We start from the raw sequence: 57,671 nt of genomic DNA, 5'->3' as shown, positions 1-57,671 counted from the left end.
ACCTACGCGCATGAACTTGGAAGACTGCATCTGGAACAGACTTTCCCGGAAGAAGTCACAACAGAATGCTATGAAAATCTTACACAGGATCTTGCAGAAAAAGCAATTTACGAAGCCATCCGAAAGGACTGCAACATTATTTTTACAACTACACCGGAGTTTGTAAAAGCAAGTGTGCAGGCGGCTATCGACCATCCAAATGTAAAAATCCTGAACTGTTCGCTGAATACATCACACCGTTATATCCGTACTTATTATGCACGTATGTATGAAGCCAAGTTTCTTATGGGAGCTGTTGCCGGAGCAATGTCCGAAAACGGACAGCTTGCATACATTGCAGATTATCCGATTTTCGGTACCATTGCGAATATCAATGCATTCGCACTGGGGGCAAAGATGATAAATCCCCGTGCAAGGGTTTATCTGGAATGGTCTACATTAAAAGATGTAGATATCAGGCTTGCCATGGAAAATGTTCAGAAAAAGGGTGTTACCGTTGTTTCTGGTAAAGATATGGTTATTCCGGAAGATGCATCCCGCTATTTCGGGTTGTATCATCTGACAGAAGAGGGACCGCACAATCTGGCAATGCCGCTCTGGCACTGGGGCAAATTTTATGAGCAGCTGATCCGCACGATCATGGATGGTACATGGAAATATGATGACAACAAAGATGAGACGAAAGCAATCAATTACTGGTGGGGACTTTCTGCAGAAGTAATTGATGTGATCTATTCACAGAAACTTCCGATTGGTACACAGAAACTGCTTTCTATGTTAAAACATGCGATTGCGACTGGAGAATATCATCCGTTTTCGGGGATTCTGTATTCACAGGATGGTATGATACAGTCAGATCCGAACAAAATTCTTTCACCGGAAGAGATCATTACCATGAACTGGCTGGCAGATAATGTTGTCGGTGCGATTCCGGCATCATGGGAACTGACTGAGCAGGCAAAACCGGTTACGGAACAATCCGGTGTGGAGAAACAGAAGGGATAAGCAGTTTTATGAAAATACTTGCCATAGCAGATGAAGAATCAAAATATCTGTGGGATTATTTCGAAAAGAGCAAGCTTGAGGGAATTGACCTGATCATTTCCTGCGGGGATCTGGATCCGAGGTATCTTTCCTTTCTTGCAACGTTTACTTCGGCTCCCGTTCTGTATGTACATGGAAATCATGATGACAAATATGAACGGATCCCACCGGACGGATGCATCTGCATTGACGATAAAATTTATGTTCATGAGGGTGTCCGCATCATGGGACTCGGCGGTTCCATGAGATATAAGCCCGGGCAATATCAGTATACGGAGCGGCAGATGCGGCACAGAGTCTTCAAACTTCTTCCGAAGATACTCTGGAGAAGGGGATTTGATATTCTTGTCACGCATGCGCCGGCTTATCAGCTGAATGATGCCAGAGATCTTCCTCATCAGGGCTTTAAAATCTTTCGTAGCCTGATCGAAAAGTATCATCCGAAATACTTCCTTCATGGACATGTGCATATGTCTTACGGAAGACAGCACAAACGATATGACAAATATATGGATACACATGTGATCAATGCATATGACCGCTGTGTATTTGAGTTTGAAGCGGAAAATCCGGCAGACACTTTATAAAAAATAAAAAACTTCGATGTCAAGAAAAAATACTTGACACACCAATATAAATCATGTATGATAGCCAAGGTGGTTACAAATGGAAAAGTTTGTTGAACAGACATTGTTATACGATTTTTATGGAGAACTGCTTACAGAACGGCAGCAGCAGGTATATGAAAGCGTAGTTCTGGAAGATTACTCCTTAAGCGAAGTGGCTGAAGATCTCGGAATCAGTCGGCAGGGCGTACATGATATGATCAAACGATGTAATCATACGCTGGAAGATTATGAAGCAAGACTTCATCTGGTTGAGAAATTTGTAAATATCCGCAGGCAGGTACAGAAAATTCAAAAGCTTGCCTCAGGGTACGGTGCCAGTGATATTTCAGAAATCTCCAGTGAGATATTAGAGGAGTTATAAAGTATGGCATTTGAAAGCTTGACAGATAAATTACAAAATGTTTTCAAAAAGCTCCGCGGTAAGGGACGTCTTACAGAAGAGGATGTTAAAGTTGCTTTAAAAGAAGTAAAGATGGCTCTTCTGGAAGCGGATGTTAACTTCAAGGTTGTTAAGCAGTTTACGAAGGCGGTTCAGGAACGTGCGGTAGGACAGGACGTTATGAACGGTCTGAATCCCGGTCAGATGGTAATCAAGATTGTAAACGAAGAACTTGTAAGTCTGATGGGAAGTGAGACAACCGAGCTTCCGCTGAAGCAGGGAAACGAAATCACTGTTATTATGATGGCTGGTCTGCAGGGCGCCGGTAAGACAACGACCGTTGCCAAACTTGCAGGTAAATTAAAATCCAAAGGCAAAAGACCGCTTCTGGTTGCCTGTGACGTTTATCGTCCGGCTGCGATCACACAGCTTCAGGTCAATGGAGAGAAGCAGGGAGTAGAAGTCTTTTCCATGGGTGATAAACAAAACCCGGTTGATATTGCGAAAGCAGCCATCGAGCACGCAAAAGCAAATCAGCAGAATGTAGTACTTATTGATACCGCAGGACGTCTTCATGTGGATGAAAACATGATGCAGGAACTTGCAGATATCAAGGCAAATGTCAATGTAGACTGTACACTTCTGACAGTGGATGCAATGACAGGTCAGGATGCAGTAAATGTTGCAAAGACTTTTGCTGAAAAGGTTGGCATTGACGGAGTCATCCTTACCAAGATGGATGGTGATACCCGTGGTGGTGCGGCACTTTCCATTAAAGCAGTTACAGGAAAACCGATTCTTTATGTCGGTATGGGAGAGAAGCTTTCCGATCTCGAACAGTTCTATCCGGAACGAATGGCATCCCGAATCCTCGGCATGGGAGATGTAATGAGCCTTATTGAGAAGGCTGAGGCAGCTCTTGATCAGGATCAGGCAGCTGAGATGCAGAAAAAGCTTAAAAAGATGGAGTTTGACTTCAACGATTACCTCACCAGTATGGAACAGATGAATAAAATGGGAGGTATCGGCAGTGTTTTAAATATGCTTCCGGGTGTAGGCAGTAAGATGAAAGATCTGGAAGGCATGATTGATGAAAAAGCACTCGACAGAACGAAAGCGATCATTCTTTCCATGACACCTAAAGAAAGAAGTAATCCGGGAATCCTGAATCCTTCCCGCAAAAACAGAATTGCCAGAGGTGCAGGCGTGGATATTACAGAAGTAAACCGTCTGGTCAAGCAGTTCGAACAGAGTCGAAAGCTTATGAAGCAGATGCCCGGTATGATGGGCGGTAAAATGGGTAAAAGAGGCGGCTTCAAGCTTCCTTTTTAATAAATGTAAATACAAACAAAGATATTATAATGGAGGAAAACAAAAATGGCAGTAAAAATCAGATTAAGAAGAATGGGACAGAAGAAAGCACCTTTTTATAGAATCGTAGTTGCAGATTCCCGCAGCAAACGTGACGGAAAATGCATCGCTGAAATCGGAACATATGATCCGAACATCGAGCCAAGTGCTTACAAAGTAAACGAAGAAGAAGCTAAAAAATGGCTTGCTGCAGGTGCTCAGCCTACAGACGTTGTTGCTAAGATCTTCAAAGAAGCAGGAATCGAGAAATAAGAAATACTTCCGAAGCTATTATGTTAGAAGGTATTTCTGTGAAGTCCTTTCATAGACAGTACAGGGAGGTATGTAATGAAAGAATTGGTTGAAGTAATTGCAAAGTCTCTTGTAGAACATCCGGATGAGGTGGTTGTCACCGAAAACGAAAAAGATGATGCAGTTATCATCGAACTGAAAGTAGGACCTTCCGACATGGGAAAGGTCATCGGAAGACAGGGACGTATTGCCAAGGCAATCCGTACTGTAGTAAAAGCGGCTTCTTCAAAGAGCAGCAAAAAAGTAATTGTAGACATTCTGCAATAAAAAGGATCGGAGCTGTGGAGACATAGCTCCTTTTTTAAAGGGAGTTTTTTATGGAAGATTTATTAAAAGTCGGCGTGATCACCACAACTCACGGAGTTCGCGGCGAAGTCAAAGTTTTTCCTACAACAGATGACGCGGAACGTTTTCTTGAGCTGGAATATGTACTTCTGGACACCGGCAGGGAACTTCGCAGACTGGACATCAAAAATGTCCGGTTTTTTAAGAACCTTGTCATTTTAAAATTCGATGGCATTGACAATATTAATGACATCGAAAAATACAAAGGAAAAGATCTCTGGATACCGCGAGAAGAAGCACAGGAGCTGGGCGAGGATGAATACTATATTGCGGATCTTCAGGGATTGAACGTTGTCCTCGAAGACGGAACAGAATTCGGAACGCTTCGCGATGTCATGGAGACAGGAGCAAATGATGTTTATATCATTGACTCAAATGAGCATGGAGAAGTTCTTCTTCCGGCGATCAAAGAATGTATTCTTGATGTAGATCTTGAGAAAAATACCATGACAGTACATTTGATGAAGGGGCTTTTATAAATGAATTTTCACATTTTAACACTTTTTCCGGAGATGATCGAGCAGGGGATGCATACGAGTATCATCGGGCGTGCGATTGCAGGCGGTTATCTTTCTATAAATGCTGTAAATATCCGTGATTATGCTTTTAACAAGCACCAGAAAGTAGATGATTATCCATATGGAGGCGGGGCCGGAATGCTGATGCAGGCAGAGCCGGTCTATCTTTCATATGAAGCTATCAAAGAAAAAATCGGTTATCGTCCAAGAGTCGTTTATCTGACCCCTCAGGGAAAAGTCTTTCATCAGGAGATGGCGAAAGAGCTTGCCAAAGAAAGAGATTTGGTATTTCTTTGCGGCCATTATGAGGGTATTGATGAGCGTGTACTGGATGAAATCGTCACTGACTATGTATCGATCGGTGATTATGTACTGACCGGAGGCGAGCTTCCGGCAATGGTTATGATGGATTCCATTTCCCGAATGGTGCCCGGGGTTCTGAGCAATCAGGAATCCGGTGAGACAGAGTCTTTTGCCGGTAATCTTCTCGAATACCCGCAGTACAGCCGTCCGGAAGAATGGCATGGGCAGAAGGTTCCTCCGGTGCTTCTTTCCGGACATCACGCCAATATCGAGGCATGGAGACGTGAGCAGTCGGTCATGCGAACAGCAAAGAGACGACCGGATCTTCTTAAAAAAGCAGACCTGACAAACAAAGAATGGAGTCAGGTACGTCAATGGAAAAAAGAGTGGAAAGCCGCAGAAAATGAGGCTTCAAAGGAATAAAGGAGCAGTTTATGAAAACATCAGATTTTTATTATGATCTGCCGAAAGAACTGATTGCACAAGATCCGCTGGAGGACAGAAGTTCTTCCAGACTTCTTCATCTTTCAATGGAAGACGGATCTTTTGAACATAGACATTTTACGGACATTCTCGACTATCTTAAGGAAGGAGATTGTCTGGTAATTAATGATACAAGAGTCATTCCGGCCAGATTGTACGGACATAAAGAAGAAACAGGAGCACTTATTGAGATTCTTCTTCTGAAACGCAAAGAAAATGATATCTGGGAATGTCTTGTAAAACCAGGAAAGAAAGCACGCCCGGGAGCAAAGATTACATTTGGTGACGGAATCCTGACAGGAGAGATCATCGATATTGTCGATGAGGGAAACCGTCTGATCCAGTTTCATTATGATGGGATTTTTGAAGAAATTCTCGACCAGCTCGGTGAAATGCCGCTTCCTCCATATATCACACATAAATTAAAAGACAAAAACCGTTACCAGACTGTTTATGCAAAGAATGACGGTTCTGCGGCAGCTCCGACAGCCGGTCTTCATTTCACGAAAGAATTGATGAAGCAGGTCGAAGAAAAAGGAGTAAAGATTGCGCATGTAACTTTGCATGTCGGTCTTGGTACTTTTCGTCCGGTAAAAGTTGACAATGTAGAAAGTCATCATATGCATTCTGAATTTTATATGGTAGAAGAAGACCAGGCAAAACTGATCAACGATACCAAAAAGAACGGCGGAAGAGTAATTTCCGTAGGAACGACAAGCTGCCGTACACTGGAATCCGCAACTGATGAAAATGGTATTCTCCATGCTGGAAGTGGATGGACAGAAATTTTTATTTATCCGGGTTACAAGTTTAAAATGATCGATGGACTGATCACAAATTTCCATCTTCCGGAATCTACACTGCTTATGTTGGTTTCTGCACTTGCAGGAAAAGAATATATCATGGCAGCTTACGAAGAAGCAGTAAAAGAACGTTACCGCTTTTTCTCCTTTGGGGATGCCATGCTGATCCTCTAAAAACAGGACTACCCTTTTTTACTTCAATTTGCTATAATAGGCATATTGAGGAGAAAAAGGGTTTTTTTATATCTGAAATCTGATCAAAAGAATATACCATCAAAGGAGAAGGACATATGGATACACCAATTATCGCACAGTATTATAGAGAGACCGAACCGAAAAAACGTAAACAACTTCTGGATCAGGCCATTGCATCCGGAGAGGATCAGGAAGCAAATGAAATCCGCCGTGAAATCTATGAGGCACGGTACAAAAATACCACAAATGATGGCGGCATTGCTGACGGTTATCTGAAATTCTGGATGGCTCTTGAGTTTAACCGCAATGCCGGTCACAAAATATTTGGTCCGGGAAAAGCACAGAAGGAAATCCTGAAAGAACTCGATGATGTCAAATTTCGTGAAATTCGTGCCAAAAGTCCGCTTCACGAAGAGCTTCTTTACAGAGAGTGCAAGCATCTCGTGAAATTTTACATGACTCTCTGTGCGCAGGACAAAAACTACAACAGTATTCTTTGTGGGCTTATCACTATCAAAAAAGAAAGTTCCGAAGCCAAAATGAAGAGAGATATTTATGAGACAGCCATCCGTCTTCCAAAGGATCTTAATCTGGAAGAAGAGCTGGCACTTGTCACAAAAGCCGCTCATGAAGTTTATGGGCAGGAATATCCGGAAGAGAGCGGATTCCCGGAATAAATACGTTCTGTCAAGAAATACTATAGGTATTATGTAAATCGGAGGCAATAATGAATTTAGACAGTTTAACGGCATATAAATTAGTTAAAAAAGAAAAGCTGAACGATATCCGTTCAACCGGTTATCTGTTTCGACATATCAAAACAGGTGCCAGAGTTATGGCAATCGAAAACGATGATGAAAACAAAGTCTTCAACATTGCATTCCGCACCCCGCCCAAAAACAGCACCGGTGTGGCTCACATTCTCGAACACAGTGTTTTGTGTGGATCGAAGGACTTTCCGCTGAAAGATCCTTTCGTAGAGCTTGTAAAAGGCTCACTGAATACGTTCTTAAATGCAATGACTTATCCGGACAAGACCTGTTATCCTGTAGCAAGCTGCAATGATCAGGACTTCCAGAACCTGATGCATGTCTATCTGGATGCGGTATTTTATCCGAATATTTACAAAAAAGAAGAAATTTTCCGTCAGGAAGGATGGAATTATCATCTTGAAAACACGGAAGGTCCGCTGACTTACAATGGTGTGGTATATAACGAAATGAAGGGTGCATTTTCTTCACCGGATGATGTTCTGGAAAGAGATATCATGAATTCTCTTTTCCCTGATATTACGTATGGCTGTGAATCAGGCGGAGACCCGGAAAATATCCCGGATCTTTCCTACGAAGAGTTCCTTGATTTTCACAGAACTTATTATCATCCGTCCAACAGTTTTATTTATCTGTATGGAAATATGGATATGACAGAAAAACTTGATTTCATTGACAAAAAATATCTTTCTGCATTTGACAGTTTACATGTTGATTCCGAAATTCAGGAGCAGAAACCATTTGATAAAATGCATGATCTTGTCATGGAATACCCTGTTGCCGAGAGCGAGAGTGAAGCAAACAATTCTTATCTTGCATACAGTGTTGTCACAGGAAATGCAATGAACAGTCTCGAATGTACTGCATTTGATGTGCTGGATTATGCACTGCTTGGAGCACCTGGCGCACCTCTTAAGAAAGCGCTTCTGGATGCAGAGATCGGATCTGATGTGTATGGTTCTTATGAAGACGGTATTCGTCAGACATACTTCGATGTCATTGCAAAAGGTGCAGATCCGTCACGCAAAGAAGAGTTCGTTTCCATTATTCGCCGTGTTCTGACAGAAATTGTTCAGAACGGTATTGATCCGAAGGCACTTGAGGCTGGCATCAACTGCATGGAATTTCGTTACAGAGAAGCAGATTTCTCTTCCTACCCGAAGGGACTGATCTACGGACTGGATATTCTGGACAACTGGCTCTATGATGATGAGCATCCATTTGCACAGGTGCAGCTGATTCCTGTGTTTGACAAACTGAAAGAATTAAAAAATCAGCGATATTTTGAAGGACTGATTCAGAAATATCTGCTTGATAATACACACGGCTCGATCCTGACACTGAACCCGTCAAGAGGTCTGACTGCCCGCAGGGCAAAAGCCCTCGAAGAGAAACTTGCTGCACATCTTGCATCACTTAATGATGAAGAAAAGGCAGAGATGGTTCAGAAGACTGTCGAGCTTGAACGATATCAGGAAACTCCGGAAGATCCGGAAACTGCAAAATGCATTCCTATGCTGAAAAGAGAAGACATCCGCAAAGAGATCACTCCATTTACAAATGAAGCGTTGGATATTGACGGAAGTCTGTTCCTTTATCATGAAGTACCTACTAACGGTATCGGCTATCTTGATCTGATGTTTGATGTGAAGGATCTTCCGGCAGAGAAAGTTCCGTATCTCGGACTTCTCAAGTCCGTTCTGGGGTATGTCGATACTGCGCATTATACTTACGGCGAACTCACAAATGAGATCAATGCAGAGACTGGTGGTATCATGTGCGGAGTAGAAGTTTTTGATCATGCAGAATCGATTGATGAGTTTCGGGCATTTTTCTCTGTACGCGGAAAGACCATGTATCCAAAGACAGATGTACTCTTTAAAATGATCCGTGAAATTCTCAATACTTCCAGCCTTGAAGATACCAGAAGACTTCATGAGATTATTTCACAGGTAAAATCAAGAGCCCAGTCGTCTCTGGTAAGTGCCGGACATTCGACCGCAGTTCTTCGTGCTGCATCCTATACTTCTCCGATGGCGGCATTTCAGGATGCGATGGCAGGAATTGCGTATTATCAGTTTATTGAAACACTGGATCGGGAATTTGAAGAACGAAAAGAAACTCTGGTTGCTGAACTTACAGAACTTATGAGAGAGCTTCTTCGTCCGGAATATCTGTGCATCAGTTATACCGGAGAGAAAGAATCTCTCAGTGATGTCCGGAAGCAGGTAAAAGCCCTTCGTCAGACACTTCATCAGGAAGCTGTGGAAATCAGCGAACAGAGCATTACATGCGAAAAGAAAAACGAAGCATTTACAACTTCCGGTCAGGTACAGTATGTTGCCCAGACAGGAAACTTCCGTAAAAAAGGTTTTGCATACTCCGGTGCTCTGAATATTTTAAAAGTTGCATTGAGCTATGATTATCTCTGGACAAATATCCGTGTCAAAGGCGGTGCATATGGATGCATGAGCGGCTTTAAACGCAGTGGAGAAAGTTTCTTCGTATCCTATCGTGATCCGCACCTGAAACGTACACTGGATGTATTTAAAGGCATTCCGGAATATGTACGTAACTTTAATGCAGATGAAAGAGAAATGACCAAATATATCATCGGAACCATCAGCGGCAAAGATGTTCCGCGTACTCCGAAGATGCAGGGAGCAATTTCCAAAAATGCATGGTTCTGCGGTGTTACAGAAGAAATGGCACAGAAAGAAAGAGATGAGATTCTGAATGCAGATTCCACATCCATGCAGGCGCTTGCTCCACTGATCGAAGCTGTGCTTTTAAATAATGCAATCTGTGTTGTGGGAAGTGAACCGGCTGTCAATAAAGAAAAAGAGCTGTTTGACAACGTCCTTCCACTGATCAATGGCTGAACAAAAGAGAATTTACAGGAGCTGTTAAATGAAAGAAAATTTTAAATCAGGTTTTACCGCGATCATCGGGCGCCCGAATGTCGGAAAATCCACACTGATGAATCATCTGATCGGACAGAAGATCGCAATTACTTCGAAGAAACCACAAACAACCCGTAACCGTATCCAGACAGTTTATACCTGCGATGACGGTCAGATCGTCTTTCTGGATACACCGGGTATTCACAAGGCCAAAAACAAACTCGGTGAATATATGGTACAGGTTGCCGAACGTACCTTAAAAGACGTTGATGTTATCCTGTGGCTGGTAGAGCCGACAACTTTTATAGGGGCAGGAGAACGTCATATTGCAGAGCAGTTACAGGGACTTCATATTCCGGTCATTCTGGTAATCAACAAAGTAGATACCGTAGACAAGGATGAGATTCTGAAGGCAATTGATACTTATCGCAAACTTTATGATTTTGATGAGATCATTCCGTGCTCTGCACTTCGTAACCAGAATACCGAAGATATCATTCCGAGTATTCTGAAATATCTGCCGTACGGTCCGATGTTTTATGATGAGGACACTGTGACAGACCAGCCGCAGAGACAGATCGCCGCGGAAATTATCCGTGAAAAAGCACTGCATGCACTTGATGCTGAGATTCCTCACGGAATCGCCGTTGCCATTGACCGAATGAAAGAACGTCCGGGCAAAAACCGTCTGGTTGATATTGACGCGACCATCATCTGTGAACGTGATTCTCATAAAGGTATTATCATTGGCAAACAGGGTGCCATGCTGAAAAAAATTGGCAGCAATGCACGTTATGAGCTGGAGCGTATGCTGGATGCAAAAGTCAATCTGAAACTCTGGGTAAAAGTTAAAAAAGACTGGCGGGACAGCGACTTTATGATCAAAAACTTCGGTTATGACAAGAAAGAGATATAAAAGAGTAATCTGAAAAAGGAAATCTGAAAGATGAGTGATCTTATTACCGTGCAGGGTGTCGTGATCTCGGCAATGCCAGTAGGAGAATATGATAAACGTATTGTGCTTTTGACCAGAGAGCGCGGCAAGATTTCCGCCTTTGCAAAAGGAGCCAGACGTCTGAACAGTCCGTTCATGGCGGCTGCGGATCCTTTTGTATTTGGTAATTTTACATTATATGAGGGGCGGACAAGCTACAATCTGAATCAGGTATCAGTTACCCATCATTTTGTAGAACTGGCGACAATGCAGCCGGGAGTCTATTATGGATATTATTTTCTGGAGCTGGCAGATTATTTCGGAAGAGAAGGAACCGACGAAAAAGAGATGATGAATCTTCTCTATGTGACAGTAAAAGCACTGATGAACCAGCAGCTGGATAACCGGCTGATACGCTGTATCTATGAGCTGCGTACGATGGTCGAGCAGGGACTTTGCCCACAGCTTTTTCAGTGCACCGGCTGCGAAAAAGAGATTTCGGACGGCGAAGACTGCTTCTTTTCGCAGGAGATGCATGGAATTCTCTGCATATCCTGTGCTCTGGGAAAAAGAGATGCAAGACGTATCTCGCCATCCGCCTTATATGCCATGCGTTACATAGCTACAGCGCCGATGGGGCGGCTTTATTCTTTCCGTGTAGAACCGGAAGTGCTTCTGGAACTCGAACAGATCATCCATCTGTATACAGCACGAAATACAGACAGAAAATTCAAAAGTCTTCAGATTCTTGAAGTCATGAAGTAAGTAAATCCAATAAAAAAGTTGAAATATATTTTAAATGCGGTATAATGTTGAGAAAACGCAACGAATAAAACAAAGAGGAGAACTATCATGGAAAAAACAATGGAGAAAATCGTTGCTCTGGCAAAAGCCAGAGGATTCGTCTATCCGGGCTCTGAAATTTACGGTGGTCTGGCAAATACCTGGGATTACGGTAACCTCGGTGTAGAATTAAAAAATAATGTAAAACGTGCATGGTGGCAGAAATTTATTCAGGAATCTCCGTACAATGTCGGCGTTGACTGTGCGATCCTGATGAACCCACAGACTTGGGTTGCTTCCGGTCATCTTGGCGGATTTTCCGATCCTCTGATGGACTGTAAAGAATGCCACGAGCGTTTCCGCGCGGACAAACTGATCGAAGATTTCTGTGCAGATCATGACATCGAGATTGAAGGCAGTGTAGATGCATGGTCTCAGGAAAAAATGATGGACTTCATCAAAGAACACGAAGTAGCGTGTCCATCCTGCGGCAAGCACAATTTCACAGACATCCGTCAGTTCAACCTGATGTTCAAGACATTCCAGGGTGTAACAGAAGATGCCAAAAACACAGTTTATTTAAGACCTGAAACAGCACAGGGTATCTTTGTCAACTTTAAGAACGTACAGAGAACATCCCGTAAAAAAATCCCGTTCGGTATCGGCCAGATCGGTAAATCTTTCCGTAACGAGATCACACCGGGTAACTTTACATTCCGTACACGTGAGTTCGAGCAGATGGAACTTGAATTCTTCTGTGAACCGGATACAGACCTTGAGTGGTTTGCATACTGGAAGAAGTTCTGCCTTGACTGGCTGAGCTCCCTTGGCCTTAAAGAAGACGAAGTTCGTTACCGTGACCATGACAAAGAAGAGCTGAGTTTCTACAGCAAGGCAACTACAGACGTAGAATTTCTCTTCCCGTTTGGATGGGGCGAACTGTGGGGTATTGCTGACAGAACAGATTATGACCTGACACAGCATCAGAATGTATCCGGACAGGATCTGACATACTTCGATGATGAAAAGAAACAGAAATACATTCCGTATGTTATCGAGCCGTCACTCGGTGCTGACCGTATGGTACTTGCATTCCTCTGCAGTGCATACGATGAGGAAGTACTTGACGCTGAGAAGAATGATGTACGTACTGTACTTCATTTCCATCCAGTACTTGCACCTGTCAAGATTGGTGTCCTTCCGCTTTCAAAGAAGCTGAATGAAGGTGCGGAGAAGATCTATCAGCAGCTCAGTAAGAAATACAACTGCGAATACGATGACCGTGGAAATATCGGTAAACGATACAGAAGACAGGATGAGATTGGTACACCGTTCTGTATTACTTATGACTTTGAGTCTGAAAATGACGGAGCAGTTACTGTACGTGACCGCGATACCATGGAGCAGGTACGTATTAAAATTGATGAACTGGATGCATACTTCGCTGACAAGTTTACATTCTAAGTAAGAATAAGAGAAAAGTATACTCACCCGCATGGAATGATATCTGAAATACAAACAAGCTTCGGGAATCGTCAGTTCTAAGGCATGAACTACATCGTTAAAAACGGATACAAAAATCATAAACTCGCTTCGCTCAAACAGTATGTTTTTTGTATCCAACACGATGCATTCATACCTAAGAACTGGTTGATTCCCTGCAGAGTGTTTGCATTCAGATATCATTCATGCGGGTGTTTTGCGTTTTATCAGTTTTCACTTAGCGTGTGTAAAGCTTCTCTGCGAAGATTGATGAGCCGGGAAGGCGCGGGAATCTGAACCGCGGCGGCTCCGCCCGCCGCCGATTTCTCCCCGTCAAGAAACTGTTTGTGCAGGAGAGTAGTGTTATGATTGCGGTTAAGGTAAGCGTATACAGGAGATTTTGCTTCCCCACATCACGGCCAGCAGCTATTTTCTTGTGATTCTGCGAGCCTGAGATACTTCGTGAATATACTTAACAGCCAGAAATATACGTTGCCCGAAAAAACAGCATTGTCTGAGCGTAAGCGAGTTATGCTGTTTTGCCGGGCGTTTTTAGTATATCTTCTGGCTGGTTAGTATATTAGAAGTCTCTCACATGAGCATAATCACAAGAATATATGCTGCGTCCGTACCCCTGTGTAAGCATTTTCCCCCTATATACACTTATCTTTATTTTACGAATAATACATACTGCACAAAAAAACTTGACTATATTCGCAATACTTGTTAAACTTATACATTATATGTGACGCAAAGGAGAGAACAGTATGGCAAAAAAACGTAATATTATCGTAGGACAATCCGGTGGTCCGACATCCGTAATCAACTCCAGCCTTGCAGGCGTATACAAAAACGCCATCGAACGTGGCTTTGACAAAGTATACGGTATGCTTCATGGTATTCAGGGACTTCTGGACGAACAATACATCGATCTTTCTACCCAGATTCACTCTGAACTTGACATTGAATTACTGAAACGTACACCATCTGCATTCCTCGGTTCCTGCCGTTTCAAACTCCCGGAAATTCACGAAGATAAATCTATTTACGAAAAAATCTTCGATATTCTGAACCATCTGGAGATTTATGCATTTATCTACATCGGCGGTAACGATTCTATGGATACAATCAAAAAACTCTCTGATTATGCTATCCTGACCGGACAGACACAGAAATTCCTCGGTGTTCCGAAGACTATTGATAATGATCTTGCACTGACTGACCATACCCCTGGATTTGGAAGCGCAGCAAAATATATCGGCGCGTCTACCAAAGAAGTCATCCGCGACGCACAGGGGCTTACCTACAAGAAGAGCATGATCACGATCATGGAGATTATGGGACGCAATGCAGGATGGCTTACCGGAGCAACAGCGCTTGCCCGCACAGAAGATTGTGACGGACCGGATCTTATTTATCTTCCGGAAGTTCCGTTTGATATTGATAAGTTCCTTGTCAAAGTCAAAGATCTCCTTAAGAAAAAATCTTCTGTTGTGATAGCTGTATCAGAAGGAATCCGCCTTGCTGACGGCCGTTATGTATGCGAACTCGGCAGCTCCGGTGATTATGTAGATGCCTTCGGTCATAAACAGCTTGCCGGAACCGCAACTTATCTTGCAAACTTCCTTGCAGCAGAATGCGGATGCAAGACGAGGGCAGTAGAACTCTCTACTTTACAGAGAAGCGCTTCTCATATGGCATCTCGTGTAGACATTGATGAAGCATTTATGGTCGGCGGTGCTGCGGTCAAAGCTGCAGACGAAGGAGATACCGGTAAGATGATTGTTATTGACCGTGTATCTGACGACCCGTATATGGCAAAGACCGGTATTTATGATGTACATCGCATTGCAAACGAAGAAAAAGTCGTACCGCGTAACTGGATGAACAAAGATGCCTCTTATGTTACAAAAGACTTTGTGGATTATATCAGTCCGCTGATCCAGGGAGATTATCAGCCGATCATGGTAAATGGTCTTCCGAGACATCTTGTACTTAATCTCAAAAAGAGACGCTCATAACACAGCGTGCAGGTGGGGGAAAGTTTTTGCATCATGCTAAAAACTTTCCCCATTTTTTGACAGTTTAACCTTGACTATTTGTACTAAAGTCTATACAATAACTATGTGCGTATAAAACATAGTTTTTATGTGAAAAGAACAATAATTAGGAGGAAAATGTAAAATGGCAAAATGGGTTTACATGTTTACAGAAGGTAACGCTAATATGAGAAACCTTCTGGGTGGTAAAGGTGCCAACCTTGCTGAAATGACAAACCTTGGTCTTCCTGTACCGCAGGGCTTTACAATCACAACTGAAGCCTGCACACAGTATTATGAAGACGGAAGACAGATCAATGATGAGATCATGGCTCAGATCATGGAAGCAATCACTAAAATGGAAGGAGTTACCGGCAAAAAATTCGGTGACAAAGAAAATCCTCTGCTCGTTTCCGTTCGTTCTGGTGCCAGAGCTTCCATGCCTGGTATGATGGATACAATCCTGAACCTTGGTTTAAATGAAGAAGTAGTTAATACTCTTGCTGAGAAATCCAACAACCCACGTTGGGCTTGGGACTGCTACAGAAGATTCATCCAGATGTACTCTGACGTAGTTATGGAAGTTGGTAAGAAATATTTCGAAGAGCTGATCGACGAAATGAAAACTAAGAGAGGCGTTAAGCAGGACGTTGAACTTACAGCTGAAGACCTTAAAGAACTTGCAGAGCAGTTCAAAGCTGAATATAAAGAAAAAATCGGTGCTGAATTCCCAACTGATCCTAAGGAACAGTTAATGGGTGCTATCAAAGCCGTATTCCGTTCATGGGACAACCCGCGTGCAAACGTTTATCGTCGTGACAACGATATCCCTTATTCCTGGGGAACCGCTGTTAACGTACAGATGATGGCATTCGGTAACATGGGTGATGACTGTGGTACAGGTGTTGCCTTCACACGTGACCCTGCTACAGGAGCTAACGGTCTGTTCGGTGAATTCCTGACAAACGCTCAGGGTGAAGACGTTGTTGCCGGTGTTCGTACACCTATGCACATCACCGAAATGGAACAGAAATTCCCGGAAGCATTCGTACAGTTCAAACAGGTTTGCAAAACTCTGGAAGATCACTACAGAGATATGCAGGATATGGAGTTCACTGTAGAGCACGGTAAACTTTACATGCTGCAGACACGTAATGGTAAGAGAACTGCACAGGCTGCTCTGAAGATCGCTTGTGACCTCGTTGATGAGGGAATGAGAACAGAAGAAGAAGCAGTTGCAATGATCGACCCACGTAACCTTGATACTCTGCTTCATCCGCAGTTTGATGCTGCTGCTCTTAAAGCTGCTACACCAATGGGTAAAGGCCTTGGTGCTTCTCCGGGAGCTGCATGCGGTAAGATCGTATTCACAGCAGATGACGCTGTTGAATGGGCAGAAAGAGGAGAAAAAGTCGTTCTTGTACGTCTTGAGACATCTCCGGAAGATATCACAGGTATGAAATCTGCTCAGGGTATCCTGACAGTTCGTGGTGGTATGACTTCTCACGCAGCAGTAGTTGCCCGTGGTATGGGTGAGTGCTGTGTATCCGGATGCGGCGATATCGCTATGGATGAAGAAAACAAGAAATTCACACTGGCTGGCAAAGAGTTCCATGAAGGAGACTTCATTTCCATCGATGGTACAACAGGTAACATCTACGACGGAATCATCCCGACTGTAGACGCTACAATCGCTGGTGAGTTCGGCCGTATCATGGCTTGGGCTGACAAATACAGAACTATGAAAGTTCGTACAAACGCAGATACACCGGCTGACGCTAAGAAAGCAGTTGAGCTTGGTGCAGAAGGTATCGGCCTTTGCCGTACAGAGCATATGTTCTTCGGTGAGGGACGTATCGATGCATTCCGTGAAATGATCTGCTCCACAACAGTAGAAGAAAGAGAAACAGCTCTTGCAAAAGTTCTTCCATATCAGCAGGAAGATTTCGAAGGACTGTTCGAAGCACTGGAAGGCAACCCGGTTACTATCCGTTTCCTGGATCCGCCGCTTCATGAATTCGTTCCTACTGAAGAAGCTGACATCAAGAAACTTGCAGATGCTCAGGGCAAAACCGTAGAAGAAATCAAAACTATCATTGATTCTCTCCATGAGTTCAACCCAATGATGGGTCATCGTGGATGCCGTCTTGCAGTTACTTATCCGGAAATTGCCAAGATGCAGACAACAGCAGTTATCCGTGCAGCAATCAAAGTTAAAAATGCTCATCCGGATTGGGCAATCAAACCGGAAATCATGATCCCGCTTGTTGGCGATATCAAAGAGCTTAAATATGTTAAGAAATTCGTAGTAGAAACTGCAGACGCAGAGATCAAAGCAGCTGGTTCCGACCTTCAGTATGAAGTTGGTACTATGATCGAGATCCCGAGAGCAGCGCTTACTGCCGACGATATCGCTAAAGAAGCTGACTTCTTCTGCTTCGGTACAAACGACCTTACACAGATGACATACGGCTTCTCCCGTGACGATGCAGGTAAATTCCTGAACGCTTACTACGATGCTAAGATCTTCGAAAACGACCCATTTGCTAAACTTGATCAGGTTGGCGTTGGCAAGCTCATGAAGATGGCTATCGAACTTGGCAGACCGGTTAACCCGAACCTCCATGTAGGTATCTGTGGAGAGCACGGTGGAGATCCGTCTTCCGTAGAGTTCTGCCATAAGATTGGTCTGAACTATGTATCCTGCTCACCGTTCCGTGTACCGATCGCTCGTCTTGCAGCAGCACAGGCAGCTATCGCTGAAAAGAACGCTTAATAGCATGTTGTAAACGGGTAAAGCAAGATATCCTCATTTGAGGTAATTTTGTCAATCACCCTAATAATTGTCCAAACGTAAAAATTGACCTTGTAGGTCTGAGAAATCAGATCCGCAAGGTCTTTTTTGTTACCTGCATAGTGCAAGAAACCTTGATTCTACGCGATTTTCAATAAAAACTAAATTTTATTGACTTTCTAAAAAACACATTTAAGTGACGTAAAACAGATATATGGTATTACTTTGAGACTATGGGATTTGCTTTTTTGTTGTCGCACTTTGTTTATTGGCTTGAAAAAGAAAATTGATACCTGTATAATGGCATATGGAAATTAATAGTATTAAACTTAGGGGGAGTAATTTTGAAAAATAATAAATATGAAATCGACATGTGCAATGGATCGATCATGGACAAGCTGATCTCTTTTTCACTGCCTTTGATGCTTTCCGGTATTCTGCAGCTTATGTTTAACGCAGTTGACATTATCGTTGTCGGACAGTTTACCGGAAGCCAGGCTCTGGCTGCTGTCGGATCGACTGCTGCATTGATTGCAGTTTTTACCAACTTATTTATTGGTATATCACTCGGTGCAAATGTGCTTGCAGCACGTTTTTATGCTTCCGGCAAATATAAAGAAATGTCGGAGACAGTACATACCTCGATCACATTAGCACTTATCAGCGGTATCATTATGGCTTTTGTAGGACTTCTGTTTTCGAAAGTTGCTCTGGAAATTATGAGTACACCGGATAATGTCATTGACCAGTCCACCCTGTATATGAGAATATATTTTCTTGGTATGCCATTCTTTATGCTGTACAATTACGGCGCCGCCATTTTAAGAGCAGTAGGAGATACAAAAAGACCCTTGATTTTTTTGATCATCTCAGGACTTGCAAATGCAGGATTAAATTTACTTCTGGTCATTGTTTTTGATATGGGAGTTGCCGGTGTTGCGATAGGAACCGTTGTATCACAGTTTATATCCTGTGTGCTTGTTCTTCGCTGTCTGCATCATTCGGAAGGAAGTTATCAGCTCCGCTTTTCAAAACTGACCATCAAAAGCTTCTATCTGAAGCAGATTTTTCAGGTTGGTGTACCTGCCGGAATCCAGAGCACAGTTATCAATCTTTCCAATGCATTATTACAGTCCTCTGTCAATTCATTCGGTTCAACTGCAATGGCAGGATATACAGCAGCCAACAATATCTTCGGCTTTTTATATATTTCTGTAAACTCCATTACACAGTCATGCATGAGTTTCACCAGTCAGAATTACGGAGTGCGGAAGACAAAACGTATGGATAAAATTCTCATTGACTGCATAATCCTATCTTTTGTTTTTTCGTTTACACTTGGGTGTGGCGCATACTTCTTTGGAAATGAACTGTTACGATTATATACCAGTGATCCAAAGGTTATTCAGTGCGGGATTGAAATACTTGCCTATACAACAGTGCCGTATTTCTGCTGCGGACTGATGGATCTGTTTCCGGGTGCACTTCGCGGAATGGGTCATTCCGGTGTGCCTATGATCCTTTCTATCATTGGTACTGTAGGAACAAGAATTGTATGGATCTTCGGACTTTTTCCGAACCACAGATCCCTGTCATTTTTGTTTATTTCTTACCCTGTATCCTGGATTCTGACAATCCTTATGCAGGTAATCTGTTTCTATTTTGTCAGAAAAAAAGTACACAAAACGATATTATCTGCAGATAAAAAGTATCTGTAAGAAAAAGCTCCGGAGAGCTCCTGGTCATTTCAGGAACTTCCGGAGTTTCTTTTCGTTCTTAGGGGTATATGGCTGATACCGTATGGAAAGGTCCGGCCAGGTCTTTTTATTTACAATGCTCTTGTAATGTGTAAAGGTGCGGAAACCTTCTTCGCCATGATATGCTCCCATTCCGCTTTCGCCAAATCCGCCGAATCCCATTTCGGAAGTTGCAAGATGTACCAGTGTATCATTGATACAGCCACCGCCAAAATCACAGCGTTCCATCACTTTGTTTGCAAGTCTTCCTCTGGAAGTAAATACATAAACTGCCAGCGGATGTGCCATGGAATTGATTTTTTCGATTGCTTCATCGATTGAATCATAGGTAACGATCGGAAGAAGCGGACCAAAAATTTCTTCCTGCATGACTGCGTCTTCGAAGATTACGTTATCAAGTACCGTAGGCTCAATCTGCAGCGTTTCCTCATTATAATTTCCACCGGCAGCAACTTTTTCTTTATTGATCAGTCCGAGCAGCCGACGAAAATGTTTCTCATTGATGATTTTTCCATAATCCGGATTTTTAAGTGGTTCCGTCGTATATTGCCGGTTAATCTGCCGGATGATCTGCCGTACCAGTTTGTCCCTGATTTTACGGTCGCAGTAAATATAATCCGGGGCAACGCAGGTCTGTCCACAGTTCAGAAGTTTACCAAACACGATACGTCTGGCTGCCAGTTTCAAATTGCATCGGCGGTCAACGATACATGGACTTTTTCCTCCTAATTCCAGCGTGACCGGAGTCAGGTGTACAGCGGCCTTTGTCATAACCTCTCTGCCGACATGCTGACTTCCCGTAAAAAAGATATAATCAAATCGTTCGCTCAGAAGAGCTGTATTTTCTTCACGTCCTCCTTCGACCACCGCCACATAAGAAGGATCAAAACATTCTGCAAGAATCGCTTTGACAACTGCGGTTGTGGCAGGAGAGAAGGCACTTGGTTTCAGGATTACCGTATTACCGGCGGCAATCGCGTCGATCAGAGGATCCAGAGAAAGCAGAAGCGGATAGTTCCATGGACTCATAATAAGAACTACACCGTAAGGAACCGGTTTCTTATAACTGTGCGCAGCAAACTGTGCCATCGGTGTCGGTACATCCTGTCTCTCGGCATATTCTCTTACATGATGGAGCATATGTGTAAGTTCACTTAAGACAAGTCCTGTTTCGCACATATAACTTTCGAAAGCACTTTTGCCAAGGTCTTTTTTCAATGCTTCATTAATCTCTGTCTCGTGCTGCAAAACAGCCGTTTTTAATTTACGAAGCTTCTCGATACGTTTTTTTACCGGAAAAGTATCACCGGTATGAAAAAAGTTTCTCTGATTTTCAATCAGCGTTTTAATCTCTGTCTCTGTCATGAAAATTTCCTCTTTTCGATAAGTCTTAAGATTCTTATGTGAATATATAATACAACAATACAGAATAAAAAGTCAATCGTGCCATAATTCTTCAAAAATATTGTATATTCGACAAAAGCATGGTAAACTGTCTATATCTATACAATCATCACAATAAATGGAGGGAAATTTATGATGAATCGTACCAGACAGATTTTAAAAAAGGCTGTTGTTACAGCAATGGGAGCTTCTCTGGTTGTTTCCGGCAGCAGCACCGTATTCGCAGCAGGTTCCTATCAGGAAACAGAAAAAACTGCACTTGCAAATGTAGTAAGTAAATTACCGGAAGCATGGGACGGCTATCTTGAGAATTACCAGAAAGCCTGCAAAGGAACAAAAGGCACATTTACACTGACTGTAGAAGATACTGGACGGGCACTTGCCGGTGCGCTTATGGGAGGCACCGATGTTTCCTGGCTTCAGAGTTTTACTTTTGACAGTGATATTACCATCAAAGATGGTGTGGAAGCCATTGCCAGTGGATTACTTCTGAACGACACCAAACTGTGTGATCTGAATCTCTACATGGATCTTGCAAACATGGCTGAGTATATTCAGATTCCACAGCTGTCCGAGGGATATATTACAGCACCGATTCAGAGTACAGTCACCACCACCAATGGTGTTGCAGAGAACTCTCAGGAAATCATGAGCACCTACATGAATGCACTGTCAGATCTTTCTTCTGCACTTCCGGATTCTGATACACTCGGAACACTTCTTGATCGCTACGGAAATATTATCATTGATAATATCGAAGAAGGATCTTCTGTTGAAGAGTCTGTATCTGTAGATGGCATCAGCGAAGACTGTACTGCATATGAGGGAACTGTTTCTGAAAAAGCTGTTACAGCTATGGCAGAGGGAATCCTGACTGCAGCCAAAGATGATGCTGAGATCAAAGGTTTATTTGAACAGTGGGCAGGTGCCTCCGATGGAGAAAACCAGTATCAGCAGTTTGAGGATGCTGTAGCAGATGCGCTTGACAGTATCGGATCTGCTGACGGAGAAGTTTCCGAAGATCCTGTATTTTCCTCAAAAGTATGGGTAAATGCAGACAATAGAATCGTCGGACGTGAATTTGCCGTCATAGACGGAGCAGAAACTACTCCTGTATTCACATGGAAAGCACCATCTGATGGTGATACTTCCGCATTACTTCTTGAAATTACGGCAGAGGATTCTTCCCTTACACTGACCGGAAGCGGCACAACCAGTGATGGACTTCTGAATGGAGATTATATCTTCGCAATAGACGGAACAGAGGCAGCTGATATTAACGTTGAAAACCTCGAGACCAAACCAGAAAAAGCAGGCTACTATAATGGAACATTAAATGTAACCTTCCCGGCCGCAGAAGCTGATGATACAACCACAGACGAAGAAAGCGAAGCAGCATCCAACCCGCTGGCAGGATTTGGTATGGTGATCAATCTTGAGTCTGATGCGTCTACAGATGCAAGTTCTATAGGTCTGACTGTTACAACATCCGGTGCACCGATCGCTACACTTACAATAAGCAGCGGATATGGAGATGGCGTAGATATTCCGGATCTGACTTCTCTGGATAAGACTTATGATGGTTCTGATGATGCAGCAATGACTGAATATGTAGCAAATATCAAATGGGATACTTTCCTTGCAAATATTAAGGCCGCCGGTGTTCCGGATGAGCTTGCAACACAGCTTGAGACTATCCTTACCTCAGCAGTTGAAAGCATGACCGCAACAGATGAAGATCAGGATACAAGCGCAACAGACAGCAGCGCAGATGGTGAGACAGAAGCAGCAGATGATGCAGCATAAATAAAAGAGAGCCACTTGGACTCTTATATATAAAAACAGTAAAAAGGATACCCTCAGGCAGATGCCTTGAGGATATCCTTTTTTTTGACGTCATATAAAACATATTCCGCATTACACATAACGAATGCTGCAACCGTCGGTAAAATTGCGATCCAGGATCCTTTCAGATCAAGAAGTTTGCAGGAAAGAAAAGCAATTGCAGCTCCTCCATAAAAGCAGATCAGTACCTTTCCGAAATAGATTCCTCTTCGAAGAGATTCTGTATCTTTGCTGCAAAGATATTCGGTAAATCCTGTAACACACTGACGCAGATTATTTGTGGAAAAAATACTGGAACTTGCAAAACCGTCGGCACCTTTAAAAGAACACCACTGGAAAGCAGTAGCAAAAAAAATCGGAAACAGTGCAACAAACGGATTCATTTCTGCAGGATAAAAACCAATGACCAATAATACTGCTCCATCAATCAGGATGCTGAGTCTTTTTTGATTTATTTTTGATATCTTATGGGAGATTACTACAGTTGCCGCCATGGAAACAATGTAAATCATCATTGCCAGGACACGGAAAAACCATTGCTCATCCGGATGTCCTACGGCATCCATTGCAAGAGAAAGCATATTTCCTGTCTGGGCAGAGCCAAATACATCATGACGGTTAAGGATTGCATAGCCACCCATAAAACCACCAATCAACGTCATAGTAAGATGCAGATGCCTTTCAAGTGTCGCTTCATCCATTTAAATCATTCCTTTTCTTAAATTCACTGGATTTATTATAATCTTGCATATATATATTGTAAAATTAATATTTTATCTATATAATATAAATTACTTTTATATATGGAGGAATTTTATGAATTACACAGACATACATACCTTTCTTACCATTGCATCCAGCCCGTCCCTTTCTAAAGCGGCTGAGAGCCTGTTTGTATCACAGCCTGCCCTCAGCCATCGTTTGTCTGCGCTGGAAGAAGAGCTCGGAACAGAACTGATCATACGTAAAAAAGGATCACGTACACTGGAGCTTACCGAAGCCGGACAACGCTTTGTCCCAATTGCACGCAAGTGGGAGCAGTTATGGATTGAGACGGGAAAAATCAAATTCGAACAGCCCTCGACACAGCTTCGAGTCGTGAATGTTGACAGTATGAACTTTTATTTTATGCCACAGGTCATTGGAAATTTCCTTGAGGAACATCCAAAATGCAGTCTGCATATCAATACTATGCAGTCGAATCTCTCTTATAAAGCAGTCGAAAATAAAGATGCAGATCTCGGTCTGATCACAAATCCGCATTTTTTTAAGAAAGTACAGACAATCCCTCTTTTTGAAGAACAGCTTGTCTTTGTCTGCGGAGGAGATGCGCCATATCAGGACGGTCTTCTTCCTTCACAGCTTGACAGTGCGGATGAAATCTATATTCCATGGAGCAATACTTTCCTTATGTGGCACGATTACTGGTTTGGTAATGACCCCGAAGTAAAAGTTATGCTGGACAATATAGCACTGCTCAGACAGCTTCTGGATCTGAAAAATACATGGGCGATCATGCCGGCAACTCTCGGCCGAAAACTTGCCGAAAAAGAAAACTGCCGGATCGTTTCCATTGAAAACGGTCCGGAGTATCGTACTTGCTATGCAATTATGAATGACCAGAGAAGTGAACATCCACTGATTGACGATTTCCTGAATGAATTATTGAAGACGGTAGGTAATATCCCGGAAATCCGACTTCTCGATCTTACATTTCGTCGTAAGAATCCGTGAGATCCTCATCGCCCGAATAATCTTCGGATGAATCTTCAGAGTCAGTACCTTCTGAAACTTCGCAGGTATCGTTCCCTTCAGAATTTTCCGTAGATCCGCTTCCGATCCAGGAACTGCGTTCCTGAATCTTCTGCAGGATACGGTCTGCTTCCTCGCCGCTGGCCGGTGTCGGCTGGTAATTATTGTATCCAGAATCGGATGAAATAGAACACGGAATGATATTTGTAACATTGTCAGCTTTTACACCATTTGAATCAATTGTAAAGGTCTGCTGAAAGATCATTGTATCCATATCACTCGGATAGGCATTTCCGCCGAAACAGAAATTGCCGAGACTGTAAACAATGTTTTTGCCTTTGTATTCCTCGATTCCCTGAAGGACATGAGGATGGTGGCCACATACAAGATCGGCCCCGAGATCAATGGCGAGATGTCCGAGTGTAGTCTGATTACTGTCCGGAACTTCTTCTTTTTCGTTTCCCCAGTGGAAGATAACGATGATCAGCTGTGCACCATCTTTTTTGACTTTTTCAATATTTTGTTTCAGCTGTTCCTCTCTGTCGAGATGATCATTAAGTTCATAAATACCGACCATACCGACTTTGATACCATTAACCTCCGTGACCGCGGTTTCATCATAGCCAAAATGAATGATACCTGCTGCATCCAGCGCACTTAAGGTATCATTGAAGCTCTGATCACCATAATCGTGGCTGTGATTATTGGCTGTATTGACAGCTTCGATGGAACCGGCAGTAAGAATATCCGCATAAGAAGCAGGCGCTTTAAATGCGAACTGTTTGTCCTCGCGGTCTTCGGACTCTGTAAGAGTACCTTCAAAATTAGCAATCGTAAGATCGTCAGCCTCAAAAATATTTTTTACATTTGCAAAGAAATAGTCCGGACCATTGTTATCGTAATATGCATTCAGACTTGTATCATAATCAAATTCTTCATCCGTACCAAGTGTACAGTCACCGACAACACTGATCGTAAGTGATACCGGATCCATAGCAGGTTCTGATGTGACGGTAGGCTTTTCTTCGGCCTGTACCTGATCTGATGAGGCTGACTTCGCTTTAGCGGAAGAGCATCCTCTGATCAGAAGAATCAGTAACACAACAACCAGAATGGCAGCAACACCGAAAATTCTGTATCGAAGCTGCTGTTGTCTGTAATATTGCGATTTTTTTAATATTTTACTCTTTTTGTGCACCGGTTTTTTATGCACCGGACGCTTTTTATGGACAGACTGTTTCATATGTTTCCCCCTTTTCCCCAGTAACACATTTTCTCGAAAAATGTCAATTTTTGTCATTTAAGGAAAGTATAAGAACTTTGGGGGATTCCGTCAATAACTTTTCAGAAACTAATAAAGGAGAATTTTTATGACAACATTATATATCGGAAATCATACCTCATCTTCAAAAGGCTATACAGCGATGGCAAAGCAGATGATTGCCAACGGCGGCAACACATTTGCATTTTTTACCAGAAATCCACGCGGAGGAAAGGCCAAAGCCATCGATGAAAAAGACATCCGGAACTTTCTCGAACTTACAGAATCCTGTAACTTCGGAAAGATCGTTGCACATGCGCCATACACATTAAATGCATGCGCTGCAAAAGAAAATCTCCGGGATTTTGCAAGAGAGACATTTGCAGATGATCTTCAAAGAATGGAATACACTCCGGGAAATTATTATAACTTTCATCCGGGCAGTCATGTAGGACAGGGCGCTGAGATCGGAATTCAGAAGATAGCTGAAATCCTCAATGATGTACTTACTGAAGAACAGAGTACCACCGTTCTGCTTGAGACCATGTCCGGTAAGGGAAGTGAAGTAGGACGGAATTTTGAGGAACTCAGAGAAATTATTGATCTTGTACACCTGAAAAATAAAATTGGTGTCTGTCTGGATACCTGTCATGTATGGGATGGAGGCTATGACATTGTGAATGATCTGGATGGTGTTTTAGATGCATTTGACCATATTATAGGTCTGGATAATTTAAAGGCTGTTCATTTAAACGACAGTCTCAATGACCTTGGAAGCCACAAAGACCGCCATGCACGGATAGGAGAGGGTAAAATTGGTCTGAATGCTCTTGTGCGTGTGATCTGTCATCCGAAATTAAAAGAGATTCCTTTTATCCTTGAGACACCAAACGATGATGAAGGATGGACAAAAGAAATCTCCTTATTAAGAGAAGCTTATTCAAAATAATTATTACAAAGATACCGCATTCTTTAATTCCATATCTGTCCGGAAGGCCTCTGCATTTTCTAATGTTGTTTCTGCAATATTGGTCAGTGCTTCCTCTGTAAAAAATCCCTGATGAGAAGTCAGTGCAACATTTGGAAAAGAGAGAAGCCTTTGTACTGTAGAGGTCTTCAGGATATATTCTGACATATCTTCATAAACAAAATCCGATTCTTCTTCATACACATCCAGCCCAACCGCAAAAAACTTATGATCACGAATGCCGGCAATCAGATCTTCTGTACAGATCAGACCTCCTCTGGAAGTATTTACAAGAATGACTCTGTCTTTCATATGAGAAATAGATTCCCGGTTAACTATATGATGTGTCTCCGGTGTGAGAGGACAATGCAGGCTGATCAGGTCACTGGACGAAAAAAGCTGTCCCAGCGAAACATAGATGAGTCCTGTCTTTTCATTTGGGAACGGGTCATATGCCAGAACTTTCATACCAAATCCCTGACATATCCGCGCCATTGCAAGACCGATTTTTCCTGTACCGACGATCCCGGCTGTTTTCCCGTAAAGATTGATTCCCATAAGACCATTCAACGAAAAATTATTTTCACGGCATTTAATATATGCTTTATGTGTATGACGGTTTGCTGTCAGAACAAGTGCCATTGCATGCTCGGCGACAGCTTCCGGTGAATATCCCGGTACGCGCAGCACTGAAATTCCACACTCTTTTGCTTTTGCAAGATCAACATTATTATATCCGGCACAGCGCATCAGAATCAGACGGATCCTCTGATGATGCAGTTCTTCGATTACACCTGCGCTGAGGTCTGCATTGACGAACGCGCAGATTCCGTCGTATCCTGCAGCGAGAGAAGCGGTTTCTTTATATAAGTTGGATTCAATAAATACAAATTCAATATTCGGATATTCCGGTTTCAGTTTGTCAAAAAACTGCTGGTCATAATCTTTTGCGCCATAAAATAGAATTTTCATAGATACCTCCTGTATTTTAATAAAATAGCATCTGATATTTGCTTTTATTTTTAGGATGTCTTTTGAAGCAGGAGAGTATACATTTTTTCAAATATAAAACCTGCCATCACATTTTCATGCAATGACAGGCTATAATTCTGACACAATAATTTATTTATTTAAACTATAAAGATCATTATAAAATTCCGGATAAGAAATCTTTACACAGTCCCCGTTCAGGATATCCACGGTACCATCACAGATCGTACCTGCAACTGCAAAGGACATTGCCACACGATGATCCAGATGAGAATCAATGGTTGCACCATGCAGTGGTCTGCCGCCGTGAATGATCATTCCATCCTCAGTACCTTCAATGTCGGCACCCATACGTTTCAGGTTGTCAACCATAACTGTGATACGGTCAGATTCTTTGACTTTCAGTTCCCGGGCATCTCGAATAACCGTTGTACCATCGGCAAACGCTGCCATAACTGCGATCATCGGAATCTCATCGATCAGAGTCGGGATGATTCCGCCTTCGATTGTTGTTCCCTTCAGACTGCTGGTACGGATAAGAAGGTCCGCTGTCGGCTCGCCCTCCGTACTTTCATTAAAAAGTGTAATATCAGCGCCCATATCCATGCAGACTTTGAGGATTCCGGCTCTGGTCGGATTGATACCGACGTTTTTCAGAAGAATTTCACTGCCCGGAGTAAGAAGGCCGGCTGCAATAAAATAAGCAGCGGAAGAAATATCTCCCGGTACCTGAATCTCACGTCCGTTCAGTGTCGGTTCCGGTACAATAGAAGCAGTTGTTCCTTCAGAAGTAACTTTTGCGCCAAAATAATTCAACATGATTTCTGTATGATTACGGGAAAGAAACGGCTCCGTAACACTTGTAATGCCATCTGCATACATACCTGCAAGAAGCACACAGGATTTTACCTGAGCGGAAGCAACCGGTGAATCATAGTGGATTCCGTGAAGTGTTTTTCCGTGAATGACAAGAGGTACACAGCCATTATCCTGTTTGCTTACGATATCTGCGCCCATAGAAGTAAGCGGTGTCATGATTCTTTTCATCGGACGGGTGCGAATAGAATCGTCACCATCCAGTTCTGAAATAAAGTTCTGTCCGGCAAGAATACCTGAGATCAGTCGGGTTGTTGTACCGCTGTTTCCCACATCCAGAATACTGTCCGGAGCAGAGAGCCCGTGAAGGCCCTTACCGTGTACCATAATCTCCGAAGCATTTCGCTCGATATCAATGCCCATTTTGCGGAAACATGTGATTGTTGACAGACAGTCGGCGCCTTCCAGAAAATGAGAAATACGGGTGGTTCCTTTTGCAAGAGAACCAAACATAACAGCACGGTGGGAGATGGATTTATCTCCCGGTACCGTCAGTGTCCCCCTTAAATTAGTCTGTTTTTTGATTTCCATATGTTTACCTACCGTTCATATACAATGTAATTACGTTTTTTGAGAAGTGCACAACCTTTCTGCATTGCACCCTCTTCATAAAATTCGATTTTCAGAACACCCTGTTCGAATTCGCGGTTATGGATAATGCCGATATTCTTGATGCTGATGCTTTCCATGGCAAGGATTGTGGCAATAGTCGCAATTCCGCCGGCTTCATCTACGATATCGATATACAGCACATAGGTTTTGTTGATCAGTCCGGAAGAGGTTGCATCGATGGAATCGCGGTAATCTCTGGAACGGGCAAACATATCATAAAGATTATCTGCCTCCTGATTATCGATCGAGCAGCGAATCTGGATCAGCATACGAATATACTCATCAAGGACGGTAGAAATATTTTCGTGATTTTCCATGCAGATCTGTTCCCACATTACCGGAGAAGAAGAAGCGATCCTTGTGATATCACGGAAGCCCCCGGCTGCAATTGTTTTCATATATTCTGCTTCGTTATCCAGCTTGTTGACCAGATTAACAAGAGAAGATGCAATAATATGCGGAAGATGACTGACACCTGCCGTAATAAAATCATGTTCTTCTGCAGTAAGGACCATCGGAATAGAACCAAGGGAATCAATTAGTTCTGAAAACTCTGTCAGTTTTTCCAGTGGGACTTCACCGCCCGGAGTCAGTATATAATATGCATTCTCAAGCAGATGATCAGAAGAATGCTCAAATCCGGACTGTTCAGAGCCTGCCATCGGATGCCCCCCGATGAAGCAATGCTCCATGCCAAGCTCCTCAACTGCTTTGTGGATAGGTCCTTTTACACTGCCGGCATCGGTAATGATGCAGCCGTCAGAGATCACATCCTTTAAGTATTTCAGATATTCTATATTGTATTCTACCGGTGCGCAGAGGAAAATATAATCGCAGGTACGGTATCGCTCATCCTTTTCTTCCAGTACAGCGTCGATGGCATTACAGCTGAGTGCTGCAGCCAGAGTTTCTTTGTGTTTTGCGTATGCCAGAATATGATAATCTGGATGAAATTTGCGGATCGTTTTTGCGATAGATCCTCCGATAAGGCCAAGCCCGATAAAACCAATGGTTTTCATGATGTTTTGTATCCTTTCCCAAGTTGCATTAATAAAAACTATGTTCTTATTTTAAAAGAATATACTATAAATGTCAAATAAAGCCATAAAATCGGTAAATTCGTTAAAATTATACACAATTCGAATAAAAAATGTTGTTAAAATTATATAAAATACTTGAAAAGTGCAAGAATTTTTAGTAAAATATGAACATATTAGACAAACAGGGAGGTATTACATATGGACGTTTATAGAACTGACCGAATCCGCAATGTGGTTCTTTTAGGACATGGGGGATCCGGAAAGACCACATTAGCAGAGGCAATGGCTTATCTGGCAGGAATGACTAACCGCCTTGGCAGAGTAGAGGATGGAAATACCGTTAGTGACTTTGATAAAGAAGAAATCAAAAGACATTTTTCTGTTTCGACTACTTTGATTCCGGTACCTTGGGACAAGGTAAAAGTGAATGTACTTGACACACCGGGATATTTTGATTTTGTGGGTGAGGTAGAAGAAGCTGTCAGCGCAGCAGATGCAGCAATCATCGTTGTTTCCGGTAAAGCCGGTGTACAGGTAGGTACTCAGAAGGCCTGGAACCTCTGTGAAAAATATAAACTTCCGCGTATGTTCTTCGTAACAGACATGGATGTGGATGACGTCAGCTATCGAAAAGTAGTAGAAGAACTGACTGAGCTTTATGGCAAAAAGATCGCACCGCTTCATTTCCCGATCCGTGAGGATGGCAAATTTGTTGGTTATGTCAATGTTGTCAAACAGGCAGGTCGTAAATATATTGACAAAGCAGGCAAGGAACCGTGTGATGTTCCGGAATACCTGGATGAATATCTTGAGAAATATCATGATATCCTTATGGAATCTGTAGCAGAAACCAGTGAAGAATTTATGGATCGTTATTTTGAAGGAGATGAGTTCTCCGTAACAGAAGTTTCCGCAGCACTTGCAACAAATGTACAGGACGCAAGCATCGTCCCGGTGTGCATGGGTTCCCCGATCAATCTTCGTGGTGTATCCAACCTCCTCGATGATATCTGCGGATATTTCCCGAGCCCGGACAAACGTTCCTGCAACGGTATTTCCCAGAAAACCAACGAGATTTTTGAAGCAAACTATGATTTTTCAAAAGCCAAATCTGCATATGTATGGAAAACAATCGCAGATCCGTTCCTCGGCAAGTATTCTCTCATTAAGGTTGCATCCGGTGTTATCAAATCTGATGATACTCTGCTCAATGTAGAAAAGGGTGTTGAAGAACGTCTGAACAAACTTTATGTACTTGAAGGTTCCAAACCGATCGAAGTTCCGGAACTTCATGCAGGTGATATCGGCGCGATTGCCAAACTTGCAAGCGTGCAGACAGGTGACAGCCTTGCAGCCAAAGCTTCTCCGGTTCTTTATCCGAAAGCAGTGATCTCTACACCATATACTTATAAGAGATACAAAGCTGTCAAGAAAGGCGACGAAGACAAGATTGCACAGTCTCTTGCAAAAATGGCAAGCGAAGATAAGACACTCCGCGTAGTAAATGATTCCGCTAACAGACAGACGCTTCTTTACGGTATGGGCGATCAGCATCTCGACATTGTAGTCAGCAAACTGAAAGAACGCTACAAAGTAGAAATCGAACTTTCCAAGCCGAAGGTTGCTTTCCGTGAGACCATCCGCAAGAACTCTGACGTAGAAGGCAAACATAAGAAACAGTCCGGCGGACATGGACAGTATGGACATGTTAAGATGCGTTTTGAGCCATCCGGTGATCTGGAAACTCCATATGTATTCGAACAGGTAGTAGTTGGTGGTGCCGTACCGAAGAACTACTTCCCGGCTGTCGAAAAAGGTCTGCAGGAATGCGTTCTGAAAGGACCTCTGGCTGCATATCCGGTAGTTGGCGTAAAAGCTACTCTTTATGATGGATCTTTCCATCCGGTTGATTCTTCAGAAATGGCATTTAAGATGGCAACGATCCTTGCCTTCAAGAAAGGTTTCATGGATGCATCCCCTGTACTTCTTGAGCCAATCGTTTCCATGAAAGTAATCGTTCCTGATAAATACACCGGTGATGTTATGGGTGACCTGAACAAACGTCGCGGCCGTGTACTCGGCATGAATCCGGATCACGAAGGTAATACCATCATTGAAGCCGATGTTCCGCAGCTCGAGATTTACGGATATTCTACAACACTTCGTTCCATGACCGGCGGAAGCGGAGACTTCTCTTATGAATTTGCCCGTTATGAACAAGCCCCGAATGATATCCAGGCAAAAGAGATCGAAGCAAGAGCAAACAAAGTTGATGCAGTTGAATAATCTGCATCTGTAAACTCAAATCACATAGAAAGCCCTTCACTTTAAATTGAGGTGAAGGGCTTTCAGTGTGTAAAAAAGGTTCATCACAGAGATAAGCTGGCAATGTGGTTTTTCTTCCAATGCATAGTCTCATCAGTACCGTAACAGAAGCATTGACAAACAGAACGTATTGAATTAGAATTAATTTTTAGATAACAATGTTGGAGGAAGCATAGAAATGAAATACATGTTTAAAAAGATCGAGCCCAAGTGGCAGGCAAAATGGGAAGAAAGCAAAGTCTTCGAAGCCAAAGACAACAGCGACAAGCCAAAATTCTATGGTCTTGTAGAATTCCCGTATCCAAGTGGTGCCGGTATGCATGTCGGTCACATCAAAGCATACTCAAGCCTCGAGGTTATTTCACGTAAACGTCGTATGGAAGGATATAATGTACTTTTCCCGATCGGATTTGATGCATTCGGTCTTCCTACTGAGAACTACGCTGTAAAGACCGGCACACATCCACGTATCATTACCGACGAGAATATCAAGAAATTCTCCAACCAGTTAAAAAAAGTCGGATTTTCTTTTGACTGGAATCGTGTCATCGATACTACAGACGAAGATTACTACAAATGGACACAGTGGATCTTCCTCAAAATGTTCGAAAAAGGTCTTGTATTCAGAGACAGAACCCTCGTAAACTATTGTCCGCACTGCAAGGTTGTTCTTTCCAACGAAGACAGTCAGGGCGGCAAATGCGATATCTGCCATAGCGAAGTTGTACAGAAATCCAAAGACGTATGGTATCTGCGCATCACCCAGTATGCTGATAAGCTTCTGGAAGGTCTGAAAGATGTTGATTATCCGGACAATGTAAAGCAGCAGCAGATCCACTGGATTGGCAAATCAAAGGGTGCATTCGTTAACTTTGATATTGACGGCATCGATGAAAAACTTGAAATTTATACAACCAGACCGGATACTCTGTTCGGTGTTACTTTCATGGTAATCGCTCCGGAACATCCGATCATCGACAAGTACAAAGACAAAGTAACAAATATGGACGAGATCACCGCATATCGTAACGAATGTGCAAAGAAAACTGAGTTCGAGAGAACACAGCTCGTCAAAAACAAAACAGGTGTATGTATTCAGGGACTGGAAGGTATCAACCCGGTCAACGGTAAGAAGATTCCGATCTACATTGCAGATTATGTAATGATGGGTTACGGTACCGGTGCGATCATGGCAGTTCCGGCACATGATCAGCGTGACTATGATTTCGCAAAGAAATTCGGTATTGATATCATCGAGGTCATCAAAGGCGGTGACATTTCCAAAGAAGCTTACACAGGCGACGGCGAAATGATCAATTCCGATTTCCTCAACGGCTATACAAAGAAAAAAGATTCAATTGAACGTATGCTTGAAGAACTCGAGAAGAAAGGCATCGGCAAAGCAGGTGTTCAGTACAAGATGAAAGACTGGGCATTCAACCGTCAGAGATACTGGGGCGAGCCAATTCCGCTTATCCACTGCCCGAACTGTGGTGTTGTAGCTGTTCCGGAAGAAGAACTTCCGCTTCGTTTGCCGGATGTCAAAGATTTCGAACCAGGTGAAGACGGTCAGTCGCCACTTGCAAAGATTGATTCTTTCGTAAACTGCACATGCCCGAAATGTGGAGCAGCAGCAAAACGTGAAACAGATACCATGCCTCAGTGGGCAGGATCTTCCTGGTATTTCCTACGATATACCGATCCGCACAACACACAGGCACTGGCTGATATGGACAAACTCAAATACTGGATGCCGGTCGACTGGTATAACGGTGGTATGGAACACGTTACCAGACATATGATCTATTCCAGATTCTGGCATCATTTCCTGTATGACCTCGGTGTTGTAAATACTCCGGAGCCATACGCAAAACGTTCTATTCAGGGACTGATCCTCGGACCGGACGGAGACAAGATGAGCAAATCCAAAGGTAACGTTGTCGATCCGCTTGACATCGTAGAAGAGTACGGTGCAGATACCCTTCGTACTTATGTATTATTCATGGGTGATTACGGCGCAGCAACACCGTGGAGCGACAGTTCTGTAAAAGGCTGTAAGAAATTCCTTGACCGTGTTGCAGGTCTGACCGATATCCTTTCCGAAGAACCTGTTTCCGACGAACTGGAGATGAAGATTCACCGTACCATCAAGAAAGTTTCTTCCGACATTGAAAGCCTGAAATTCAACACAGCAATCGCAAGTCTTATGACTCTGATCAATGAGATCACTGCAGAAGGTCATATCGGCAAAGAAGATTTAGGAATCTTTATCAAGCTCTTAAGCCCGTTTGCTCCGCATCTCTGCGAAGAAATCTGGGAATTCCTCGGCGGAGAGGGACTGCTCGCAGTTGCTCCATGGCCGGTACATGATGAAGGAAAGACTGTTTCCAAGACCGTTGAGATCGGTGTTCAGGTTAATGGTAAAGTAAGAGGAACCATTGTAATCCCAAATGGCTGCGAAAAAGAAAAAGCATTTGAGATTGCAAAAGCAGATGAGAGAATCGCATCTTTCCTCGAGGGCAAAAACCTGATCAAAGAGATCTATGTTCCAAACAAGATCGTCAACTTTGTTGCCAAATAAAAAGTATCGGGATTTATAAGAAATGTGTAAGAAAAGCCCTCCGGTTTATGACCGGGGGGCTTCTTTGATGTCTGAGATATCAGGTGCAGCCATGAGAGAGTAGTTTGTATAATAAACTACAAATCCCGGTTTGGCGCCACCAGGTTTCTTGACATGTTTTTTCTGGATATAATCAATCTCTACTTTGGGTGCAGTTCTGCCTTTTGAATAGTAAGCAGCAAGACGTCCGGCTTCTTCAAAGGTACGATCCGGAAGCTCTCCGTCCGGAGTTTTTACAACAACATGGGATCCTGCCATCTTTTTGGCATGGAACCACCAGTCATTGCCGGTTGCCATTTTAAAGGTCAGCTCGTCATTCTGGTAATTATTTTTTCCTACAAAGATATCAAATCCATCGCTGGAAATATAATGGAACGGTTTTGATTTTGCCTGTGCTTTCTGGCCTTTTTTATTTGTATAATGTTTCTTTATATAGCCATACTCAGTCAGTTCTTCTTTGATCTGGCTGAGATCACTCTCTGCACGCGCAATATCAAGCGCATTTGATACGGATTCCAGATGTTCGATTTCAGATTCTGTATCCGCGATCTGCTCTGTCAGCGCCTCTTCGGTACGTTTCAGCTTACCGTAGCGGTCAAAATATTTCTTTGCATTTTCTCCCGGTGTCATCGTCGGATCCAGAGGAATCGTAACTTCTTCATTCGTATAATAATTAAGAGCCTTAAAAGATTTGCAGCCGCCCTCCAGCCCATAACCATACGTATTGATCAGTTCTCCATAAACTTTATATTTGTCCTTTTTGGCAGTATCCTTCATCTGTTTCTGCTGAAGAATAAGCTTCTTGCGATTTCGTTCAAGAGCAGTCTGTACGATTCTTCGAAGATCAGAAGATTTCTGACGGATTCTTGTCAGGATTTCCTTCGATGCATAGTAAGTTTCCAGCATTTCCGAAACAGATTCAAATGTCTGACAGTGATATTCCTGACCATACTGAGTGAGTGGGAGAACAGCATATTCTACCGGTTCATCATCCCTGTAAATGATATTTGGAGTAAAAGCGCCTTCCTGAACCTGTTCAATCAGTCGATGGAACGTATAATAAAGATGTGTTGCCTCATTTTCGTCAAGGGACTGTGCCGAATCACTTCCGTCAATGGAAGCACGATAGCAGATTTCTTCTGCGATCAGAGGACTGATTCCAGTCAGTGTTGTATAGATTGCCTTTGCAATGTTACACGGCTTTTTACATACAGATTCTTTAAAAGCTTCTTCTGTAATCGTCAGCGGATCCAGTTTTTCCTGTGTCTGCGGAAGAAAATAATCTCTTCCCGGAAGAACTTCCCTGACAGAACTCATATGGGAAGAAACGTGCCTGATGCTGTCAAGGATCATCCTGTTCTCATCACAGAAGATGATATTGCTGTATTTTCCCATCAGTTCAACAATCAGATATTTTTTACATGGATCGCCCAGTTCATTTAAATGTTCCAGTTCAAACTCTACCACACGTTCCAGTCCCGGCTGTACGATATTTCCGATTCTTGCACTTCCCAGATGCTTGCGGAGCAGCATGCAGAAGTTTGGCGCAGTCAGGGGACTTGGTTTGTTTTTGCCCGTAAAATAGATCAGCGGAAGAGAAGGACTTGCAGAAACAAATAACCTGCACTGTCCGTTTGCTCCCTTTCCGGTAATCATCAGGGCATCCGCCTCCGGCTGTGCAATTTTGTTAAAACGGCCGTTATCCAGATTTTTATGTAATTCCTGTACCATTGCAGCGATGGTGATGCCATCAAATGCCATTTTATTTCTCCTTTAGTGCATATCAGATGCTGTGAAATCCCTTACCGATGATTTCGCTTGTATTAGAAATCAGCATAAATGCACTCGGCTGGTTTTCTTTAATAAAGTTACGAAGACGTACTGCCTGAGGACGGCTGAGTACGGTAAATACGATATATTTGTCTTTTCCTGAAAAAGCTCCCTGGGCACGAACGACCGTTGCACTTCGGTTCAGCTCATGTACAAGATAGTTGCAGATCGGTTCCGGCTCATCGCAGACAACATTGAAATATTTCGAAAGATTAAATCCCTCAATAAAGTTGTCAATCATAAAAGAGCGGATTGTAAGACCGAGGAAAGAATACAGTCCGGTTTTAATATCAAAAACAAAACATCCCGCAACAGTGATCATAATATCCGTCATAAGAAGCGCCTTCCCGATATCAAAACTGCTATATCTCTTAAGGATCATTGCAATGATGTCCGTACCGCCGCTTGATGAACCGATATTAAACAGAATCGCAGATCCAAGTGCCGGAAGTGCAATCGCAAAACAGAGTTCCAGCATGGTCTGATCTGTCAGCGGATGATCCATCGGACAGACACGTTCCAGTGTAGAAAGTGTAACCGAAAGAAGAATGCTGCAATATGCTGTCTTTGCGGCAAATTTTTTTCCCAGTACCACAAATCCGAGTACAAGGAGCAGCATATTTACAATGAAGGAAAAGTCACTGGCAGAAATAGATGTCTTATCTGCAACCAGAACCGCAAGACCGGTAATTCCCCCAAATGTAAAGTTATTTGTAAATTTGAAAAAGTATGTTCCGACTGCCATGATCAGCGTACTGACAGTCAGAAGCGAAAAATGTTTTAACTTTTCTTTCATTTTATATGCAATTCCCTTCTGAATGATTCGCTGATATTGTACCTCGTGACATGGCAATGTGTCAATGTAACCATTTAGCAGAATAAAGTATATTCATACAAAAAAACAACTTCAGGTCAGAAAAAGAAATTGACTACCTTTTTAGAATGCTCTATAATAAATCTGTATGTAGAAAATGAGACTTGCAAAGAGAGAAAACTTATGATAAAAAGTATGACAGGCTTCGGCCATGCAGAAAAAGTGACAGAGCAGTGCCGTATCACGGTAGAAATGAAATCTGTCAATCACAGATACCTGGATCTGAATATTAAAATGCCACGGCGTTTCAATATGCTGGAGGGTCAGGTACGTAATCTTATGAAGCAGTATATGCAGCGCGGTAAGGTAGATGTATTCATCACTTATGAAGATTATACTTCAAATGATTACACTCTCAAATACAACAAAGAACTTGCTGCAGAATATCTTTCTTATCTGAATCAGATGGCAGAAGAGTTTCATCTGGAAAACGATGTCCGCGTGACCACCTTATCCAGATATCCGGAAGTTCTGACCATGGAAGAACAGTCCGTGGATGAAGAACAGTTATGGAAACTTCTCGAAGAACCTCTTAAAGAAGCCTGCGTTCGATTTGTTGAGACACGTACCAGAGAAGGACAGCATCTGAAAGAAGATCTTCTTGACAAACTTGCCGGCCTGGACGAAAAGGTAGCTCGCGTAGAAGAACGCTCTCCGAAAGTTGTTCAGGAATACCGCGAGAAACTGGAACAGAAGGTACACGAACTTCTTGAGGATTCGCAGATTGACGACAGCCGCATCGCGGCGGAAGTTGTTCTTTTCTCTGACAAGATCTGTAATGACGAAGAAACTGTCCGTCTGCACAGCCATATTCATGGAATGCAGAAGATCCTCGAAGAAAAAGAAGGCGTCGGACGTAAGATGGATTTTATGGCTCAGGAAATGAACCGCGAAGCCAATACAATCCTGTCCAAATCCAGTGACCTTGAAGTTTCAGATATTGCAATCGATCTGAAAACGGAAATCGAAAAGATCCGCGAACAGATTCAGAATATAGAATAACGGAGGCAGGGAAGTTTTGGCTAAACTGATCAACATCGGATTTGGAAATGTCGTAAATTCCCGCAAGATCGTTGCGGTTGTAAGCCCGGATGCCGCACCGGTAAAGCGGATGATCCAGAGTATCAAGGGCACACGTGAACTGATCGATGCAACACAGGGACGCAAGACAAAAGCGGTTATCGTGACTTCCGATGATTACCTTGTCCTTTCTGCATTACAGCCTGAAACGATTGCCAGACGTTTTGCAGAAGCATATGATTACGAAGAAAAGGAAGATGAGCATGAGTAAAGGTGTTTTAACAGTTGTTTCCGGCTTTTCAGGAGCCGGCAAAGGTACCGTCATGAAACGTCTTATACAAAAATATGACGATTATGCATTGTCAATCTCTGTTACTACAAGAAATCCCCGTGAAGGAGAACGGGATGGTATCGAATACTTCTTCAAAACCAAAGAAGAAGTAGAGTCCATGATCGAGAATGATGAATTTCTTGAGTATGCCAGATATGTAGACAATTATTATGGTACTCCGCGTTTTTATGTAGAAGAAATGCTTGCCAAAGGCAAAAATGTAATTCTTGAAATTGAAATTCAGGGAGCTATGCAGATCAAAGCAAAAAATCCGGAGGCTGTTCTGGTATTTGTTACACCACCGAGTTTCGAAGAACTCCGTAATCGCCTTGTAGGACGCGGTACAGAAACTGCCGACGTGATTGAATCACGTCTCAGACGTGCATCAGAAGAAGCTGAAGGAATGCTTTCTTATGATTATATTTTGGTCAACGATCAGGTAGAGGACTGTGTAGACCGTCTTCACCAGATTATTTTAAGCGAACGTGCAAAGGCACAGCGCAATGAAGAATTCATCAACACGATCCAGCAGGAAGCGCGGATCTTTATGAAAGGAGATAAATAAGATGTTACATCCATCATATTCAGAACTTATTCAGGCAATTAACAATAACGCAGAGGAAGACGACAACACAATGATGCTGAACAGCCGTTATTCTCTGGTACTTGCAACCAGCAAGAGAGCAAGACAGCTCATTGCAGGCGCAGAACCGCTCGTACCAAACGCTGCTGACAAGAAACCTCTTTCTGTTGCTATCGACGAACTTTACAAAGGTGAAGTTAAAATCGTAGCTGCTGAAAGCGATGAAGAAACGATTGCTCCGACAACAGAAGAAGCATCAGAAACAGTTTCCGCACCGGAAGAAGATAACGAGTAAAGTTTGTCCAGTATTTATATCAGTTAAAAACCATGATCAGAAGACAGTTGTCTTCTGATTATGTATTGTCAGGAGATTTTATGAAAATATTATTTATATCACTGGGTTGTGATAAAAACCTTGCTGATTCTGAGGAAATGCTCGGACTACTCACAGCAAACGGGCATGAAATCGTCGATTCAGAAGAGGAAGCCGATGCCATTGTCATTAACACATGCTGTTTTATTCATGACGCAAAAGAAGAGAGTGTCAACACCATCCTTGAGATGGCCGAATACAAAAAATCCGGAACCTGTAAGGCCCTGATCGTGACAGGATGTATGGCGCAGCGATACAAAGAGGAAATCACACAGGAGATTCCGGAAGTTGATGCCGTACTTGGAACAACATCTTACGGAGATATCGTCAAAGCTTTAAATGAAGTACAGGCAGGAAATGTTTTTCAGGAATTCCGCGATATCAATGAACTTCCGGAAGACTGCGGCCACAGAGTTATCACTACCGGAGGGCATTTCGGATACCTCAAGATTGCCGAAGGCTGTGATAAGCACTGTACTTACTGCATCATTCCATCCCTTCGTGGTAAATTTCGCAGCGTACCGGAAGAACGTCTTCTGAAACAGGCCGAGTATATGGCATCACAGGGTGTTAGGGAACTGATCCTGGTTGCACAGGAAACCACTGTATACGGCACGGATCTTTACGGCAAAAAAACTCTGCATCTTCTTCTTAAGAAGCTCTGTCAGATCAGGGGAATCCGCTGGATCCGTGTGCTTTACTGCTATCCGGAGGAAATTTACGACGAGCTGATCCAGGTTATGAAAGCAGAACCTAAGATCTGCCATTATCTGGATCTTCCGATTCAGCATGCAAGTGACAAAATTCTTCGTCGCATGGGACGCCGCACCTCCAAACAGCAGCTTATTGATATCATCACCAAACTTCGCCGTGAAATCCCGGACATTGTGCTCCGCACTTCTCTGATTACCGGATTCCCGGGTGAGACAGAAGAAGATCATCAGGAACTTATGGAATTTGTTGATGAGATGGAATTTGACCGTCTGGGTGTATTTACGTATTCCCCGGAGGAAGGCACACCTGCCGAGACTATGGAAGGCCAGGTTCCTGAAGAAGTAAAAGAAGCACGCCGCGATGAGATCATGGAGCTTCAGCAGGAAATTTCCCTTGATAAAGGAAATGACCGTATCGGACAGGAAGTCCTGGTCATGATTGAAGGAAAGGTTTCCGGCGAAAGTGCTTATATTGGCCGTACCTACGGAGATGCACCGAAAGTAGACGGATATATCTTTGTACAGACAGGAGAATTGCTTGTTACCGGTGATTTTGCAAAAGTAACCGTTACAGGCGCTTTGGAATACGATTTGATAGGAGAGTTGACTGATGAATACACCAAATAAACTTACAGTTACCAGAATGATTATCGTTCCGTTCCTTGTTGTTTTTCTTCTTACCGGATGGGGCGGTGATGCAAACCGTTATATCTCACTTGCATTATTTGTAGTTGCCAGTGTTACCGACTGGTTTGATGGATATCTGGCACGCAAAAATAATCTTGTTACAAATTTTGGTAAATTTATGGACCCACTCGCTGACAAACTTCTTGTTTGCTCTGCGATGATCTGCATGATCGAACTTAATCGCCTGCCGGCATGGTTCGTAATCATCATTATCGGCCGTGAATTTATTATCAGCGGATTTCGTCTGATTGCAGCCGAAAACGGCATTGTAATTGCAGCAAACTACTGGGGCAAATTCAAAACCGCCTCCCAGATGATTATGATCATTTTGCTGATTCTCCACTTTGGCGGAATCTTTGTTACACTGGAACAGCTTTTTATCTGGTTGTCCCTCGCACTGACCATTATTTCACTGATCACATATATCTGGCAAAACAAATCTGTTCTTTCCATGCAGGAGTAATCCGGCGGGAGAGCTGTTGACTAAAGATCTGATCAGTGTATCATTCGCATAAGGCTGACAATTTTGTCAATTTTGGCGGCTTCCTGTGGGGATTTTCCGGCCTTCATCACTTCAAGAACAGCTGAGATTTCATTCTGTGAAAAATTGAGTCCGTTCTTTTTCCCGGAAGCAGCAGCACTCATAAGAAAGGGCAACATATCGGAAGCGGATTTTCCGCTTCCTTTTTCTGCGAGTTTTTGAAGCATATCCAGTTTTCCGGCATCAATATTTTTGAGTTTTGGATCCATCTTCCAGTCTTCATTTCTGTTTTCGTCCATGTTTTACCTTTCTATCATTTATGATCATTTTACTTCTTATATAGTTCCTGTTTTATTCATTGATTGTCTTTAATAACTGTATCATCACAAGTATATCTTTGATCTGGTCAAGCTGATGACGGCTTTTTCCATAACTGAATTTCCGAATATCCTCCAGCATCTCCAGGGGATCCGTTTCTCCTTTCAGACTGCAGATCTGCACGTCATTTTGCCCTCCGCGAAACAGTGCAACTGTATTCTGGAGTTCCATAAGCTTGGCATACAATGCAAAAAACTGCTGACTTTGGGAGGAAGTATATGGTATCAATGCTTTCAGCATTTGAGACTGTTCACTGCATACAAGCTGATCCAGTGCAGTCTGAGACATTACTTCTGGCTCCATTTCCATCAAGTGCCTCCTTTTTTCAAAACTATATGCTTTTGCTTATTATTTTATGTCCGGTTACACCGTTTTGACATATGATAAATCAGACTTCCTTTAGAAAGGCAGACAGATATGAATACTCCAAAAAATGAACAGCTTGTTGTAGATGGCAATTCTTTTTATGAAATAGATCTGCAGTGTGTGCAGAAGAAACAAAGCCAAAAACACATAAGAAGGAATGAGCATCAAGAACAAAACAGACAACCACAATCAGCGGATGCGCCACCCGCGTCTCTTCGATATGCGACGCAAAAAAGGCAGAGGGATTAACCTCTGCCCATCATCGGACATCAGCAGCCACAGCCGTTGTTTCCACATCCGCCACTGCAGAGCAGGAGCAGTACAATGATGATCCAGCAGGAATCATTGCCGCATCCACAGTTGTTACTGCAACCATAGCCATTGTTTCCGCAGAGGCACATCAGGCAGATGATCCAAAGAATACAGCTGCAGGAATTATCTCCGAAAAGACCGGTTCCATTGCCGCATCCACAGTTGTTGTTGCAGCCGCAGCCGTCATTGCCGCATCCGCAGTTTGTAGCAGCTAAATCACTCATGGTAAAATCCTCCAGATTTTGTTCACACTTCATATTATGAAGGGAGCTTTCCATGTGTGACTGTCTTTTCCTTCAAATACCAAAATCACCCTTGACAAACATTTTTTCACTTTGTATACTTTTAGAAGTATATTACATCGGCTTTGAAGGGAAGAAGTAACATAAGGAACACACACAGAGAGTTGCCGGACGGTGAGAGGCGCGTGCAGAACTTTTGTGAATACATCCCGGAGCTTCGCACCGAATTTTTTCAGTAGGCTGCGACGGATCGGCACTCGTTATCGTGCTCAATGAGGTGGGAATTTTTTCCTGCGAATTTAGGTGGTATCACGGGACCCGGTTCTCGTCCTAAACGGACAGGAACCGGGCTTTTTATACAGGAGGAATTGAATTATGACAGTATGGGAAGAACTGAAGGCGAGAGGCCTGATTGCCCAGGTAACAGACGAAGATGAGATCAAAGAAATGGTAAACAACGGTAAAGCTACTTTCTATATCGGCTTTGACCCTACCGCAGACAGCCTTCATGTAGGACATTTCATGGCACTCTGCCTGATGAAACGTCTGCAGATGGCAGGCAACCGCCCGATTGCACTTCTCGGTGGCGGTACCGGTATGATCGGTGATCCGTCCGGAAGAACAGATATGCGTCAGATGATGACCAAAGAAACCATTCAGCACAACATTGACTGCTTCAAGAAACAGATGTCCCGTTTCATCGATTTTTCCGATGGTAAAGCACTGATGGTCAACAATGCAGACTGGCTTCTGAATCTTAATTATGTAGATCTGCTTCGCGATGTAGGCGCACATTTTTCAGTAAACCGTATGTTGACTGCAGAATGCTACAAACAGCGTATGGAAAGAGGATTAAGCTTCCTTGAATTTAACTACATGATCATGCAGAGTTATGACTTCTATATGTTATACCAGAAATACGGCTGCAATATGCAGTTTGGTGGTGATGACCAGTGGAGCAATATGCTCGGTGGTACAGAACTGATCCGTCGTAAGCTCGGCAAAGATGCATATGCAATGACTATTACTCTTCTTCTGAATTCCGAAGGCAAGAAGATGGGCAAGACACAGTCTGGTGCTGTATGGCTGGATCCGAACAAGACTTCTCCTTTTGATTTCTATCAGTACTGGAGAAATGTGGATGATGCAGATGTCATCAAATGCATGCGTCTTCTTACATTCCTTCCACTTGAACAGATTGATGAAATGGCAACATGGGAAGGCAGCCAGTTAAACAAAGCCAAAGAAATCCTTGCTTACGAACTGACCAATCTTGTTCATGGTGAAGAAGAAGCAAAGAAAGCGCAGGAAGGTGCAAGAGCGTTGTTCTCCGGTGGAGCTGACACAGCACATATGCCCAGCACAGAGCTTACAGATGAGGATTTTACAGAAGATGATACTATTGATCTGATCACTATGCTGATCAAAGCGGGGCTTGTTCCGACACGTTCTGAGGGACGTCGGGCGATTGAGCAGGGTGGTGTTTCCATCGATGGTGAGAAGATTACTGACATCAAACATACTGTAGCAAAGGACAGCCTTGCAGGTGATGGTGTTGTCCTCAAACGAGGCAAAAAGAAATTCAACAAAGTTTTTGTTAAATAAGTATTTATTACAGAATACTTTTAGGAGGAAATAATTATGAAGAAATACGGAGTAAACGAACTTCGTCAGATGTTCCTTGATTTCATGGAAAGTAAAGGACATCTCGTAATGAAAAGCTTCTCTCTGGTACCACAGGGAGATAAGAGCCTTCTGCTGATCAACGCAGGTATGGCTCCGCTGAAACCATATTTTACAGGTGCGGAGATTCCGCCAAGAACAAGAGTCACCACATGCCAGAAGTGTATCCGTACCGGTGACATCGAAAACGTTGGTAAAACTGCACGTCATGGTACATTCTTTGAAATGCTCGGCAACTTTTCTTTTGGTGATTACTTTAAGACTGAAGCGATCCACTGGTCCTGGGAATTCCTGACAGAAGTAGTTGGTCTGGATGCTGACAGACTGTATCCTTCTGTATACCAGGATGATGACGAAGCATTCAATATCTGGAACAAAGAAGTCGGCATCCCGGCTGAGCGAATCTTCCGTTTTGGCAAAGAAGACAACTTCTGGGAGCATGGCGCAGGTCCCTGCGGTCCATGTTCTGAGATTTATTATGACCGTGGAGAAAAATACGGATGCGGTAAACCAGGCTGTACAGTAGGCTGTGACTGTGACCGTTACATGGAAGTATGGAACAACGTATTTACCCAGTTTGAAAACGACGGAAATGGCAACTATACCACACTGAAACAGAAAAATATCGATACAGGTATGGGTCTGGAGCGTCTGGCAGTTGTTGTTCAGGACGTTGATTCTATCTTTGACGTAGATACAATCTGTGCCCTTCGTAACCTTGTCTGTGAAATTTCCGGCAAAGAATACGAAAAGAATTATCAGGATGACGTATCCATCCGTCTGATCACAGACCATATCCGTTCCGCTACATTTATGATCTCCGATGGTATCATGCCAACCAATGAAGGCCGCGGATATGTACTCCGCCGTCTGATCCGCCGTGCAGCACGTCACGGACGTCTTCTGGGAATCAAGGGAACTTTCCTTGCAAAACTCAGTGAGGAAGTAATCAACGGATCCAAGGCAGGCTATCCGGAGCTGGAAGAAAAGAAAGAATTCATCTTCAAAGTCCTGACTAACGAAGAGAATCAGTTCAACAAAACAATTGATCAGGGTCTTCGTATACTTGGTGACATGGAAGAAGAGATGAAAACAGCCGGAGAAAAAACTCTTTCCGGTGAAAATGCATTCAAACTTTATGATACTTACGGATTCCCGCTTGATCTTACTAAAGAGATTCTTGAGGAAAAGGGATATACCATTGATGAAGATGGTTTCCAGAAAGCAATGGAAGAGCAGAGAGTCAAAGCACGTACTTCTCGTGAAGTAACCAACTACATGGGTGCAGATGCTACTGTATATGATGAGATTGATGTCAACGTAACTACAGAATTCGAAGGATATGATAACCTTATCTATGATTCAGAGATTACTGTTCTTACCACAGAAAAAGATATCGTTACCTCACTGATGGAAGGTCAGAAGGGAACTGTATTTGTAAAAGAAACACCATTCTATGCTACCATGGGCGGCCAGGAAGGTGACTGTGGCGTGATTGAGACTGCAAATGGCAAATTTGTAGTAGAAGATACAATCAAACTTCGCGGCGGCAAATTCGGTCATGTCGGATATATGGAATCCGGAATGCTCTCCACAGGAGAAACTGTTTCTCTTAAAGTCAATGAGCAGGCTCGTCGTGATACAGAGAAGAACCACAGCGCAACACATCTTCTCCAGAAGGCACTCAAAACTGTCCTTGGCTCTCATGTAGAACAGAAAGGTTCTCTGGTAACACCGGACAGACTTCGTTTTGACTTTGCACATTTTCAGGCAATGACTCCTGATGAAATTGCAGAGGCAGAAGCTCTTGTAAACAAAGAGATTCAGGCAGCTCTCCCTGTCGAGACAAACATTATGGATATCGAAGAAGCCAAGAAATCCGGTGCCATGGCACTGTTCGGTGAGAAATATGACCAGAAGGTACGTGTTGTATCCATGGGAGACTTTTCCAGAGAGCTTTGCGGTGGTACACATGTAAGAAATACAAGTTCCATCATGCTCTTTAAGATTGTATCTGAGGCTGGTGTTGCAGCCGGTGTACGTCGTATCGAAGCACTGACGGGTAATGGTGTTATCGAATACTATAAGAAACAGGAAGCCATGCTCCATGAAGCGGCCAAAGCCCTCAAGGCACAGCCGGCAGAAGTTGCAGAAAAAATTGCACATCTTCAGGCAGATGTCAAAGCTCTCCAGAGTGAAAACGAATCCCTCAAAAGTAAACTCGCTCAGGGATCTCTCGGCGATGTCATGAACCAGATCGTAGATGTCAAAGGTGTAAAACTCCTCGCATCCAGAGTAGAAGGCATTGATATGAACGGACTTCGTGATCTCGGTGATCAGCTCAAAGAAAAGATCGGAGAAGGTGTTGTTGTCCTCGCAGCTGTAAACGGAGGTAAAGTAAACCTTCTTGCAATGGCTACTGATGCAGCACAGAAAGCCGGAGCACATGCCGGTAACCTGATTAAAGGTGTTGCGGCAATCGTAGGCGGTGGCGGCGGCGGTCGTCCGAATATGGCACAGGCCGGCGGTAAAAATCCTGAAAAAGCTCAGGAAGCAATCGACGCAGCAGCCGGAATTCTGGAACAGCAGATTCACTAAAAATTATGCATTTTTCGGCAAAATAATTTTTTTCTAAATTTAGCCAAAAAATGTTGACGAATGTCACAGCTATGTTATATAATAACACTCGTGCAAGAAAAATACCCAGACAGTTGTATTTTAGCACAATCTACAACTGGAGGGAGGTTAGGTGTGAGTCTATGTCAAACGTTATCGTAAAAGAAAACGAGACTTTAGATAGCGCTCTTCGCAGATTCAAGAGAAGCTGTGCAAAAGCAGGTATCCAGCAGGAAATCCGCAAGAGAGAGCATTACGAGAAACCAAGCGTTCGTCGTAAGAAAAAATCTGAAGCCGCAAGAAAACGTAAATATAATTAATTGTGCGCAAAAATCCCTGACGACAATTCCGTCAGGGATTTTTAAGATTATGAATCGTCATCCATTTAACAATACTGTATAAGTAAACTAAAGGGAATTATATGCATCGAATTATTCATACCTTCAAGAAAATCTTACAGTTACTATTCAATCGAATTTTCTATGTTGCCGTAGCCCTGATGCTTCAGCTCGCGTGGCTGATGATCACCGTCTGGAGACTGGCAGCATATTCTAAATATATTTCAAACGCGATCAGTATCATCAGTGTATTAGTTGTGCTCTGGATCGTAAACAAAAAAATCAATCCGTCCTACAAACTCGGATGGACGATCCTGATTCTCGTTTCCCCTGTTTTCGGCGTTATGCTTTATATTCTGTTTGGTAAATCACGAATCGCGCAGGCAATTCAGAATAAATATGCCCAGGTACAGAAAGAAAGTATTCCGTTTATGGAGTCGAAAAATGAAACGATCAGACATCTGGAAGCTGATTCACCTTCTGCAGCAGTGCAGTCCAATTACATTCACCGATATTCCAGCTTCCCGGTACACGAAAATACCACCGCAGAGTATTTTCAAGTGGGAGATGATATGTTCCCTGTTCTTATCCACGAACTTGAACAGGCACAGCATTATATCTACATTGAATATTTTATCATCAACGATGGCGTAATGTGGCGTACGATCCTTGATATACTGGAACGCAAGGCATCAGAGGGAGTCGATGTCCGCCTGATTTATGACGGTTTCGGCTGTCTGACCACTTTACCATATCATTACGACCGTTTTCTGAAAGAAAAAGGCATTCAGTGTCAGGTATTTAATCCATTCCGTCCATTATTAAATATTGTTCAGAACAATCGTGACCACCGCAAAATCTGTGTAATTGACGGACATACTGGATTCACCGGCGGCATCAATCTTGCCGATGAATATATTAATCAGAAAAAACGTTTCGGACACTGGAAAGATACAGCTGTTATGTTAAAAGGTGAAGCTGTCTGGAATATGACTGTCATGTTTTTGCATATGTGGAATGTGATCAACAATTCCAGTGAACCGATCGACCACGAGGCACACATGCCACACAGATTTCATCCGGAGCCGTTTGCAGGCAATGGATTTGTACAGCCATACAGCGATACTCCCCTGGATGGAGAAATTGTAGGCGAAAATGTTTATCTGAACATCATTAACCGGGCACGTAAATACGTCTACATCTGTACACCTTACCTGATCATTGACAATGAGATGATGACCGCGCTCTGTCTTGCGGCAAAAAGCGGTGTGGACGTGCGCATTATGACTCCCGGAATCCCTGATAAGAAGATGGTCTTTTTGCTGACACAGTCTTACTATGAACAGCTGCTGGAAGCCGGTGTCCGTATCTATGAATACCAGCCTGGCTTCCTGCATGCAAAATCTTTTGTATGTGATGACGAGATAGCAGTCGTAGGAACGATCAATCTGGATTACCGGAGTCTGTATCTTCATTTCGAAGATGGTGTATGGTTCTATAAAAACAACGTTATTCAGGATATTCTTGATGATTTTAACCAGACTTTAAAATACTGTGACCCAATCAGTATTGAATTCTGCAAAAAAAGAAACATTGTTGTCCGGGCATTTCAGAGTATCTTACGGCTTTTTGCCCCCCTTCTCTGATATGTCAGGTATTAACTGCAGAACATTTTTCATGAATCCTATTTCTCATGGAAAGTGTTCTGTTTTTATTTATTAATACCTATATAAAAGTCATATTTTTCACAAGCTGTCCTTACAATAATAACAAGCAGAATTTTATGAGGTTACTATGAAAAAAAGACACCTTCGAATCACAGGCTTATTTCTGATTATTTGCATGATTCTGAGTACAATATTTCCTGTCCGTGCAGAAACTGAAAGTATCTCTCCTGAGATTTTGGCTGCCAGCGGAATCCTGATGGAGGTTGAAACAGGGAAGATTCTTTATGAAAAAGACAGTAACACCAGAAGATGTCCGGCGAGTGTTACAAAAGTGATGACGTTACTTCTGATTTTCGAACAGCTTGACTCTGGCAAACTCTCTCTGAATGACACTGTCACCACCAGTGCACATGCAAAATCCATGGGCGGATCACAGGTTTTTCTGGAAGAAGGCGAACAGCAGAGTGTTGAGACCATGATCAAATGTATCGTTATTGCTTCCGGCAATGATGCCAGTGTTGCAATGGCGGAACACATTGCAGGAAGTGAGCAAAGCTTTGTGAACCGAATGAATCAGCGGGCAGAAGAACTCGGAATGAAAAATACACATTTTGTCGACTGCTGCGGGCTGACAGATTCTGACGAACATTATACATCTGCCTATGATATTGCGCTTATGAGCCGCGAACTGATTCGAAAACATCCGCAGATATTTGAATATTCCTCAATTTGGATGGAAAATATCACCCACGTTACTGCACAGGGAACAAAGAAATTCGGTCTTACAAATACTAATCGTCTGATACGTACATATCCGGGGTGCAAAGGACTCAAAACAGGCAGCACCAGCAAAGCGAAATTCTGTCTTTCAGCAGTAGCAGAGCGTGACGGGCTTTCCCTTCTCTCGGTCGTAATGGCCGCCCCGGATTACAAGGCACGTTTAAAAGATGCCTCCGCTCTTCTGGATTACGGTTTTGACCGCTGCAGTCTGTATATTGATGAAAACCCTGAGCCACTCCCTGAGATCACGATACAAAAAGGAATAAGTTCCAAAGTTTCCTTAAAATATGCTGATACGTTTCGATATGTAAGTACAGATGGAGAAAAAATAACAGCCCCCAAAAAGGAACTTAAACTTCCTTCCAAAGCAGAAGCGCCTGTTGCAGCAGACAGTCAGGCAGGAGAACTGATCTATCTTCATCCCCGGAGCGGACAGGAACTCGGACGAATTCCGGTACTATATGCAGAATCAGTTGCACGTCTTTGCTTTTTAGATTGTCTTTTAATGACTTTTGAAGCCTTCTGCCTCTGACAGCTTCAGGGCCTGTCCGACAGCTCTGAAATCTTTTGACAAGATTACAGATTACGAGGTATAATAAACTTCAAATGGTTATTCTGAAATGTATCTGAAGACAGGAGCGTGAAGAACAAATGAAAGAAATCAAAACCGAAAATGCTGTAGGATATGTATTATGTCATGATATTACGCAGATCATCAAAGACGAAAAGAAAGGTGTCCTTTTCAAGAAGGGTCACATTGTAAAAGAAGAAGATATTCCGCTCCTTCTTTCTGTAGGTAAGGAACATCTCTATGTATGGGAAAAGCAGGAGGGTATTCTTCATGAGAATGAAGCTGCGGAGATTTTGTATCGCATCTGTGCCGACTCCCATATGCATGGAAGTGATATCAAAGAGGGCAAGATCGAACTGATTGCAGACTGTGACGGACTTCTCAAAATCCGCCGGGATGCACTTGTAGCAGTCAACAGTCTCGGAGAAATGATGATTGCCTCAAGACATGGTGATTTCCCGGTAAAAAAAGGTGATAAAATTGCCGGTACGAGAATCATTCCCCTTGTCATCGAAAAAGAAAAAATGGACCGTGCAGTGGAAGCGGCAGGTAATGAGCCTGTTTTTTCTCTGCTTCCGTTCCATATAAAAAAGGCCGCTATCGTTACAACCGGAAGCGAAGTACAAAAAGGGCTGATCAAAGACACTTTTACTCCGGTACTGAAAGAAAAACTTTTCGAATACAACGTTCAGATGATCGGGCAGACACTGCCGGGTGATGACCGTCAGACGATCACATCCGATATCCTGCATTTTATCGAAGAGGGCGCCGATCTGATTCTGTGCAGTGGAGGGATGAGCGTAGATCCTGATGACCGCACTCCGGGTGCCATCAAAGATACCGGTGCCGATATCGTCACCTACGGAGCACCGGTACTTCCGGGTGCCATGTTACTGCTGGCATACTATCACAAGGATGGCAAAACTATTCCGGTCATCGGACTTCCGGGCTGCGTAATGTATGCCCGTCGAACTGTTTTTGATCTGATCCTTCCGCGCATCATGGCAGATGATCCGATCTGTGCAGAAGAAATCTGCGCTTATGGAGAAGGTGGACTTTGCCTGAACTGTGATGTCTGCACTTTTCCGGTCTGCGGATTCGGTAAATAAATTTTCTAACAGAGGATATACATGAAAACATTCAGAACAAGCACATATAGCATACCCTGTGCCGGCCTTACCGGGCATCGCAAAGTTACTTTTGCAGTCCTTGCCGATCTGCACGGGCTTGTATTTGGCCAAAATCATCAGACACTGTACAAAGCAATCATCGACGCAAACCCGGATGCTATTCTTGTCGCAGGCGACATGGTCGTTCACGGATCGACGGAAACTCTCGAAGCAGCAGCCGGACTTTTTCTGCGTCTGTGTGAGATTGCGCCTGTTTTTTATGTTCTTGGCAATCATGAATACAAGATGTATCTGAACCCGGATACCAGAAATATATATCTGAATTATGAAAAGCTGCTGACCAGTGCCGGAATCTGTTTTTTGCACAACGAACATATGGCAGTTGAACTTCAGGGAAGCGACTTTGTTTTTCACGGACTTGAACTTCCGATCGAATATTATCACAAGCCCAATTCCCCTGCGCTCAGTCTTACCACTATGGAAGAGCTCATCGGTATGCCTTCGCAACCGGGAGTCCACGTACTGCTTGCACACAATCCCAAATATGGCAATACGTATTTTTCATGGGGAGCGGATCTGATTTTATCCGGTCATTATCATGGTGGAATTCTTCGTTTTAATGAAAACCACGGACTTACCTGCCCGCAATATCTTTTTCTTCCACCTTACTGCTGTGGAAAATTTACCAGAGGCAGTCATCATATGATCGTCAGTGCCGGGCTTGGAGAACACACGATTCCGGTCCGCATCCATAACCCGCGGGAACTGATTCTTGTTGATCTTATTCCTGCCCGAAAGCGCACTGGAAATCCACACAAAAACAGAAAGGTACACGGAAATGGCAATTCCCGTTAAAATCAACGTATTTGAAGGTCCGCTTGATCTTCTCCTTCACCTCATCGAAAAAAATAAAATTGACATATATGACATCCCGATTGTCGAGATCACTGACCAGTATATGGAGTATCTGCACTCTATGGAAAAAGAAGACCTCGGCACCATGAGTGAATTTATGGTCATGGCTGCAACCCTGCTTGACATTAAATGCAAAATGCTTCTTCCGAAAGAAACGAATGATGAAGGAGAAGAAGAGGATCCTCGAGAAGAACTCGTTCAAAAACTTCTTGAATATAAAATGTACAAGTACATGTCCTACGAACTGAAAGATTATATGGATAATGCGGCCGGTGTTTTTTTCCGCGCACCCGATCTGCCGGGCGAAGTTCTGAAATACAGAGAGCCGGTGGATCCTGCCGAACTCCTTGAAGGTCTGACTCTCCAGAAGCTGAACAGCATCTATCAGTCTATTCTGAAACGTCAGGAATCCAGGATTGACCCGATTCGAAGTAAATTCGGTACGATTGAAAAAGAAGAAGTCAGTCTTTCAGACAAAATGCTGTCCATGAAAACTTATGCCACGCAGCATCGCAAATTCAGTTTTCGCCAGCTCCTGACCAAACAGTCTTCCCGTGTACAGGTAATCGTAACTTTCCTGTCTATTCTGGAACTTATGAAAATGGGATATATTCATATCTGTCAGGAAGAACTTTTTGATGATATCCAGGTAGATGTCGTACAGGATCCGGAAACCTGGACACATCTGACAGAATTTGCCGACGAATAAACAGAAATCGAGGATAAAGATATGGAAATAAAAAAATTGGAAGCCGCGATAGAAGCCATCCTGTTTACTATGGGAAATTCCGTAGAACTTGCCCAGATTGCAGATGCAGTTCAGCAGGACAAAGAAACCACTCGGAAGATTCTCCAGAATATGATGGACCGCTATCAGCAGGAAGACCGCGGTATTCAGATCATAGAACTTGAACAGTCCTATCAGATGTGCAGTAAAAAAGAATATTATGAGTGCCTGATACGTCTTGCCATGCATCCCAAAAAGCCTGCGCTTACCGATGTTATGCTGGAGACGTTGTCTATCATTGCGTACAAACAGCCTGTCACAAGAGCTGAAATCGAGAAGATCCGCGGAGTAAAGTGTGACCATGCCATCAACAAGCTTGTTGAATACGAACTGGTCAGAGAACTCGGACGACTGGATGCGCCGGGACGCCCGATTCTTTTCGGCACCACCGAAGAGTTTTTACGCTGCTTCGGTGTACAGGGACTGGAAGAACTGCCATCTGTAGACCCTGTACGTCTGGAAGATTTCAAGGCAGAAGCAGAAGAGGAGATTCAGCTCCGTCTGGATGTCTGAACCTTCATGAACAACTCTATAAAACTGACAAACCTGTAAAAAAAGAAAGGATGAGTCCCATGCCCACTACCTATGCCCACGATTTATTCGGTCAGAGAGTATACACTTTTCTGACACCTGAAATCAGACAGGTCATCCGAAAAAACAAAAATCTTTTTCGTATCGGTCTGCATGGACCGGATATTCTTTTTTATGACATTCCAAATACCAGGGTCACCGGCACCGGAATTGCCATGCACCGTGAAGTGGCAGCTCCTTTTTTTGAAAGAGGAATGACTCTTGTCCGTCAGAAACATGACGAAAAACTACTTGCATATCTTCTGGGATTTGCATGCCACTATCTGCTCGACAGTACCTGTCATCCATACGTATATGAAATGGCAGAAAAAGAAGTGATCTCACATACGCTCCTTGAAAAGGAATTTGACCGTACCCTGATGCTTGAAACCGGCAAAAATCCTTACCGTTATTATCCGTCATGTGGTGTTATACCACACATCACCTATGCATGCGTGATTCACAGGGCAATTCCGAAGATCCGTACCCGTGAGATCCATACTTCTCTGAAACTCATGAAACTGATCACCAACTGCCTTGTTTATGACAATCACGGCAGAAGGAAAAACTTTCTTACCTTTTTGTCGCGCATTGCAGGCAAAAAGCTTTCTGCTGAAATGATGGAATACTTTATGGAAAAAGATCCCATTCCCGGAAGTGCTGTACCGGTTCATAAATTACACACACTGTTTGATAAGGCACTTCTTGCCGCATCGGAAGAGCTTACTGAACTGTATCAGCTTTCCATACACGATCAGCCACTGTCAGACCGCTGGTATCATACTTATAACGGATAACAGTCTCCGGGAATAAAGCCTGCCTGTCTGCATAAAATAGTCCATATAAGTGAGGTGGACTATGAAATTCAGATGCAGTGTGTTTATCTATGTAATTCTTATATGTAATCTGTATTGTCAGTTTTCGGTTCATGCCGGGTCTCTGGATCATGCAATTCTGATGGTGCCACAGCTTTCGGATGATCTGTATGCACTGTCTGCTGTTCTGATGGATGCAGACTCAGGCAGGATCCTTTATGAAAAAGAGGGGGAAATGCCCCGTCCGAATGCCAGCACAACGAAAGTCCTCACCTGCATTCTTGCACTGGAAAACGGTGATGGTGATGACTACGTACAGGTATCTGCCAATGCAGCTTCTCAGCCGCAGGTAAAACTCGGACTTCAAAAAGGTGAGCAGTATTATCTGGAAGACCTTTTGTATTCTCTGCTCCTTCAGAGTCACAATGATTCTGCCGTAGCAATTGCAGAACATATCGGTGGTTCTGTAAAGGGATTTTCTGACCTGATGAATGCCAAAGCACGCAAGATCGGGTGCACGGATACACATTTCATTACACCCAACGGACTGGATGCCGAAGACAGCAGCGGAACACATCACACAACTGCATCAGATCTGGCCCGGATTATGCGCTATGCCATCAAAAATAAGGTGTTCTTAAAAATTGCGCAGACAAAAGAGTATTCTTTTTCTGATCTGAGCAAAAAACGGACTTTTTCCGTTCACAATACAAATGCACTGTTTTCCATGACAGACGGTGTGCTTGCCGGAAAAACCGGATTTACCGGTGATGCCGGATACTGTTATGTCTGTGCCGTTCAAAAAGATGACCGTACATTTATTATTGCACTTCTTGCTGCAGGATGGCCCGGACACAAGACTTACAAATGGCACGATACACTAAAACTTCTGGATTACGGCAAAAACAATTTTTATTATCGCAGTTTCTGGCAGGAGCCGGATCTGTCTTATATCCCGGTAAAAGACGGCATCCCTGAGATTACTTCCCATACAGATAATCTTTTACCGGATGGTCGCATTTACATCGGAGGGCGGATCAATGCTACTGAAAAGGAGAAACAGCAGAAGATCCTCCTGAAGAATGATGACCGTCTGCAATATCAGGTATGTCTGAAAGACGAATTGCAGGCACCGGTCAGAAAGGGAGAACAGATAGGCAGAGTTGTTTATATGCTGAACGGACAGAAAATTGCATCTTTTCCGATACTTGCCGTACAAAACGTTGACAAAATCACGTTTCTGTACTGCGCAGAACTTGTTTTCAAAAATTTCTTTCATTAATGGACATCTAAAATCCAGAATAAAGCATCAAAAACTTCTCTCGGGCCGGGAGAAGTTTTTTTGTAAATATATCGACAGAAAAGTGAACACTGTACATTAAACGAGACAGGGAGTTAAAGTTTTAACAAAAAAACATGAAAAATGTTGAAATCTACTTCAAAAAAGGTTACAATTATAATCGGCTAAAATTTTGGTTATATTTAAAATTTTATAAAATGGAGGGCAAGAAAGAATGAGTAATGCAACACAAAGCTTAGCAGGCACAAGAATCACTTCTTTGCTTGACGCAAACAGTTTTGTTGAAATCGGAAAAAGTGTAACAGCCAGAGCCACTGATTTCAATTTAACTGAAACAAAAGCGCCTTCAGACGGTGTTATCACCGGATATGGTGTAATTGACGGAAATCTTGTATATGTATACAGCCAGGATGCTTCCGTATTAAACGGAACCGTCGGCGAAATGCATGCCAGAAAGATTACTGCTCTGTATGATCTTGCAATGAAGACAGGAGCTCCTGTAATCGGTCTTGTTGACTGTGCAGGTATGCGTCTTCAGGAAGCAACTGATGCTCTTGAGGCATTTGGTTCCATTTACCTGAAACAGACACTGGCTTCCGGAATGATTCCGCAGATCACAGCAGTATTCGGTACATGCGGCGGCGGTATGGCAATCATCCCGGCACTTACAGACTTTACATTCATCGAATCCAAGAATGGCAAAATGTTTGTAAACAGCCCGAACGCACTGGACGGCAACTACACTGAAAAATGTGATACAGCCGCAGCAGCATTCCAGAGCGAAGAGACAGGTC

The 57,671-nt window shown here is 43.1% G+C and carries 51 protein-coding genes and 1 other annotated feature (2 of these 52 running past the window's edge); of the genes, 40 read left to right on the top strand and 11 right to left on the bottom strand.

Annotation, left to right across the window (positions count from 1 at the left end):
- The 17 genes from H8Z79_RS05455 to H8Z79_RS05375 all read left to right on the top strand — a co-directional run.
- A protein-coding gene (locus H8Z79_RS05455) for a BMP family ABC transporter substrate-binding protein (protein WP_118039679.1) crosses the window boundary here: on the top strand, positions 1-1,005 show its 3' portion. It extends 927 nt beyond the left edge of the window; 1,005 of the gene's 1,932 nt are visible here — the last part of the coding sequence; its start codon lies off the left edge, out of view; it ends in the stop codon at positions 1,003-1,005.
- Positions 1,006-1,013: 8 nt separating this feature from the next.
- Positions 1,014-1,631 carry a metallophosphoesterase family protein gene (locus H8Z79_RS05450; protein ID WP_015542586.1) on the top strand — a complete coding sequence of 206 codons (618 nt, stop codon included), beginning with the start codon at positions 1,014-1,016 and terminating at the stop codon, positions 1,629-1,631.
- Between the two features lie 79 nt (positions 1,632-1,710).
- Positions 1,711-2,034, top strand: a complete 324-nt coding sequence (gene ylxM, locus H8Z79_RS05445) for a YlxM family DNA-binding protein (RefSeq protein WP_015542587.1) — start codon at positions 1,711-1,713, stop codon at positions 2,032-2,034.
- 3 nt (positions 2,035-2,037) lie between these two features.
- Positions 2,038-3,384, top strand: coding sequence for a signal recognition particle protein (ffh, locus tag H8Z79_RS05440; protein WP_015542588.1), 1,347 nt, complete (start codon positions 2,038-2,040; stop codon positions 3,382-3,384).
- A 45-nt stretch (positions 3,385-3,429) separates the two neighbouring features.
- Positions 3,430-3,675: a 30S ribosomal protein S16 gene (rpsP, locus tag H8Z79_RS05435; RefSeq protein ID WP_015542589.1), complete on the top strand. Its 246-nt coding sequence runs from the start codon at positions 3,430-3,432 to the stop codon at positions 3,673-3,675.
- Between the two features lie 75 nt (positions 3,676-3,750).
- Positions 3,751-3,981 (top strand): KH domain-containing protein, encoded by a 231-nt coding sequence (locus H8Z79_RS05430; RefSeq protein WP_015542590.1) that lies wholly within the window; start codon positions 3,751-3,753, stop codon positions 3,979-3,981.
- A 50-nt stretch (positions 3,982-4,031) separates the two neighbouring features.
- Positions 4,032-4,538, top strand: coding sequence for a ribosome maturation factor RimM (rimM, locus tag H8Z79_RS05425; protein ID WP_015542591.1), 507 nt, complete (start codon positions 4,032-4,034; stop codon positions 4,536-4,538).
- A complete protein-coding gene (gene trmD, locus H8Z79_RS05420) occupies positions 4,539-5,303 on the top strand; it encodes a tRNA (guanosine(37)-N1)-methyltransferase TrmD (protein WP_015542592.1) in 765 nt (254 codons plus the stop codon). It abuts the gene before it with no gap.
- 11 nt (positions 5,304-5,314) lie between these two features.
- Positions 5,315-6,340, top strand: a complete 1,026-nt coding sequence (queA, locus tag H8Z79_RS05415) for a tRNA preQ1(34) S-adenosylmethionine ribosyltransferase-isomerase QueA (RefSeq protein WP_118039680.1) — start codon at positions 5,315-5,317, stop codon at positions 6,338-6,340.
- A gap of 116 nt (positions 6,341-6,456) precedes the next feature.
- On the top strand, positions 6,457-7,038 hold the full coding sequence (locus H8Z79_RS05410; protein WP_072521236.1) for a DUF6553 family protein: 582 nt from the start codon (positions 6,457-6,459) through the stop codon (positions 7,036-7,038).
- A gap of 50 nt (positions 7,039-7,088) precedes the next feature.
- Positions 7,089-10,013, top strand: coding sequence for an insulinase family protein (locus H8Z79_RS05405; RefSeq protein ID WP_118039681.1), 2,925 nt, complete (start codon positions 7,089-7,091; stop codon positions 10,011-10,013).
- Positions 10,014-10,041: 28 nt separating this feature from the next.
- Positions 10,042-10,950 (top strand): GTPase Era, encoded by a 909-nt coding sequence (gene era, locus H8Z79_RS05400; protein WP_015542596.1) that lies wholly within the window; start codon positions 10,042-10,044, stop codon positions 10,948-10,950.
- A gap of 30 nt (positions 10,951-10,980) precedes the next feature.
- Entirely contained in the window at positions 10,981-11,733 is a 753-nt protein-coding gene (gene recO / locus H8Z79_RS05395) for a DNA repair protein RecO (protein WP_118039682.1), read from the top strand.
- An 87-nt stretch (positions 11,734-11,820) separates the two neighbouring features.
- Complete coding sequence (locus H8Z79_RS05390) at positions 11,821-13,215, top strand: glycine--tRNA ligase (protein WP_118039683.1); 1,395 nt, start codon at positions 11,821-11,823, stop codon at positions 13,213-13,215.
- Between the two features lie 785 nt (positions 13,216-14,000).
- Positions 14,001-15,254, top strand: a complete 1,254-nt coding sequence (locus tag H8Z79_RS05385) for a 6-phosphofructokinase (RefSeq protein ID WP_118039684.1) — start codon at positions 14,001-14,003, stop codon at positions 15,252-15,254.
- Positions 15,255-15,417: 163 nt separating this feature from the next.
- Entirely contained in the window at positions 15,418-18,048 is a 2,631-nt protein-coding gene (gene ppdK / locus H8Z79_RS05380; RefSeq protein WP_015542600.1) for a pyruvate, phosphate dikinase, read from the top strand.
- Positions 18,049-18,437: 389 nt separating this feature from the next.
- Entirely contained in the window at positions 18,438-19,784 is a 1,347-nt protein-coding gene (locus tag H8Z79_RS05375) for an MATE family efflux transporter (RefSeq protein ID WP_118039761.1), read from the top strand.
- Positions 19,785-19,808: 24 nt separating this feature from the next.
- On the opposite strand, the gene H8Z79_RS05370 is transcribed toward H8Z79_RS05375, so the two are convergent.
- On the bottom strand, positions 19,809-21,188 hold the full coding sequence (locus H8Z79_RS05370; protein ID WP_118039685.1) for an aldehyde dehydrogenase: 1,380 nt from the start codon (positions 21,186-21,188) through the stop codon (positions 19,809-19,811).
- 171 nt (positions 21,189-21,359) lie between these two features.
- Here H8Z79_RS05370 and H8Z79_RS05365 point away from each other — a divergent pair, with 171 nt between their 5' ends.
- Positions 21,360-23,033: a hypothetical protein gene (locus tag H8Z79_RS05365; protein WP_015542602.1), complete on the top strand. Its 1,674-nt coding sequence runs from the start codon at positions 21,360-21,362 to the stop codon at positions 23,031-23,033.
- Between the two features lie 53 nt (positions 23,034-23,086).
- Here the strand turns inward: H8Z79_RS05365 and H8Z79_RS05360 are convergent, their stop codons facing one another.
- Positions 23,087-23,773, bottom strand: coding sequence for a YoaK family protein (locus H8Z79_RS05360; protein ID WP_015542603.1), 687 nt, complete (start codon positions 23,771-23,773; stop codon positions 23,087-23,089).
- Between the two features lie 115 nt (positions 23,774-23,888).
- On the opposite strand from H8Z79_RS05360, the gene H8Z79_RS05355 reads away from it, so the two are divergent.
- Positions 23,889-24,806, top strand: coding sequence for a LysR family transcriptional regulator (locus H8Z79_RS05355; protein WP_015542604.1), 918 nt, complete (start codon positions 23,889-23,891; stop codon positions 24,804-24,806).
- Here H8Z79_RS05355 and H8Z79_RS05350 read toward each other — a convergent pair.
- Positions 24,781-26,067, bottom strand: coding sequence for a CapA family protein (locus H8Z79_RS05350; RefSeq protein ID WP_118039686.1), 1,287 nt, complete (start codon positions 26,065-26,067; stop codon positions 24,781-24,783). The genes H8Z79_RS05355 and H8Z79_RS05350 overlap by 26 nt on opposite strands.
- Positions 26,068-26,194: 127 nt before the next feature.
- Here H8Z79_RS05350 and H8Z79_RS05345 point away from each other — a divergent pair, with 127 nt between their 5' ends.
- A complete protein-coding gene (locus H8Z79_RS05345; RefSeq protein ID WP_015542606.1) occupies positions 26,195-27,034 on the top strand; it encodes a deoxyribonuclease IV in 840 nt (279 codons plus the stop codon).
- 3 nt (positions 27,035-27,037) lie between these two features.
- On the opposite strand, the gene H8Z79_RS05340 is transcribed toward H8Z79_RS05345, so the two are convergent.
- The 3 genes from H8Z79_RS05340 to H8Z79_RS05330 form a co-directional block, all read right to left on the bottom strand.
- The gene (locus H8Z79_RS05340) at positions 27,038-28,024 is read right to left on the bottom strand and encodes a 2-hydroxyacid dehydrogenase (RefSeq protein WP_118039687.1); all 987 of its coding nucleotides are present in this window, start codon (positions 28,022-28,024) and stop codon (positions 27,038-27,040) included.
- 150 nt (positions 28,025-28,174) lie between these two features.
- Complete coding sequence (gene aroA / locus H8Z79_RS05335; RefSeq protein WP_015542608.1) at positions 28,175-29,449, bottom strand: 3-phosphoshikimate 1-carboxyvinyltransferase; 1,275 nt, start codon at positions 29,447-29,449, stop codon at positions 28,175-28,177.
- Positions 29,450-29,457: 8 nt separating this feature from the next.
- Positions 29,458-30,549 carry a prephenate dehydrogenase gene (locus H8Z79_RS05330; protein WP_118039688.1) on the bottom strand — a complete coding sequence of 364 codons (1,092 nt, stop codon included), beginning with the start codon at positions 30,547-30,549 and terminating at the stop codon, positions 29,458-29,460.
- Between the two features lie 219 nt (positions 30,550-30,768).
- Between H8Z79_RS05330 and H8Z79_RS05325 the strand changes: the two genes are divergently transcribed.
- Together H8Z79_RS05325 and leuS are read left to right on the top strand one after the other, a co-directional pair.
- Positions 30,769-32,856: an elongation factor G gene (locus H8Z79_RS05325; RefSeq protein WP_015542610.1), complete on the top strand. Its 2,088-nt coding sequence runs from the start codon at positions 30,769-30,771 to the stop codon at positions 32,854-32,856.
- Between the two features lie 217 nt (positions 32,857-33,073).
- A complete protein-coding gene (gene leuS / locus H8Z79_RS05320) occupies positions 33,074-35,476 on the top strand; it encodes a leucine--tRNA ligase (RefSeq protein WP_118039689.1) in 2,403 nt (800 codons plus the stop codon).
- A gap of 45 nt (positions 35,477-35,521) precedes the next feature.
- Here the strand turns inward: leuS and H8Z79_RS05315 are convergent, their stop codons facing one another.
- Together H8Z79_RS05315 and H8Z79_RS05310 are read right to left on the bottom strand one after the other, a co-directional pair.
- Positions 35,522-37,276: an Rqc2 family fibronectin-binding protein gene (locus H8Z79_RS05315; RefSeq protein ID WP_015542612.1), complete on the bottom strand. Its 1,755-nt coding sequence runs from the start codon at positions 37,274-37,276 to the stop codon at positions 35,522-35,524.
- A gap of 22 nt (positions 37,277-37,298) precedes the next feature.
- Positions 37,299-38,141 carry a YitT family protein gene (locus tag H8Z79_RS05310; RefSeq protein WP_015542613.1) on the bottom strand — a complete coding sequence of 281 codons (843 nt, stop codon included), beginning with the start codon at positions 38,139-38,141 and terminating at the stop codon, positions 37,299-37,301.
- Between the two features lie 201 nt (positions 38,142-38,342).
- Between H8Z79_RS05310 and H8Z79_RS05305 the strand changes: the two genes are divergently transcribed.
- From H8Z79_RS05305 to pgsA, 6 genes are all read left to right on the top strand, one after another.
- Positions 38,343-39,221, top strand: coding sequence for a YicC/YloC family endoribonuclease (locus tag H8Z79_RS05305; protein ID WP_118039690.1), 879 nt, complete (start codon positions 38,343-38,345; stop codon positions 39,219-39,221).
- A 16-nt stretch (positions 39,222-39,237) separates the two neighbouring features.
- Positions 39,238-39,510, top strand: coding sequence for a DUF370 domain-containing protein (locus tag H8Z79_RS05300; protein WP_072521215.1), 273 nt, complete (start codon positions 39,238-39,240; stop codon positions 39,508-39,510).
- The gene (gene gmk, locus H8Z79_RS05295; RefSeq protein ID WP_015542615.1) at positions 39,503-40,135 is read left to right on the top strand and encodes a guanylate kinase; all 633 of its coding nucleotides are present in this window, start codon (positions 39,503-39,505) and stop codon (positions 40,133-40,135) included. The genes H8Z79_RS05300 and gmk overlap by 8 nt, the downstream gene beginning before the upstream one ends.
- Before the next feature lies 1 nt (position 40,136).
- Entirely contained in the window at positions 40,137-40,448 is a 312-nt protein-coding gene (rpoZ, locus tag H8Z79_RS05290) for a DNA-directed RNA polymerase subunit omega (protein ID WP_118039691.1), read from the top strand.
- Between the two features lie 80 nt (positions 40,449-40,528).
- Positions 40,529-41,866, top strand: a complete 1,338-nt coding sequence (gene rimO, locus H8Z79_RS05285) for a 30S ribosomal protein S12 methylthiotransferase RimO (RefSeq protein WP_118039692.1) — start codon at positions 40,529-40,531, stop codon at positions 41,864-41,866.
- Entirely contained in the window at positions 41,850-42,389 is a 540-nt protein-coding gene (gene pgsA, locus H8Z79_RS05280; protein ID WP_015542618.1) for a CDP-diacylglycerol--glycerol-3-phosphate 3-phosphatidyltransferase, read from the top strand. The genes rimO and pgsA overlap by 17 nt, the downstream gene beginning before the upstream one ends.
- Before the next feature lie 32 nt (positions 42,390-42,421).
- Here the strand turns inward: pgsA and H8Z79_RS05275 are convergent, their stop codons facing one another.
- The 3 genes from H8Z79_RS05275 to H8Z79_RS05265 all read right to left on the bottom strand — a co-directional run bounded on the left by H8Z79_RS05275 (position 42,422) and on the right by H8Z79_RS05265 (position 43,687).
- Positions 42,422-42,706 carry a hypothetical protein gene (locus tag H8Z79_RS05275; protein WP_015542619.1) on the bottom strand — a complete coding sequence of 95 codons (285 nt, stop codon included), beginning with the start codon at positions 42,704-42,706 and terminating at the stop codon, positions 42,422-42,424.
- A 52-nt stretch (positions 42,707-42,758) separates the two neighbouring features.
- Entirely contained in the window at positions 42,759-43,094 is a 336-nt protein-coding gene (locus H8Z79_RS05270) for a hypothetical protein (protein ID WP_015542620.1), read from the bottom strand.
- Between the two features lie 326 nt (positions 43,095-43,420).
- Positions 43,421-43,687, bottom strand: coding sequence for a hypothetical protein (locus tag H8Z79_RS05265; protein ID WP_118039694.1), 267 nt, complete (start codon positions 43,685-43,687; stop codon positions 43,421-43,423).
- Between the two features lie 134 nt (positions 43,688-43,821).
- Positions 43,822-44,041, top strand: a binding site (T-box leader).
- Positions 44,042-44,080: 39 nt separating this feature from the next.
- On the opposite strand from H8Z79_RS05265, the gene tyrS reads away from it, so the two are divergent.
- The 12 genes from tyrS to H8Z79_RS05205 all read left to right on the top strand — a co-directional run.
- Positions 44,081-45,310: a tyrosine--tRNA ligase gene (gene tyrS, locus H8Z79_RS05260; RefSeq protein WP_118039695.1), complete on the top strand. Its 1,230-nt coding sequence runs from the start codon at positions 44,081-44,083 to the stop codon at positions 45,308-45,310.
- A 36-nt stretch (positions 45,311-45,346) separates the two neighbouring features.
- Positions 45,347-47,986 (top strand): alanine--tRNA ligase, encoded by a 2,640-nt coding sequence (alaS, locus tag H8Z79_RS05255; RefSeq protein WP_118048715.1) that lies wholly within the window; start codon positions 45,347-45,349, stop codon positions 47,984-47,986.
- 161 nt (positions 47,987-48,147) lie between these two features.
- Complete coding sequence (gene rpsU, locus H8Z79_RS05250; protein WP_004222305.1) at positions 48,148-48,324, top strand: 30S ribosomal protein S21; 177 nt, start codon at positions 48,148-48,150, stop codon at positions 48,322-48,324.
- Positions 48,325-48,425: 101 nt separating this feature from the next.
- Complete coding sequence (gene cls / locus H8Z79_RS05245; RefSeq protein WP_015542625.1) at positions 48,426-49,988, top strand: cardiolipin synthase; 1,563 nt, start codon at positions 48,426-48,428, stop codon at positions 49,986-49,988.
- A 148-nt stretch (positions 49,989-50,136) separates the two neighbouring features.
- On the top strand, positions 50,137-51,321 hold the full coding sequence (locus H8Z79_RS05240) for a D-alanyl-D-alanine carboxypeptidase family protein (RefSeq protein WP_015542626.1): 1,185 nt from the start codon (positions 50,137-50,139) through the stop codon (positions 51,319-51,321).
- 119 nt (positions 51,322-51,440) lie between these two features.
- On the top strand, positions 51,441-52,469 hold the full coding sequence (locus tag H8Z79_RS05235; protein WP_015542627.1) for a molybdopterin-binding protein: 1,029 nt from the start codon (positions 51,441-51,443) through the stop codon (positions 52,467-52,469).
- A 21-nt stretch (positions 52,470-52,490) separates the two neighbouring features.
- The gene (locus H8Z79_RS05230; RefSeq protein WP_015542628.1) at positions 52,491-53,345 is read left to right on the top strand and encodes a metallophosphoesterase; all 855 of its coding nucleotides are present in this window, start codon (positions 52,491-52,493) and stop codon (positions 53,343-53,345) included.
- Positions 53,329-54,114, top strand: a complete 786-nt coding sequence (locus tag H8Z79_RS05225; protein WP_118039698.1) for a segregation and condensation protein A — start codon at positions 53,329-53,331, stop codon at positions 54,112-54,114. The genes H8Z79_RS05230 and H8Z79_RS05225 overlap by 17 nt, the downstream gene beginning before the upstream one ends.
- 21 nt (positions 54,115-54,135) lie before the next feature.
- Positions 54,136-54,705, top strand: a complete 570-nt coding sequence (gene scpB / locus H8Z79_RS05220; protein WP_187002739.1) for an SMC-Scp complex subunit ScpB — start codon at positions 54,136-54,138, stop codon at positions 54,703-54,705.
- A 59-nt stretch (positions 54,706-54,764) separates the two neighbouring features.
- Positions 54,765-55,559 carry a zinc dependent phospholipase C family protein gene (locus H8Z79_RS05215; protein WP_015542631.1) on the top strand — a complete coding sequence of 265 codons (795 nt, stop codon included), beginning with the start codon at positions 54,765-54,767 and terminating at the stop codon, positions 55,557-55,559.
- Positions 55,560-55,620: 61 nt separating this feature from the next.
- Positions 55,621-56,859, top strand: coding sequence for a D-alanyl-D-alanine carboxypeptidase family protein (locus tag H8Z79_RS05210; protein ID WP_015542632.1), 1,239 nt, complete (start codon positions 55,621-55,623; stop codon positions 56,857-56,859).
- A gap of 232 nt (positions 56,860-57,091) precedes the next feature.
- Positions 57,092-57,671: the start of an acyl-CoA carboxylase subunit beta gene (locus H8Z79_RS05205; RefSeq protein ID WP_015542634.1), read on the top strand. Its footprint extends 857 nt past the window's final position; 580 of the gene's 1,437 nt are visible here — the first part of the coding sequence; it begins with the start codon at positions 57,092-57,094; its stop codon lies beyond the right edge, outside the window.

The organism is Blautia intestinalis (assembly GCF_014297355.1).
Classification (GTDB): domain Bacteria; phylum Bacillota; class Clostridia; order Lachnospirales; family Lachnospiraceae; genus Blautia_A; species Blautia_A intestinalis.
The sequence above is the reverse complement of the archived record's forward strand: the minus strand, read 5'-3'. Positions and strand labels throughout refer to the sequence as shown.

Bases quoted from the DNA above. Each gene is read 5' to 3' on its own strand.
- H8Z79_RS05365 (WP_015542602.1), top strand. From the start codon at position 21,360: ATGATGAATCGTACCAGACAGATTTTAAAAAAGGCTGTTGTTACAGCA.
- H8Z79_RS05410 (WP_072521236.1), top strand. From the start codon at position 6,457: ATGGATACACCAATTATCGCACAGTATTATAGAGAGACCGAACCGAAA.
- era (WP_015542596.1), top strand. From the start codon at position 10,042: ATGAAAGAAAATTTTAAATCAGGTTTTACCGCGATCATCGGGCGCCCG.
- H8Z79_RS05390 (WP_118039683.1), top strand. From the start codon at position 11,821: ATGGAAAAAACAATGGAGAAAATCGTTGCTCTGGCAAAAGCCAGAGGA.
- trmD (WP_015542592.1), top strand. From the start codon at position 4,539: ATGAATTTTCACATTTTAACACTTTTTCCGGAGATGATCGAGCAGGGG.
- rpsU (WP_004222305.1), top strand. From the start codon at position 48,148: ATGTCAAACGTTATCGTAAAAGAAAACGAGACTTTAGATAGCGCTCTT.
- leuS (WP_118039689.1), top strand. From the start codon at position 33,074: ATGAAATACATGTTTAAAAAGATCGAGCCCAAGTGGCAGGCAAAATGG.
- H8Z79_RS05315 (WP_015542612.1), bottom strand. From the start codon at position 37,276: ATGGCATTTGATGGCATCACCATCGCTGCAATGGTACAGGAATTACAT.
- H8Z79_RS05305 (WP_118039690.1), top strand. From the start codon at position 38,343: ATGATAAAAAGTATGACAGGCTTCGGCCATGCAGAAAAAGTGACAGAG.
- scpB (WP_187002739.1), top strand. From the start codon at position 54,136: ATGGAAATAAAAAAATTGGAAGCCGCGATAGAAGCCATCCTGTTTACT.
- H8Z79_RS05450 (WP_015542586.1), top strand. From the start codon at position 1,014: ATGAAAATACTTGCCATAGCAGATGAAGAATCAAAATATCTGTGGGAT.
- recO (WP_118039682.1), top strand. From the start codon at position 10,981: ATGAGTGATCTTATTACCGTGCAGGGTGTCGTGATCTCGGCAATGCCA.
- ppdK (WP_015542600.1), top strand. From the start codon at position 15,418: ATGGCAAAATGGGTTTACATGTTTACAGAAGGTAACGCTAATATGAGA.
- tyrS (WP_118039695.1), top strand. From the start codon at position 44,081: ATGACAGTATGGGAAGAACTGAAGGCGAGAGGCCTGATTGCCCAGGTA.
- H8Z79_RS05370 (WP_118039685.1), bottom strand. From the start codon at position 21,188: ATGACAGAGACAGAGATTAAAACGCTGATTGAAAATCAGAGAAACTTT.
- pgsA (WP_015542618.1), top strand. From the start codon at position 41,850: ATGAATACACCAAATAAACTTACAGTTACCAGAATGATTATCGTTCCG.
- H8Z79_RS05265 (WP_118039694.1), bottom strand. From the start codon at position 43,687: ATGAGTGATTTAGCTGCTACAAACTGCGGATGCGGCAATGACGGCTGC.
- H8Z79_RS05405 (WP_118039681.1), top strand. From the start codon at position 7,089: ATGAATTTAGACAGTTTAACGGCATATAAATTAGTTAAAAAAGAAAAG.
- H8Z79_RS05235 (WP_015542627.1), top strand. From the start codon at position 51,441: ATGAAAGAAATCAAAACCGAAAATGCTGTAGGATATGTATTATGTCAT.
- H8Z79_RS05215 (WP_015542631.1), top strand. From the start codon at position 54,765: ATGCCCACTACCTATGCCCACGATTTATTCGGTCAGAGAGTATACACT.
- H8Z79_RS05360 (WP_015542603.1), bottom strand. From the start codon at position 23,773: ATGGATGAAGCGACACTTGAAAGGCATCTGCATCTTACTATGACGTTG.
- rpsP (WP_015542589.1), top strand. From the start codon at position 3,430: ATGGCAGTAAAAATCAGATTAAGAAGAATGGGACAGAAGAAAGCACCT.
- H8Z79_RS05345 (WP_015542606.1), top strand. From the start codon at position 26,195: ATGACAACATTATATATCGGAAATCATACCTCATCTTCAAAAGGCTAT.
- H8Z79_RS05310 (WP_015542613.1), bottom strand. From the start codon at position 38,141: ATGAAAGAAAAGTTAAAACATTTTTCGCTTCTGACTGTCAGTACGCTG.
- H8Z79_RS05340 (WP_118039687.1), bottom strand. From the start codon at position 28,024: ATGAAAATTCTATTTTATGGCGCAAAAGATTATGACCAGCAGTTTTTT.
- gmk (WP_015542615.1), top strand. From the start codon at position 39,503: ATGAGTAAAGGTGTTTTAACAGTTGTTTCCGGCTTTTCAGGAGCCGGC.
- H8Z79_RS05230 (WP_015542628.1), top strand. From the start codon at position 52,491: ATGAAAACATTCAGAACAAGCACATATAGCATACCCTGTGCCGGCCTT.
- cls (WP_015542625.1), top strand. From the start codon at position 48,426: ATGCATCGAATTATTCATACCTTCAAGAAAATCTTACAGTTACTATTC.
- ylxM (WP_015542587.1), top strand. From the start codon at position 1,711: ATGGAAAAGTTTGTTGAACAGACATTGTTATACGATTTTTATGGAGAA.
- H8Z79_RS05225 (WP_118039698.1), top strand. From the start codon at position 53,329: ATGGCAATTCCCGTTAAAATCAACGTATTTGAAGGTCCGCTTGATCTT.
- H8Z79_RS05350 (WP_118039686.1), bottom strand. From the start codon at position 26,067: ATGAAACAGTCTGTCCATAAAAAGCGTCCGGTGCATAAAAAACCGGTG.
- H8Z79_RS05375 (WP_118039761.1), top strand. From the start codon at position 18,438: ATGTGCAATGGATCGATCATGGACAAGCTGATCTCTTTTTCACTGCCT.
- H8Z79_RS05430 (WP_015542590.1), top strand. From the start codon at position 3,751: ATGAAAGAATTGGTTGAAGTAATTGCAAAGTCTCTTGTAGAACATCCG.
- aroA (WP_015542608.1), bottom strand. From the start codon at position 29,449: ATGGAAATCAAAAAACAGACTAATTTAAGGGGGACACTGACGGTACCG.
- H8Z79_RS05240 (WP_015542626.1), top strand. From the start codon at position 50,137: ATGAAAAAAAGACACCTTCGAATCACAGGCTTATTTCTGATTATTTGC.
- rimM (WP_015542591.1), top strand. From the start codon at position 4,032: ATGGAAGATTTATTAAAAGTCGGCGTGATCACCACAACTCACGGAGTT.
- H8Z79_RS05330 (WP_118039688.1), bottom strand. From the start codon at position 30,549: ATGAAAACCATTGGTTTTATCGGGCTTGGCCTTATCGGAGGATCTATC.
- H8Z79_RS05275 (WP_015542619.1), bottom strand. From the start codon at position 42,706: ATGGACGAAAACAGAAATGAAGACTGGAAGATGGATCCAAAACTCAAA.
- queA (WP_118039680.1), top strand. From the start codon at position 5,315: ATGAAAACATCAGATTTTTATTATGATCTGCCGAAAGAACTGATTGCA.
- rimO (WP_118039692.1), top strand. From the start codon at position 40,529: ATGAAAATATTATTTATATCACTGGGTTGTGATAAAAACCTTGCTGAT.
- H8Z79_RS05325 (WP_015542610.1), top strand. From the start codon at position 30,769: ATGGACGTTTATAGAACTGACCGAATCCGCAATGTGGTTCTTTTAGGA.
- H8Z79_RS05210 (WP_015542632.1), top strand. From the start codon at position 55,621: ATGAAATTCAGATGCAGTGTGTTTATCTATGTAATTCTTATATGTAAT.
- H8Z79_RS05355 (WP_015542604.1), top strand. From the start codon at position 23,889: ATGAATTACACAGACATACATACCTTTCTTACCATTGCATCCAGCCCG.
- rpoZ (WP_118039691.1), top strand. From the start codon at position 40,137: ATGTTACATCCATCATATTCAGAACTTATTCAGGCAATTAACAATAAC.
- ffh (WP_015542588.1), top strand. From the start codon at position 2,038: ATGGCATTTGAAAGCTTGACAGATAAATTACAAAATGTTTTCAAAAAG.
- H8Z79_RS05270 (WP_015542620.1), bottom strand. From the start codon at position 43,094: ATGGAAATGGAGCCAGAAGTAATGTCTCAGACTGCACTGGATCAGCTT.
- alaS (WP_118048715.1), top strand. From the start codon at position 45,347: ATGAAGAAATACGGAGTAAACGAACTTCGTCAGATGTTCCTTGATTTC.
- H8Z79_RS05385 (WP_118039684.1), top strand. From the start codon at position 14,001: ATGGCAAAAAAACGTAATATTATCGTAGGACAATCCGGTGGTCCGACA.